The organism is Dactylosporangium sp. NPDC000521, from assembly GCF_042898305.1.
Taxonomy (GTDB): domain Bacteria; phylum Actinomycetota; class Actinomycetes; order Mycobacteriales; family Micromonosporaceae; genus Dactylosporangium.
Genome location: NZ_JBIAYW010000009.1, coordinates 382,613 through 440,054, shown reverse-complemented (window position 1 = coordinate 440,054; position 57,442 = coordinate 382,613). Strand labels below are relative to the sequence as shown.

Below are 57,442 nucleotides of genomic sequence, written 5' to 3'. Positions count from 1 at the left end.
CGCCCTGGTCAGGCTCGTCGTCCAGGTGGCCATCGCCCGCCGGCACGCACGCCGCGCCGCTGCCGCCGCGGCCCGGTTGCGGTCCTTCGGCCTGGTGTCGGTCATCGTGCCGGCCTACAACGAGTCGGCGAACATCGCCGCGACGGTCCGCTCGCTGGTCGCCAACGACTACCCGGCGCTCGAGGTCGTCGTCGTCGACGACGGCTCCACCGACGACACCGCCGACGTGGTGCGCCGCCTCGCGTCGCGCGAGGGCCTGTCGAACGTCCGCCTGATCCGCCAGGCCAACGCCGGGAAGCCGGCCGCGCTCAACACCGGCATCGCGGCCGCGATCGGGGAGCTGCTGGTGCTGGTCGACGGCGACACCGTGTTCGAGCCGGACGCGACCGGCCGGCTCGTCCAGCCGTTCGCCGACCCGTCCGTCGGCGCGGTCAGCGGCAACACGAAGGTCGCCAACCGGGGCGGGCTGCTCGGCCGGTGGCAGCACCTGGAGTACGTGGTCGGCTTCAACCTCGACCGGCGCATGTTCGACCTCGGCGAGTGCATGCCGACCATCCCGGGCGCGATCGGCGCCTTCCGCCGGGCGGCGCTGCTCGACACCGGCGGGGTGCCCGCGGACACCCTCGCCGAGGACACCGACCTGACGATGGCCATCCTGCGCGCCGGGTGGCGGGTCGTCTACGCGGACCGCGCCATCGCCTGGACCGAGGCGCCGTCGTCGCTGCGGCAGCTGTGGCGGCAGCGGTACCGGTGGTGCTACGGCACGATGCAGGCGGCCTGGAAGCATCGCCGGGCCGTCCGCGAGCGCGGCCACCTGGGCCGGCGCGGCCTGGTCTACCTGGCGGTCTTCCAGATGCTCCTGCCGCTGACCGCGCCGCTCATCGACGTCTACGCCGTCTACAGCCTCCTCTTCCTGCCCTGGGCCCAGGTGGCCGCCGTGTGGTGCGGCTTCACCGCCCTGCAGGTCCTGGCCGCCGGTTACGCGCTCCGCCTCGACCGCGAATCCCTTGGGCCGTTGTGGACCGTGCCGCTGCAGCAGGTGGTGTACCGCCAGCTGCTCTACCTGGTCGTCATCCAGTCGGCCGTCGCCGCGCTGCTCGGCGGCCGGCAGCGCTGGCAGGCGTCGGCCCGCGCCGGCCTCGCCGCGGCCGCCGTCACCCCGCGCGGGCCCGCACTCCCGAACGCCTCCGTGCCGCACCGCGCGCCGCAGGCGGCCCCGGACCAGGCACCGCGGGTGGCGCACGGCTCCGAGCCACGCGCGGCGCAGGCCTTCGACCCGCGGGTGGCGCAGACCTTCGAGCCGCGTGCGACACCGGGCTTCGAGCCGCAGGTGGCGCACGGGCGGGAGCCGTGGGTGGCGCAGGGGCGGGAGCCGTGGGTGGCGCAGGGGCGGGAGCCGTGGGTGGCGCAGGGGCGCGACGGCCGGGCGTGGCCGTCGGATCTGCCGGGCCGGCCGTGACCGCCTTGGCCGGCACTCATCCGACGCCGTACTCCCACGGCTGCTCCGCGCGGCCGCCGGCAGGCGCCAACGTCAGAAGGACCGCGGACGGCGACGCCAAGCCACCCACGCAGCGCGACGCCAGGACATCCATGCAACGCGACGCCAGGACACCCGCGTACGGCGACGCCAACATGACGGCAGGTGGCAACGTCAGAAGGACCGCGGACGGCGACGCCAAGCCACCCACGCAGCGCGACGCCAGAACTCCCACGCAGGGCGACGCCACGGCATCCGCGGACAGCGCCGCCATGACGCCCGCGCGCGGTGACACCGGTACCGCGGCGGACAACGACGCCGGCAACTTGGTGGACGGCGACGCCATGACGCCCGCGGACGCCGACCTGACGGCGCGGGTCGAGCAGGAGCTGGGCGAGGCCACGCTCGACGATCGGCTGGAGGCGGCCCTGGCCGGCGCGGTCGGCGGCGACGCCACGGCCTTCGCGGAGCTGTGGCGGGCGCTGCAGCCGCTGGTGCTGCGCTACCTGCGGGTCGTCTGCGGCGACGCGGCCGAGGACGTGGCGTCCGAGACGTGGCTGCAGGCGTCCCGGGACCTGCGGCGGTTCAGCGGCGGCACGACCGCGTTCCGGGTGTGGCTCTTCCGGATCGCCCGCAACCGCGGCATCGACGAGAACCGGCGCGCGTGGCGGCGCCGCGAGGAGCCGCACCAGACCGTGCACGAGGTCCGCGAGGCGGCCGGCGAGATCGTCCGCGACGTGGCCCTGGACGCCGGCGACCGGTCCGGCACCGAGTGGGCGCTGCGGATGATCCGCACCCTGCCCCCCGACCAGGCGGAGGCGGTGATGCTGCGCGTCGTGGCCGGTCTCGACGTCGCCGGCACCGCCAAGGTCCTGGGCAAGCGCCCCGGCGCGGTCCGTGTCGCGACGATGCGAGGACTGCGCCGGCTGGCCGAACACCCCGAAGTCCAGGCGCACCGCGGCTTCGATCCGCGGGAAGGCGGCTGATCATGCCCGAAGCACCGACCCCTGACGCACTGACCCCTGACGCACCGGCCCTGGATGGACTGGCTGACGGCCTGACCCCTGACGCCGTGGAGCGCCTGCTCACCCTGCGCGAGCCGGCCGCCGAGCAGCACGCCGGCGTCGCCGCGCTGCTCGTCGCCGCCGCGGGGCCGGCCCTGCCCGCCGAGCTCACCGGCGAGGACGACACCGTGCGGGAGTTCCGCCTGGCATACCGCCGCACGTGGCGCCGGCGGCGCAACGCCCTCATCGCGTGCGCCGCCGCGGCGGTCGTGTCGCTGGGTGGCACCGCGTACGCGGCGAGCGGCGGCCCCCTGCCGGATCCCGTGCGGCGCACCGTCGAGTCGCTGTTCGGCGACGACCCGGCCGGCGCGCCGGCCACCCGGTCACCGGCCTCGCCGCCCGGGTCGACGGCCGCCGCGTCGACGCCGACGCCGGCGCGGGCGCCGTCACCGGAGGCGACCGGCCCGAGCGCCGCCCGGATCGCGGAGCTCTGCCGTGCGTGGCAGGCGAGCCGCAACGACCCGAAGGCGCCGCCGGTCACCGGTGAGGACCGCCGCACCCTCGCCCACGCGGCGAAGAGCGACACCGGGATCAACGACTTCTGCCGGGGCGTCCTCGGCCCGACATCCGCGCCCTCCACCCCGGCAGCCTCCCAGCCTGGCGCGGAGGGCTCGGACGCCACGCCCTCCACCGTGGAAGCCTCCCGGCCGGGCACGGTCAAGCCCAGCGCCGCCAAGCCCAGCCGCACCCACCCGGCCAAGGCGTCCCGCAGCTAACGCCGCGCCGCGTCCAGGGTGGCGCGGACCTCCGCGAGGAGGTCGACGAGGTGGCGCAGGCGCTCGTCGTCGAGGCCGGCGAAGGCGACCGTCGCGTCGGGGTGCATGGCGCGCATGGCCTGGCCGATCAGCTCGCCGCCGAGCGGGGTCAGCGCGACGCTGCGCCGGCGGGCGTCGCCGGGGGCGGCCTCCATCGTCACCGCGCCGCGGTCGACCAGCGTCTTGAGGGTCTTCGAGACGGCGGGCTGGTTGACCTCCATCGCGGCGGCGATGTCGCCGACCGAGCCGGGGCCGGCGTTGGCGAGGTGGAGCAGGACCGCGGTGTGGGTCATGGTCAGGCCGAGCGGGCGGAGCGCCCGGTTGAGCCGCGTCTCGGCGAGCTGGTGCGCGATCGACAGTTCGCGCATCGCCCGCCCTTGCAGCTCAGCGCGCGTCTGAGGGTTCATCCGGCAAATATATTCCATGGAACACTTGACGTCACCGCACGACCCTCGCAAGATACATTCCATGGAATTCATTGAGCGTGTGCAGCGCGCGAAGCTCCCGGTCCTCATCGGCGCCACCGCGGCCGGCTTCGTCGCCCAGCGGGTCACCCAGACGGTCCTCGACGGGTTCTACGCCCGCTCCGGCTACCCGGTGCCCTACTACGTCGGCCAGCTGTCGTTCAGCGCCGGCAAGCTCTCCGGCTGGTACACCACGATGCGGCAGGCGGGCACCCTCGGCGTCTACTGGCAGACCCAGTTCATGGACTTCACCTTCATCGCCGCCACGGCACTGTTCTTCACGGCCGCCCTCGCGCTGGTCGCCCACGCGTTCCCGGCCGGCAGCCGCGGCCGGCGGGTCGCCACCGCCGCCGTGGCGCTGGGCCCGTTCGCCCCGCTGTGCGACGTGGTGGAGAACCTGCTCTCCTTCGCCATGCTGCCCGACCCGGACTCGGTGAACCCGGTCGTCGCGGTCCTCTACTCGACCGCCGCGGCGCTGAAGTTCGCCGGGTTCTTCGCGGTGTACCTGTGGGTCCCCGCCGCTCTGGTCGCCGCGCTGGTCAGCCGGCGTCGCCGCGTGGCAGACGCATAGTGTACAGATGTACATAGCGAGTGTACGGTTGTACACATGACCGAGCGGACCATGCGGGAGCGGATGCTCGCCGGGGAGCTGTACCGCGCCGAGGACCCGCAGCTGGCGGCCGACGACGCCCGCGCGCAGGCGCTCACCCACAGGTTCAACACGATGGACCCCACCGACCACGAGGGCCTGCGGGCGGTGCTGACCGAGCTGCTCGGCGGGTTCGGCGAGGGCGCCTACGTGCGCCCGCCGCTGCGCTGCGACTACGGATACCAGACGACGTTCGGCGCCCGCGCGTTCGCCAACTGGGGGCTGGTCTGCAACGACGTCGCGACGATCACGATCGGCGACGACGTGCAGATGGGCCCCGGCGTGCAGCTGCTGACCTCCACCCACCCGCTGGAGCCCGGCCCGCGCCGCGACAAGTGGGAGGCGGCGAAGCCGATCGTCATCGGCGACAACGTCTGGCTCGGCGGCGGCGTCATCGTCTGCCCCGGTGTCACGATCGGCCCCGACACCGTCGTCGGCGCCGGTTCCGTGGTCGTCCGTGACCTCCCCGCGGGCGTCCTCGCGGTCGGCACCCCGGCCCGGATCGTCCGCCGGCTGCCTGGCCAGGATTGACGGTGGCGGCGGGAACACGGCGGCACGACCCGAACCGGAAGGACCGCATCGTCGACGCCGCGATCGCGGTGATCGCCGAGCACGGCGTCGCGGGCACCACCCACCGGCTCATCGCGGCGGCGGCGGACGTGCCGCTGGGGTCGCTGACGTACCACTTCAGCAGCCTCGACGACCTGCGGGCGCAGGCCTTCCGCCGGCACGCCGAGCGGATGTCGGTCGTCTACGAGTCGCACTTCCTGCACGTACACACGCATGAAGCGCTGATCGAGGCGGTCACCGACCTGATCCACGGCGACGCCGGCGCCGACGCCGCCGACTGGGCCATCGCCTACGAGCTCTACCTGGCCGCGCTGCGCGACCCCGAGCTGCGCACCATCACCGAGACCTGGATGCGCACCAGCCGCGCGGTCCTCGAACGCTTCGTCGACCCGACCACCGCCCGGGGCGTCGACGCCCTGATCGAGGGCCTGGTCATGCACAAGACCCTGTCCACGGCACCCGTCTCACGCGAGGAGATCCGCGTGATCGTGGCCCGGGTTCTGCACCATCCGGCACACGACCCACAGATCAACGGAGACCCGCGATGACCCTGACCGCCGGGCCGGCAGCCACCACCGACCGATCACTGCGCGCCGCGACCCGCGCCGTCTACGCCGCCTTCATCTGGTCCGGGTTCGCGATGGCGAGCTGGGCCACCCGTATCCCGCAGATCCGCGACGACCTGCGCCTCGGCCCGTCGCAGCTCGGCCTGGTCCTCGTCGCCATCGCGGTCGGGTCGATCATCTCGCTCGTCCTGTCGGGCCAGATCGTCGCCCGCCTCGGCTCCCGCGCCACGGTCTCGGCGATGGCGCTCCTGCTCACCGCCGGCCTGGCCGTCGTCGCGACCGGGTACCACCTCGGCGTGCCGCCGGTCGTGCTCGGCCTGTTCGCGTTCGGCTTCGCCAACGGGGCCTGGGACGTGGCGATGAACGTCCAGGGCGCGCTCGTCGAGCGCCGCCTCGGCCGGGCGATCATGCCGCGCTTCCACGCCGGGTACAGCGTCGGCACCGTCGCCGGCGCCCTGCTCGGCACCGCGATGGTCGCGCTGAAGGTGCCGGTCACCGCCCACCTGACCGCGTTCGCCGTGCTCGCCGGCGTCAGCACGTTCGTCATGGTCCGCGCGTTCCTGCCGGACGACGCTCCCGCGGAAGGCGGCGTGCCCGCCGGAGGCGACGCTCCGAAGAAGGGCCGGCTGCTCGAGTTCTGGACCGAGCCGCGCACCCTGCTCGTCGGCGTCTTCGTCCTGGCGTTCGCCTTCACCGAGGGCGCCGGCATCGACTGGATCGCCGTGGCCGTCATCGACGGGTACGACGCCCCGGCCGCCGTCGGCACGCTCGCCTTCACCGTGTTCCTGGCCGCGATGACCGCCGGCCGCTGGTTCGGCCCGGCGCTGCTGGACCGCTTCGGCCGCGTCCCCGTCGTGCGGGCCCTCGCCGTGATCGCCCTCGCCGGCCTGGCGCTGTTCATCTTCGGCCCCAACACCCCGACCGCGTACGCCGGCGCGCTCCTGTGGGGCACCGGCGCATCGCTCGGCTTCCCTGTCGCGATGAGCGCCGCCTCCGACGACCCGGCCAGGGCCGCGGGGCGGGTCAGCGTGGTGGCGTCGATCGGCTACTGCGCGTTCCTCGGCGGCCCGCCGCTGATCGGGCTGCTCGGCGACCACATGTCGGTCCTCCGGGCACTCATCGCGATCCCTGTCCTGCTGACCGTCGCCTTCCTGCTGGCGGGCGCGATCCGCCCGCTGCCGGATTCATCGCAGACCTCGGCCCGTGTTTGACCGCAAAAGCGATCGGGCACCCCTGAGGTAGCGGCACATCGACGCCGCTACTTCGGAAACGAGGAGGAACCGTGACCGTCACCGGAATCATCACCGCGCTGATCGTCGGTCTGATCGTGGGCGCGCTCGGCAGGCTGGTGGTCCCCGGCCGCCAGAACATCCCGATCTGGCTGACGATGGTCATCGGCGTCGTCGCCGCTCTGATCGGCACCTTCATCGCCAACGCTGTCGGCATCGCGACCGACACGCCCGGCGTCGACTGGGGCGAGCTCCTGGTCCAGGTGATCGTGGCCGCCATCGGTGTCGCGCTGGTCGCCGGCTTCGCCGGCCGGGGCCACCGAGCCCTCTGACCGCGTCTCGAGCGACCCCCGGCCATCCCCGGCCGGGGGTCGCTCGCTGTCTCCACAACGTTATCCACAGGGCCTGAGCAGGCAACCCTCCTTCGTACACATGTGCTATCCACAGGCTGTGGATGGAACGTGTGTACGAAGCGCTCGCTCGACTGGGCGTCCGATGAACGGGCGGCGGCATCGCGGTGGCCAGATCTCCGATCGTCCACGGCGGACGTCATCCGGTTGGCACTGGCGGATGCGCCGCGGGCGGCTTATCCTTGGATGCAGTAGACCGGCGCCTTCCCCCGTGGGTGCCGGTCTCACTATTTCTCCGGGGCTTCCTGTCAGCGGCTCCCACCAGCGCCGCAGCGACCGCGATCAACGCCGTTCCCCCGGTCACGCCACCCAGGGTGGCCCACGGCACCGTCACCGTCACCGCCCCGGCGACGCCCAGCAGCGTCGTCCACAGGCCGGCCACCGCGACCACCGCGACCACCACCCCGAGCAGGACGCCCAGCGCGACCGTGACCAGCGTCTCGACCGCCGTCCAGGCCAGGACCTGCCGCCGGCTGGCCCCCAGCAGACCCAGCGACCGCCGCTCCCCCGCCCGGTCCGGCGCCGCCATCAGCAGCGTGTTGACCATCGCCAGGGTGGTGTACGCGAGCACGATCCCGAGCACCACCAGCAGCCCGAGCCGGCTCGCCGAACCCTGGCCCTGGCGCGCGGCCGCCAGCCACGCCTCGCGCGTGACCGTCCGGGCCCGGTGCCCGTCCGCGGCGGCCCGCAGCGCCGCACCCGCGGTGGCCGGGTCGGTGCCGGGGCGCAGCCGCACGTACGCGACCGACGGCGGCGTCCCGGCGGACAGTGGCAGTGACAAGGGCAGGTAGGCGTCGACCGCACTCCCCGGCGGCAGCACCTCCAGGACCCGCAGGTGCGCCTCGCTGCCGTCGGCGAGCCACAACCTGGCCGTGTCGCCGGCGCGCAGCCCCCAGTCGCCGGCGACCTTGATCCCGCCGGCGGGCACGCCGTCGACCGCCGCCGCGTCGCGCCGGACCAGCGCCGTGCCGCCTTCCAGGGTGTACACGCTGGTGTCGGTGCTGAAGGTGACGTCGACACCGGGGACGCCCCGCAGCCCGGCGACGAGCTCCCGGTCCAGGCCTGGACCGGTTTCCTGGCCGTCGGGCAGGACCAGGAAGTCGGCGTGCGCGGGCCTGGCGCGCAGCACGTTCTTCGCCTCGTCGGTGAGGTCCGACGCGATGAGCAGCGACGCGGCCAGCCCGACGGTGACGAGGACGGGCGCCGCGACCGCCGCCGTCCGCCGCGCCGAGGCCGTCACGTTGCGCACCGCCAGCAGCAGGCCGGTGCCGCGCGGGACCACATCGCCGAACCGGCGGGCGACGACCGCGACGAGTGCCGGGGCGAGCAGGCCCGCGGCGGCGATCAGCAGCATCACCACCGGCATGTAGCTCTTGCGGTTGGTCGCGGCCGCCGGGTCGTCGACCGCCGTCACCGCCATCGTGACCAGCGCGGTCCCGAGGGTCAGCACGCCGGCGACCCAGCGGGCGGGCGGCATCGCCCGGGACTCCACGACCGTCTCGCGCAGCGCCTCGCCGGGGCGGACCCTGCCGGCCCGCCACGCCGCGGTGACCGCGCCGAGCAGCGCCACGGTGACGCCGGTGCCGAAGGCGGTCCACATCGGCCACCGGGCCGGGCTGACCGCGTGCACCCAGCCGGGCGCCATGCCACGCTCCCGCAGCAGGTCCAGCAGCGCCGGGGCCAGCGCGGGGCCGGCCGAGGCGCCGATCGCGGCGGCGACGAGTGCGACCGCCAGGGCTTCCCAGTACACCAGCCGCCGCACCTGACCGGGGAGCGCGCCGCCGGCCCGCAGCAGCGCGAACTCCTGCCGCCGCTGCCCGACGGCGAACGCGAACGTCGAGGCGACGACGAAGATCGCGACGAACGCGGCGAACCCCAGCGCGATGCCCACGATCGTGTTGGCGTTGTTGCGGGCCCGGCTGTCGGCGGCGCGGCCGGGGTCGAGGCGGGCGCGGTCGTCGCCGGTGAGCACCCTGGCCCGGTCGCCGACCACGGCCCGGACCCGCTCGGCGGCACCGTCGAGGACGACGGCGTCGACCTGCGGCCGCAGCTGTGCGGCGGTGGCGTCGGCGAAGAAGAGTCCTTCCTGGACGGTGCCGGTCACGGTGTACGAGCGGACCCCGTCACCCGTCACGACCCGGATCCGCGCGCCGAGCGGTGCGCCGGAGGTGGCGATCTCGTCGGGCGCGGCGGGCGCGCGGCCCGACAGCAGCGCGGGCGCGAGCGCCCACGGCCGGGCAACCCCTGAGCCGGGCGGCCCGTCGGCGAACTGCGCGGGGATGATCCGGTCGACCCGGCCGGCCGGCAGCGCCGCCACGACCTCCGCGGGCAGGCCGGGCGAGACCGCGAGGGGCTGGCTGTCGCCGCCGCGCCAGGTCGGCACGGTCAGGGTGTCGTGCGGCGCGACCACGACCGGGTAGGCCGCGTACCGCTGCGGCGGCCGGTCCGGTGCGGTGGCGGTGGTGGCGAGGACCTGCCCCATGGCGGCGATGAGGGCGCTGCCGAACGCGAGCGCGAGGAACGTCCCCACGAACGACCGCCACCGCAGCCGCAGCCCCGCGAGCGCGATGCCGATCATGCCGCGGCCATCATCTCGATGACCGCGGACGCGGTCGGGGCGGACAGTGAGCCGGACAGTCGGCCGTCGGTCAGGAACAGCACGCGGTCGGCGTGCGCGGCGGCGACCGGGTCGTGGGTGACCATGACGATCGTCTGGTGGTGCTCATCGACGAGGTTCCGCAGCAGCCGCAGCACGTCGCGGCCCGTGTTGGTGTCCAGCGCGCCGGTCGGCTCGTCGGCGAAGAGGACCGCCGGGCCGGTGACGAGGGCCCGGGCGATCGCGACCCGCTGCTGCTGCCCGCCGGACAGCTGCTGCGGCCGGTGCCCGCCGCGGTCGGCGAGGCCGACGGCGGCCAGGGCCCGGTCGACCGTGCCGCGGCCGGGGCGGCGGCCGGCGAGGCGCAGCGGGAGGCCGACGTTCTGCCGGGCGGTGAGCGCGGGCAGCAGGTTGAACGCCTGGAACACGAAGCCGATCCGCTCGCGGCGCAGCAGCGTGAGGCGGCGCTCGCTGAGCCCGGTGAGGTCCTGCCCGGCGACCGTGACCCGGCCGGCGTCGGGCCGGTCGAGCCCGGCGGCGCACTGCAGCAGCGTCGACTTGCCGGAGCCGGGCGGCCCCATCACCGCCGTGAACGTGCCCCGCGCGAACGCGACCGTGACCGCATCCAGCGCGGTGGTCTTTCCGTACCGCCTGGTGACGGCGTCGAGCTCAACCATGCCGCCGACCGTACGAGCGGCGGGCGCGGTCGCGGTACCGGACAGGTGACCAGTACCCTCGGATGATCATGCTGTGGGGGCGGGACGACGATCGGGCCGCGGCGGCCGCGGTGCTCGACCGGGCCCGCGCCGGGCACAGCGCCGTCCTGGTCGTCCGCGGCGACCCCGGCATCGGCAAGAGCGCCCTGCTCGACGACGCGGCCGCCGGCGCGGACGGGATGACGGTCCTGCGCTGCGCCGGGGTGGAGACCGAGGCGGAGGTCCCGTTCGCGTCGCTGCACCAGCTGCTGGCGCCGGCGCTCGCCGCCTCGTCGCAGCTCCCGGACGTGCAGGCCGCCGCGCTGCGCGGGGCCCTCGGGCTCGGCCCGGCCGCCGGCGGCGACCAGCTGCTCGTCGGGGCCGCGGTGCTGACGCTGCTGGCCGAGCTGGCCGAGGAGCGCCCGGTGCTGTGCCTGATCGACGACGCGCAGTGGCTGGACGGCTCGTCCGCGCAGGCGCTGCGGTTCGTGGCGCGCCGCCTGCAGGCCGAGTCCGTGGCGATGCTCTTCGCCGCGCGGGACGAGTTCGCCCCGGAGGGCCTGCCGGAGCGGCGGCTCGCCGGGCTGGACCCGCAGACCGCCGACGCTCTGCTGCGGTCGCTCCGGCCGGACCTGCCGCCGCGGATCCGGGTGCGGCTGGTGCGCGACAGCGCCGGCAACCCCCTCGCGCTGCGGGAGCTGCCCCGCGGGGCGCCGCCGTTCGTGCCGGCGCTGCTGCCGCGGCGGATCCAGGAGGCGTTCGCGGCGAGGATCGACCGGCTGCCGCCCGACGGCCGGGCGATGCTGCTGATCGCCGCCGCCTCACCCGACCAGGGCCTCGGGGTGGTGCTGCGGGCGGCGGAGTTGCTCGGCGTGGCACCGTCCGGTCTGGGCGCGGCCGAGGAGGCGGGCCTGGTGACGGTCGCCGCCGGGCGGATCGCGTTCACCCATCCGCTGCTGCGGGCCGCCGCGTATCAGCGGACCACGTTCGACCGGCGGCTGGCCGTACACCGGACGCTGGCGCAGACGCTCCCACTCGATGACGACCGCCGGGCCTGGCACCTGGCCGCCGCCGCCACCGGGCCGGACGAGGAGGCCGCGCTGGCGCTGGAGCGCGCCGCCGAGCGGGCGCTGCGCCGCAAGGGCTACCCGGCCGCGGCCGCGGCGCTGCAGCGCTCCGCCGAGCTGACCGCCGCCCCTGCCGAGCGGACGCGCCGGCTGGTCGCGGCGGCGGTGGCCGCGAACGACGCCGGGCAGCCCGACCTGACCCGCCGGTTCCTCGCGTCCTGCGACCCGGCCGGCGACGACCCGGTGCTCACCGCCCGGGTGTGCGAGCTGCGGGCGCGGCTCGCGTTCGACGAGGGGTCGGCGGCGTCCGCGCACGACCTGCTGGTCGCCGGGGCGTCGGCGCTGGCGCCGGTGGACCGCCGGGCCGCCGGGCTGCTGCTGGTCGACGCGGCGCGCAACGCCTGGCAGCTCAGCGACCCGCCCCGGGTGCGCGAGGCGGCGCGGCGGCTGCACGGCCTCGGCCTGCGCCCCTCCGACGGCCTCGACCCGGCCGTGGCGGCGGTGACGGCGGCGGCGCGGCTCCTGCTGGAGGGTCCGGCGGCGGGTGTACCGGCGATGCGGGCCCTCACCAGCACCAGGACCGGCCCGCCGAACCTGCGGCTCAACGCGGCGTTCGTGGCCGGGCTCGTCGGCGACTTCGAGGCGGGCCGGGCGATCTCGCAGGGCGTCGCCGACGAGTCGCGGGCCGAGGGCTCGATCGGCTGGCTGCCCCTCGCCCACGTGACCCTGGCGGCGGCGGAGCTGTACCTGGGCCGCTTCCGGGACGCGGTCGCCACCGCCACCGAAGGGCTGCGGCTCGCCGCCGACACCGGCCAGCCGAACCGGGCCGGCTACCTGGAAGGGATCCTCGCCTGGATCGCCGCGGTGCGTGGCGACGCCCCGGATTGCGCCCGGTTGGCCGAGAACTGCCACGACCGGTACGCCCGCAACCACATCGCCAACGGCCTGGCCTGGGCGGAGTGGGCGCTGGCCCTGCTCGACCTGGGGCAGGGGCGTCCGGCGGAGGCGTCGGACCGGCTCGAGGCCGCCCTGGCCGGCCCGGTCCGGCACCAGATCCAGGCCGTCTACAGCGCACCGGACCAGGTGGAGGCGGCGGCGCGGATCGGCGCGTACGAGCGGGCCGAGGCGGCCTGTGCGCGCTTCGCCGAGTGGGCCGCCGCGGCGCGCCTCGACTGGGCCGACGCGGTCGCGCACCGCTGCCACGCCCTGCTCGAGCCGTCCTGGCCCGCCGCGAGCCGGCACTTCGAGGCCGCGGTCGCGCTCGGTGGCCACCCGTGGGAGGTGGCCCGCACCCACCTCGCCTACGGCGAACGGCTGCGCCGCGAACGCCGCAAGACCGAGGCCCGCGCCCAGCTGCGGACCGCCGCGGAGATCTTCGACCGCCTCGGCGCCGTCCCGTGGGCGGAGCGTGCCCGCGCCGAGCTGCGCGCCACGGGCGCCGCCGCCGCTCAGCCGTCATCGAGCCTGGTCGCGACGCTGTCCCCGCAGGAGCTGCAAATCGTCCGCCTCGTCGCCGGCGGCCTGACCAACCGCGAGATCGGCGCGCAGCTGTTCCTCTCCCCGAAGACCGTCAGCTACCACCTGTACCGCGCGTTCCCGAAGCTCGGCGTGGCCAGCCGCACGCAACTGGCCCGCCTCGACCTGTCCGGCTGAGGCGGGCCCGCTCGCTGCCCTCACCTCGGATATGTCCGCTGCGCGAACATATCCGAAATTTCGGTTATGCGGCGTGTCAGACCTTGTGCCACTTCTGGTTGGCGCCGCCGGTGCACTCCCACAGGTGCAGGACGGCGTCGTTGTCCGGGTTCCAACCGGCGATGTCCACGCACTTGTTGGCCTGGGGGTTGACCAGGTCGCCGGCGGCGGACAGGACGAACTGCTGGGCGGGGTTGCCGCTGCAGTTGGCGATCTGGATCGCGGCGCCGTTGGCGGTGGAGCCCCAGGCGACGTCCATGCACTTGTTGTTCTCGGTGCGCAGGGTGCCGTTGACCCAGGTCCAGCGCTGGTTGGTGCCGCCGGTGCAGTTCCACACGATCAGGCGCTGGCCGTCGTTGAAGTTCCAGTTCGGCACGTCGATGCACTTGCCGTGCCAGTTGCTGGCGATCCCGGTGACGTTGCCGTTCTGTGGCGGCTGCGTGGTCGGGTTGGTCGGCGGCGTCGTGCCGCCCACGAACGGGCTCAGGGTGATGCCGGCCGAGCGCGGGTCGCCGGAGTGCACCAGCGACTCCTGGTTCTGCACGTCGTCGAAGGCGAACCCGTACGCCTTCCCGTCGGCCATGTTCGCGTGGATGATCCGCGAGTAGTGGTTGGTCAGCGAGCTCTTGTAGAAGTCCGCCGCCCCGCCGCCGGGCTGGGTGTCGATGGTGCCGAGCGTGCCGCGGTGCAGCGCCGCGCAGAGCGTCCGGGCGATCGGGCCGACGACCTGGTCGTTGGGGGCGCCGAGCGCGCCGTCGCAGCCCCAGACGTTGCTGGTGCTGGGCTTGTTGAACGACGCGACCCGCTGGCCCGAGCCGTTGGTGAAGGTCATGACGTTGCCGCTGGTCCGGCCGAAGTACTTCACGCCCGGCTGGTCGGTGAACGGCACCACCGTCAGGGTCTTGGAGGTGTACGCGTTCCAGGCGTTGGTGATGTACGGGTCGAGGTACGTCGCGCTGAACAGCCCGGCGTCGGCGGCCTTGCCCGGGGCGAGGACGCGCAGCACGGTGCCGTCGGCGCGGGTGACGACGGTGTTGCCCCAGCCGGACTGGGCCTTGATCTGGTTGATGACGTTCTGCCGGCCGTTGGCGACCGGCGCGCCGGTCCTGGTCGTGACGCCGTTGCTGCCGGTGACGCTGACCTCGTGCGGCACGGCGAACATGTCGACCTGCGAGCTGTTGAGCCACAGCCCGGCGTCGTTGTAGGTGAACTCGCTCCAGTCGAACAGGATGTCGTGGTTGGGGTCGCTGGCGGCCCACGGCGCCGGCTGGACGAGCCCGTCGGGGGTGAGGAAGAACTTCAGCTTCTGGCCCAGGGACATGTAGACCCGGCCGGACATGTTCTTCGGCAGCTGGATGGTGGTGCTGCCGCCGTTGCCCGGGCCGGCGATCGCGACGTCCGGTGCCGGGGAGGGCGGGTTCGACCCGCCGGCCCAGTTGGTGAACGTGCCGCCGGCGTTGGCGTAGCCGAGGCGGCCGGTGGTGAGGTTGACGCCGATGACGTAGAGGTAGACCGCGTCGCCGCGGCCCGTGGTGTTCTTGACCGTGAAAGGCAGCAGGTTGGGCCCGAGCGCCGACGCCGACGGCATCGCGGCGATGCCGACCGGCACCGCCACGGCGAGCGCGGCGAGCGCACCGAGCACCTTCGTCCTGAAACGCACCGAGAGACTCCTTCGTGAGAGCGCTCTCAGCAGCCTTTGTTACCGATGGGGAACGTGTCAACGGAGATCGACAGAATCCATCGTCACCGAATGGAAACTTAAGAAAGCGTTGAGCGGAGCCCAACGTAGGTCGGGCCCCGCTCACCGTCGGTCAACGATTGTCGCTATTGGTCTATCGCTTTGGTCTATCGCTTTGGTCTGTCGCTTTGGTCTGTCGCTTTGGTTATCGCAGCAGGGACAGGACGTTCTGCGGCGCCTGGTTGGCCTGGGCCAGCATGCTGGTGCCGGCCTGGGTCAGGATCTGCGACTTCGTGAAGGACACCATCTCCGACGCCATGTCCGTGTCCCGGATGCGCGACTCGGACGCGGACAGGTTCTCGACCGCGGTGTTGAGGTTGTTGATGGTGTGCTCGAAGCGGTTCTGGTATGCACCGAGGGTGGCCCGAGCGGTCGAGATGCCCTTGATGGCCGTGTCGATCGCGGTGATCGCCGCGGAGGCGCCGTTCACCAGGTCGAGGCCGTTGGTGCCGAGGCCGGTCGAGTCGAAGCCGGTCACGGCGACGCTGCCGAAGGCGGCGGTGCTGAGGTTGACCGAGATCTGGTCCGCGCCGGCCGTGTTGGCGCCGACCTGGAACGTGCCGTTGTAGGCGCCCGCCGGGTCGAGCAGCTTCTGCCCGCCGAAGGACGTGGTGGTCGCGATCCGGTCGAGCTCGGCGTTGAGCTGCGTGAACTCGGTCTGCGCCGCGGTGCGGGCGTCGCTGTCCTGCGAACCGGTCGAGGACGCCTGGACCGACAGATCGCGCATGCGCTGCAGGATCGAGTGCGTCTCGGTGAGCGCGCCTTCAGCGGTCTGCACGACCGAGATGCCGTCCTGCGCGTTGCGCACGGCAACCTTCAGGCCGCCGATCTGGGAGCGCATGCCCTCGCTGATGGAGAGGCCGGCCGCGTCGTCGGCGGCGCGGTTGATCCGGTAACCGGAGGACAGCCGCTCCAGCGACTTGCTCATCTGGCTGTCCGTGACCGACAGGTTCCGGTAGGCGTTCTGCGCGGCGATGTTGTTGTTGATACGAAGACCCATGGTGACTCCTCCTTGATTCGGGCCGTACTGTCGGGCCGTCCTTGGCCCGCACGGTTCAGTCATCGGCGCCACCCGGACGGGCATGAGGGTTCGCTCGAACCTTTTTCCGGCGGGTGGCAAGGTCTTGCCCATGGGCATGTACGGGTACGTCGACGGGGTCCCCTTCTGGAAGCCGGGCAGCAGCACGGCGCAGCTGTTCGCGGCGCAGGTGCGCGTCATGGAGGACCGGATCCAGCGCTCCAGCGGCATCCTCGGGCCCGAGAGCGACGAGCTGCACTTCGACCCGTTGAAGCTGCGGGAATTCTTCGTGTTCCTGCTCAACGACTGGAACCGGCAGCACTCGCCGACCGTACGGGCGATGTCGCTCGGCACGATGCAGGTCCTCGCGTCGCTCGACCAGCACCTCAACGGGCCGCTGCGGGAGCTCGGCGGCAACCCGGAGATCCGCGACGGCATGCACGTCGCGCTGCCGCCGAGCGGCCTCGAGCCGGTCGCGTGGGGGCCACCGACCGCGCGGGAGCTGCCGCCCTCCGTCCGCTTCGAGCTCGCGGCGATCGTGTTGGATCTTGTGCGGGGCTGGTACCAGACGATCGACGCCCGCACGGACGGCCTCGGCTGGCAGGGCGACCGGCTGCGGGCGGTCGTCGACGCCTACCCGGTGCCCCTGCTGCTGCCGCCGCAGCGGATCCCACCGGACCTGATCAGCACCGATGAGGGGTATCGCCGGGTCAGCGTCATGTCGCTGTGGGACACGGTGTACGGGGTGTCGCGGCTGCGGCTGCAGGTGGTGCACGACGGCCTGGGCCACCGGATCACCTGGCTGGGGTTCGGGGACCCACCGAGCGTGCCATAGTTTGTTTGAACGCGTCAATGCTTGACGTAACCTGATTACTTTTGTTGATATGAGGCTTCTTCGAAGCTCAGCGAAGGAGCACACCCCAGTGAGAAGACTCGCCTGGATCGCGGCGGCCACCGCGATCGTGGTCGCCGCGGCCACCCCCGCGGCCGCCGCCCCGCCACCGCCCGAAGGACCCAGCTGGCACCCCGGCATCGCACCCATCGCCACCCCGTGGACGTCCCAGGTCGGGCCGAACAACGCCCTGCCCGAGTACCCGCGGCCGCAGCTCACCCGCGACCGCTGGCAGAACCTCAACGGCGTGTGGGAGTTCGCCCGCGCCACCGTCGACCAGGCCGTGCCGACGGGGCAGAGCCTCGGCGAGCGGGTGCTGGTGCCGTACCCGATCGAGTCGGCGCTGTCCGGGATCCAGCGGCACGAGGACCGGATGTGGTACCGGCGGACGTTCACCGTCCCGGCGGCCTGGGCGGGCCAGCGGCTGATCCTGCACTTCGGCGCGGTCGACTACGACGCGAAGGTGTACGTCAACGGCACCCAGGTGGGCACGCACCGCGGCGGGTACGACGGCTTCGACCTCGACGTGACCGACGCGCTCGTCGGGACCGGCCCCCAGGAGCTCATCGTCTGGGCGGAGGACCTCACCGACGCGACCGGCCAGCCGATCGGCAAGCAGCGCCGGGTCAGCGACCGCGGCATCTTCTACCAGGGCAGCTCCGGCATCTGGCGGACGGTGTGGATGGAGCCGGTCCCGGCCGCCAACATCACCTCCCTGACGATGACGCCTTCCCTGGCGTCGCAGAGCCTGAACCTGACCGTGAACGGCACGCCCGGCCAGCAGTTCGAAGCAGTCGCCCGCAATGGCAACAAGGTCGTGGGCCGGGTGACCGGCACCGTCGGCACTCCGGTCGCGGTGCCCGTGCCGAACCCGAAGCTCTGGTCGCCGGACAACCCGTTCCTGTACGACCTGCAGGTGCGCCTCCTGTCCGGTGACACCGTCGGCTCGTACTTCGGCATGCGGCAGATCGGCACGCTGCGCGGCGCCGACGGCAAGCTGCGGATCGCGCTCAACGGCAAGATCCTGTTCAACCTCGCCAACCTCGACCAGGGCTTCTGGCCCGACGGGCTCAACACCGCGCCCACCGACGCGGCGCTGAAGTTCGACCTGCAGCAGGACAAGGCGATGGGCTTCAACGCCGTGCGCAAGCACATCAAGGTCGAGCCCGACCGCTGGTACTACTGGGCCGACAAGCTGGGCCTCATGGTGTGGCAGGACATGCCGGCGGCCAACACCGGCCCCATCCCGGTGGAGTGGCGCGACCAGTTCGAGGCCGAGCTGCACGAGATGGTCCGCGAGCACCAGAGCTGGACGTCGATCGTGGCGTGGGTGCCCTTCAACGAGGGCTGGGGCGAGTGGGACCGCACCGCGACCGGCCGCATCGCCGACGACGTCAAGGCTCAGGACCCCTCGCGCCTCGTCAACGCGCACAGCGGCGTCAACTGCTGCAACTCCAAGGGCGACTCCGGCCGCGGCGACGTGATCGACTTCCACCAGTACCTCGGCCCGGCCTCCCCCGCGCCGAGCGGCGACCGCGTCTCGATCGACGGCGAGCACGGCGGCTTCGGGCTGAAGACGTCCAACCACATGTGGTTCGGCGACGGCGGCGCCTACGAGATGACGCCCGACAAGGCGACGCTCACCGCGAAGTACGTCGAGAACCAGAAGGCCGTCATCGCGTCGGCGAAGTCCTGCGGGATCAGCGCCTCGGTGTACACCCAGATCACCGACGTCGAGGGCGAGCTCAACGGCTTCTGGACCTACGACCGGCAGGTCGCCAAGATGGACCTCAAGCAGGTCAAGCAGATCAACCAGCAGATCATCGCCGCCGCCGACGGCTCGCCGGGCAATGTGCCGCAGCCGCCGCCGGGCACGCCGGGCCTGACCGGCATCGCCTTCTACCCCCTCGACGGCTCTTACGCGGACGCGGCGGGCTCCCACAACGCCACCGCGGCCGGCGGGGCGGCGTTCGTCGCGGCGCACACCGGCGACGGCGTCTCCTTCGACAACGGCTACCTCGACACCGGCGCCCCGCTGCTCAACACGGCGACCGACTACACCGCCGCCGCGTGGGTCAAGCTGGACCGCGTCGACGGCGCCTTCCAGACCGTCGTCAGCCAGGACGGCCCGACGAACAGCGACTTCTTCCTGCAGTACTCCGGCGCCGACCAGCGCTTCGCGATGAGCTTCGTCGGCGTCCGCGCCCTCGCCCCCACCAGGCCGAACCCGGGCCAGTGGTACCACCTCGCCGGCGTCCGCGACACCGTGAAGGGCGAGCTCCGCCTGTACGTCGACGGCCAGCTCGCCGGCACCGCCAGCGCCTGCCTCCCGCAGGCCGCGCCCACCGGCAACACCGTCATCGGTCGCGGCAAGTTCGGCGGAAACCCCGTCGACTTCCTCGACGGCACCGTCGACCAGGTCCACCTGTACGACCGTGCCCTGACCCCTGCCGAGATCCAGCAACTGTTCACGTCCGGCAACTGAGTTTGATACCGGGAGCGGGGCTTCCTGTCCCGCTCCCGGTGTTGTTCCAGATTGCTGAGGATGGCGCATCGGCCCTGCGTACGGTGCGGTTCGGTTAGCGTGGACGAGTGGGCTGGTGGCTGCTGCACGTCGACCTCGATCAGTTCATCGCGGCGGTGGAGATCCTGCGACGCCCTTCGTTGCAGGGGCTGCCCGTCGTCGTCGGGGGCGACGGGAACCCGGAGCGGCCGCGGCAGGTGGTGGCGACCGCGTCGTACGAGGCCCGCGCCTGCGGCGTCCGGTCCGGCATGCCCTTGAAGGCGGCGGCGAAGCGCTGCCCCTCGGCCGTCTTCCTGCCGTCGGACACCGAGGCGTATCAGGCCGCATCGGTGCAGGTCATGGCGACATTGGCGCGCTTTCCGGTGCTGCTGCAGGTGTATGGCTGGGACGAGGCCTTCCTCGGCGCCGACACCGACGAGCCGATGGTGCTCGCGGCGGACGTACGGCGGGCGGTGCTGGACGAGACCGGGCTGAGCTGCGCGGTCGGCGTCGGCGACAACAAGCTCACCGCCAAGCACGCGGCACGGTTCGCCAAGCCCGGCGGCCTGTTCCAGCTGACGGCTGCGACGTGGCCCGACGTCATGGGTGCCCTTCCGGCGGCCGACCTGTGGGGCGTCGGCCCGAAGACCACGAAGCGCCTCACCGCCATCGACGTGCACACCGTCGCCGACCTGGCGGCATGTGATGTTGCCCTGCTCACCGAGCACTTCGGCCAGCGCAGCGCCGCGTGGCTCGCGGCGACGGCCGTCGGCGCCGGCGACACCACCATCGACACGGAGCCCTGGATCGCCCGCTCACGCAGCCGCGAGACGACGTTCCTTACCGATGTCACCGACCCGGACGAGCTCGCCGGCCACGCGGACAGGCTGGCTCGCGAACTGGGCACCGCGGTCGTCGCCGACGGCCGGCAGGTCACCCACGTGGCGGTGAAGGTCCGCTTCTCGTCCTTCTACACCCCGACCAAGGTCATGAAGCTCCGCGGCGGCCCGACCACCGACCTCGACGTAATCGCCGAAACCGCGCGGACCGTGCTGGCCAAGTTCTCCCTGCAGCGCCCGGTCCGGCTGCTCGGCGTCCGCCTGGACCTGTTGATCTAAAGATCCCGGTAGTAGAAGTACATCGGCTCGTCCGCGCCGGGCTCGACGTTGACGAACCCGTGCGCCTCGTAGAACCGCCGCGCGTCCGTGTCCGCCCCGTCCACATTGATCTCCAACGCCTCCGCCCCGCGCCCCTTCGCCACCTCACACGCAGCGGTCAGCATCGCGTGCCCGAACCGCTGGTTGCGCAGCTCCGGCTTGACGTACAGCTCGTCGAGCATGACAGCAGGCCCGTCAGACCAGACACTGCGCCGAAACGAGAGCACGGCGACACCAGCGGCCGGCTCCCCCGTCAACAACGCCACCAGCTCGTCCCCGGCCAGCAACCGCTCAAGCCGCCCGGCGAGTACCTCAACCCCAGGCGTCGGCGTGCCGAACTCCCGGTTGAACGCATCCAGCAACCCCGCCACAACCCCAGCATCCGCCGCCGTAGCCCGCCGCACTTCCCGCATCCTCATCCCACTCATCCTGCCGCTGCTCCCCACCCCCGCAACACATTTCGACGCCGACGCCCGGGCCGGCAACACCTGCTGCCGGCCCGGTTCGTCAAGGAACGGTCAGGCGGCGACGGTGCAGACCGTGCCGTTGAGGCGGAACGCGGACGGAAGAACGTTGGGCCCGTTGTACGCACCCACAAAGCCGGTGCTGGTCGCGCCCCCTCCGGCGGCGAGGGCGCCGTTCGTGTCGATGTTGGTGACCTTCACGTCGCGGCCGGTCTGCGTCCAGTTGCCGTTCCAGCTACCGCTGACGCTCTGCCACGCGGTCGGCCAGGTGAAGGTCAGCGTCCAGCCGTTGATCGGGCTCGCGCCGGTGTTGGTGATGTCGATGTTGCCGACGTAGCCGTTCCCCCAGTCGTTGACGTCGGTGAAGCGGACGGTGCAGGCGCTCGTCGCCGGGCTCGTCGTCGTGAACGTCAGCGGCGGCGACGACCAGGAGACCTTCCCGGCGGTGTCACGGGTGACCACGTTGACCGTGTACCGGGTGCCGGGGTTGAGGTTGTACACCGCCAGCGACGTGCCGGACGTCTCGCCGAGCTGCTCGCTGACGGCGCCGTTCTGGCGGTACACCTCGTACTTGGCGATCGGGCTGCTGCCCGCGGGCGCCGCCGGCCACGCGATGGTCGCGGTGTTCGCGCCGATGGCGGTCGTCGTCGGCTGGCCGGGCGCCTTCGGCGCGCCGGTCGTGGCCGACGACGGGTGGAGCACGAGCAGCGTCAGCGAGTACGGCGCGATCGTCTGCGCCGCCGCGGTGCCGGTCGCCGACGTCGCCGGCGCGGGGTCACCGTTGCCGAACCTGGTGACCGCCGGCGCGCCCGCTGCGGCGGACCAGCCGGAGTACTTGAGGCTGACTGACCGCGCGTTGTCGGGGTCTTTGTTGATGAGCAGGACGGCGAGGTCCCCGTTGGGGCGGCGGGCGGCGTGCGCGGCCACGAGCGGGTCCCCGGTGGCGGCGCGGACGAGCTGGTCCCCCGGTCGGACGAACGACTTCATGACGCTCAGCGCGTGATACGGCGCGAACGGCGTGTTCATCGCCGGCTCGCACACCGTGCCGCCGGTCTGGCAGCCCCCGCTGGACAGCAGGCCGAAGTCGCCGTAGTCGGTCTGCCCGGCGACGGTGGAGACGGTGCCGATGCCGTTGTGCACATTCCACCACTGGACGGTGAAGACGCCGTTGGCGATGAGGCTGCTGTACGCGTCGGCGAGGAACAGCGCTCCCGGCTGGGTGTTCTGGCCGACGCCCACGTTCAGCTCGGTGAAGCTGACCTTGATGCGGCCGGTGCCGGTCCCCGCGTAGCGGGCGATCTGCTGCTTCGTCAGGTACATGATGTCGTCGACCTGCTCGGTCTTGGCCAGGGACTCCGCGGCGGTGCCGCCACCCGGATACCAGTGCAGGTCCACGAAGTCGATGGACGGCCCGGCGACGGACAGCACGACCTGGTTCCACGTGCCGGCGTCGCCCGAGCCGACCAGCCCGTCGGGCCAGTTGCCCGGCGTGGTCAGCACCGCGCCGATCTTGATGGTCGGGTCGACGGCCTTCATCGCCGCGGCGAACGCGACCACGCCCTCCGCGTACGCCCGCGGGCTCTTGTCGGCGTGGTTGTCCGCCTCCCATGCGGAGCCGTAGTGGCCGTTGCCGTAGTTCTCGTTGCCGATCGTCCAGTACTTCGCGCCGTACCCCTTGGTCACGTTGGCGTAGCGGACCCAGTCGGCGGCTTCCTCGGCGGTGCCGGTGCCGTAGTTCGCGATGATCATCGGCTGGCCGCCGATGCGGCGGACCGAGCCCATGAACGTGTCGAAGTCGGTGTTCGGCGCCACGTAACCGCCGGGCGCGGTGTGGTCGCGCCAGTGGTAGATGTCGGCATACGAGCCGCCCGGATACCGCAGCATCTGCACGCCGGCGGCGCCGAGCAGGTCGGACACCGCGGTGGTGCCGAGCTCGGCGTCCCAGATCGCGTCGTTGACGCCCAGGGCGGTGTCGGGAACGGTCGCCAGGCCGGCCTTGGCGTTGACGGTGACGGTGGTGGCCACGGGGTCGGCGGCCATGGCAGCCGCCGGAACGGCGACCGCTGGAACGGCCGCGAGCAGCAACGCCGCGCCCATCACGGCGCCGCGGCGAATTCCGATCTTCATGACGGTCCAATCGGAGAGCATGGATGGAAGCGCTCCCATGCTGGGGATGCCCCGGGACCATGTCAAGCGCTTCGACAGCGCTAACCTCGTGACCATGGCCGCGTCCTACTCAGTCCGCGAACGTTCCACGGACGCCAGGTAGTCCGCCACCGCCCACTGCTCGTTGTGCTCCGCCCAGCCCCGCGCCGTGGCGTGGAACGACGGATCCGTCTGTCCCGGGTCCGCGCCCAGCTCGACCAGCGCCCGGACCGTGTCGAGGTGCCCGTGGTACGCCGCCTCGTGCAGCGCCATCGTGCCCCTGAACTCGAACCCCAGCTCCGCCATCAGCCGCACCGCACCCGTCCTGCCGAGCTTCGCCGCGGCGACGAGATGCTGCGGCTTCGCCGCGATCGCCAGCTCCGCCGTCCGCCGGTCACCGGTCGCGGCCGCGTCGCCGCGCATGCAGTCGCCCAGGAACCGCAGTACAGGGTCCCCGTCGCCACCGAACAGCTCCGCCACGTCCGCATGGCCGTACAACACGGCCGTCGAAAACGCGTCGAGCCCCTGGAACACGGGATGCCCGGTGCCCCGGCCGCGCGGATCGGCGCCGTGCCGCAGCAGGAGCCGCGCGCGCTCGACCGCCCCGCGCTGCGCCGCCTTGATCAGCTCGTCCTGCAGCAGCTGCGCGGGCGTGGGGTGGGTCGGCCCGAGCCGCTGGTGCCACACCCCACCGTCACCACGCCCGAGCCCGTGCCGCAGCAACACGGGAAGGTGCGAGTCATCGTCGTGGTGGAGGCCGCGGTTGTACAGCGTCTGACTGTCATTCGCGTCGGCCCCCGCCTCGAGCAGCAGCTCCGCCAGCGCCGGCCCGTCCCGGTGCGCGGGCTGCCCGCCCTCACCGCCGCCGAACACCCCCGCCAGCACCGTGAACGGCGACGTCAACCCGTCCCACAGAAACCCCGCCGCCGGGTCGGCGCCGCGCTCCAGCAGCAGCCGCGCGACTTCCACGGTGGAGTGCCCCGCCGCCGTGCTGTCGACGCGCGAATACGCCAGATACAGCAGCGGCTCCCACCTGTGCGGGCCGCCCTGCCGATTCGCCGCGCCGGGGTCGCCGTCGAGGATCCGCCGCGCCGCCACGACATCCCCGACCGCCGCGGCGGTATGGATGGAGTGCCCGGCCAGCTCGGGCCGCTCGTCCAGCATCCGCCGCGCTCGCGCCCACCGCCGCGGGTCGTCGCCGCCATAGGTCAGGCAGGCCAGCACCAGGAACTCGTCTGCCGCCCCGGTTGGCCTCTGCTGGTGCGGTGACCTGGCGAATCTGCCGATCACATCCAGCGTCGCCCGCAGCGCCGGCCAGCTCGCGAACCCGTACGACCGCGCGACCACCAGCTGCGCGTCGGCCCGCTTGACGGTCGCGGGCTGGACGTCGCGGTGCCTGGGATGGAACTCCCGCAACAGCTCCAGCGCCTGCGGATCGCCGTCACGCACGCGCCGCTGGAGCGCCTTGGCCTGGTTGCGGAGCTGCTCGACGTCGGGCTGATCGGGAAGACGACGGGTCGGCACGACTGCCTCCTTGTCCGTGCGCCTGGTGCCCGCAAACTCAGGCCGGAAAGGAGGTGATGCCGGCACTGCCTCGATCTACCAGGTGGGCTGAGCCCTTCGCGCGGACTGCTGGCGCCCCGAGCGCCGACCCCAAGGTTAGACGACTTCACCCGCCGCGGTCACCCGCGACGCCGCAATGCCACTCTCGGTGTTCGGGTCGGTGGCGATGTGTGACATTCGACGACGGCGCTGGACGCGGGACTGTGCGACCTCGACGATGGAGTGCAGCGCCTACCGGGGGGAGGCAGCCCATGCGATTCGGCTTGTCAGCAACAGATTCCGTCTCGTCGGCACCATTCGGCTCGGACGAGTGGGCGGCAGCTCGCCGCGCCGCGCAGGCCGCAGCGTTCGACCGCCGGCGCGAGGAGAAGCGGCGAGTGAGGGCGGAGTTCGCCGAGGCCCGTGCGCACGGCCTGGCGGCCCGTCACGCAGCGAAGCTGACGAGGCTCCGCAACGCTCGCATCCTGGCAGAGGCGGCACCGCCGACCGCTACAGCACTTTGCGAGCCAGCGGCCGTCGACGCCCCACCCACGGCTCAACCGCCGATCACGTCCTCGCCGGCTCCTGCGACTTCGACGGCCGCCGAGCACGACCGAGCAGTCTCCCCGACGGCCCAAGACGAACGTCTCGCCCCGGTGGATGGCGGATCTTCTCCTGCGCCTGCGGATGGTGGGCCGTCGCCCGCGTCAACGGGTCCGGGCGTTGGGCCGCCGGGCCGCATTGGCGGGCGCGCTTCGGTGTTGGGCCGTCGGGTGTTCCGCCGGCCTGCGCGACGACCTGTCCCGCAGGAGGGCACCTCGGTGGCGGCCGGTGGGCGAAGGGCTCCACGGGCCCGACCTCGGAGAGTGTCGGGGCGTGCTCCGCCTGGGGCGCTGGGTGGCGGCACTGGCAGCATTTAGGAACGTTCGTTCTTGACTGTTCGTTCCTTTACTCGTACCGTTTGAGAGGTGGGGCGACCGAGGGGATTCGACGAAGAGGTGGTGACGCGGGCGGCGGTGCGGCTGTTCGCGGGACGGGCCTACGACGGGTTGTCCGTGGATGACCTGGTCAATGGGCTGGGGGTGCATCGGAACAGCCTGTACAAGACGTTCGGCAGCAAGCGGGGGCTCTACCTGACCGCGCTGCGGTGGTATCTCGAGCATGAGCTTGAGCCGGCGCTCGCGGCCATCGAAGAGCCAGGCGTGGAGGACGGCGGCCGGGGTGCCTCGCTCGTCGAGGGGGGCGTGCTGGATCTGCTGCTGCTGGCGGCCGTTGAGCAGGCGCCGACGGATCCTGAGGTCGCCGGGTTGATCAGGGGGGCGCTCGCGCGGCTGGATGACGCCGTCGGGGTGGAGCGCGCCACGGAACTGTTGGGGTTACGGCTGCGGGCCCGCACCGGCTAGGAAGGCCCGGCCGGCTAGGAAGACCCGGCCGGCTAGGAAGACCCAGCCGGCTAGGAAGGCCCGATCAAGAAGCTAAGGAGTGATGGGGATGGCGACGGTCAGCATCGACGGGGGGAACCTTGTCGTCGAGATTGAAGGGCTGGACAAGCTCTGGGCGCTCAAGAGCAGGCTGGCGATTCCGCTGGCCAACGTGCGAGGGGCCACGGCGGACCCCGGCATGGCGCGGCAGCCGAAAGGGATCAGGGCGCCTGGGGCGCACATCCCGAACGTCATCACGGCGGGCACGTTTCACCTTGACGGGGAGAAGGTGTTCTGGGATGTGCGGGACGCGGCGAAGGCGATCGTGGTGGAGCTCTCCGACGAGCGGTATGCCCGGCTGGTGATCCAGGTTGACGACCCTCGCGGTGCCGTTGACCTCATCGAACGGTCCGTCAAGCGGTAAGGGAAGCACTCTGGAAACGGGCGGTTAGGGCAGTGGCGAGGGGGTAGACGGCGGATCGGTACACGACCGAACGACAAACCGCACGGGGCAACCGATGACGCTGAAGAAAACGCTGACCTACGCCGCTTGGGCATTCATCATCTACTTCATCGCGTTCCGGCCGCAGGCGGCGGCGAGCGTCGCCCAAGGGCTCCTGGGGCTGATCGCCGCGCTGGGCAAGGGATTCGGGGACTTCTTCAGCAGACTGGTGAGTTGAGCAATGGATAGGGTCGGTGAATGGCACAGCGGTTGCAGCAGCGGCTAGTCGACGAGTTCGCGGCGTGGGGGTCGGGGGACGAGGCCGAGCGGGACCGGATCGCGGTCCTGCTGCAGGTGCGGGCCGACCGGCTGGAGCGGCCCGATCCGACCCGGTGGCGCAGCGGGGACGTGCACGACCTGCTCATGAACGCCGTGGCGCCCCGGCAGGTCGACGCGTGGGGGCTGGCCGAGCACGGGCTCGGCACGGTGCGGGAGTTCCTGCGGTTCCTCGACGCCACGGACCGGTTGCACCCGGCGAGCGCCAAGCCCGCCGCGCTGTTCAAGGAGCTGGACCGGCTCGCGGTGAAGTTCCCGGCAGCGATGGCCGACACGGACCGGTGGGAGCTGGCGAAGCGGATCTTCACCGCGATGCTCCGCGACGGTGTCAGGCCTGACGGGGACCCGGCGGAGATCGACGCGTGGGCGGCGAGGTTCAGTGCGCGGGAGCCGGAGGAGCGCCGGGAGGTGCTCGGCCGGCTGATGGAGGAGCGCGAGGGGTACGCCACCGGCCACATCACCATCGACGGCGGCACCGTCACGATGAGCCCCCGCCCGCCGCAGCGGACAAAGACAAGCGACCTGGAAGAGACGAACGCGCCGGAACAGAGGAACGAGCCGGAACACCACAAGGTCAAGCAGCCATCGCATGAGCGCGTCAGGGACAGCGCGCTGCTGCGGGACCTCGCGGCCCTTGCCGGCTGGGTCGGGGCCGACGGACGGCCGCTCGATGACCGAGGTGAGCTGCGCAAGGCCGACCGGCCCGCGTTGTTCGCGGCGCTCGGGTACCAGAGCACCGCCGAGCCGATCCTGACGCCGCTGTGGCTGATCGCGATCGAGTTCGACGTCATCCAGCTGCGCCGCACCAGAGTCGTCCGCGGAGCCGGGGCAGTCCTGGTCGACGACGTCCTGGCCGGGAAGGCCACGCCGCAGGAAGCGCTCGACCTGTGGGTGGACCTCGCCGACGCGATCGTCCACCCGATCACCCCGCTGCACTCGGAGAAGGGCGCCGAGCAGCTTCGCCGGTGGATCGACCCGTGGGCTCCGCTGTTCCTGGAGCTGCTTGCCGTACATGAGGGGAAGGCGGATCTGGAGGAGCTCACCGACCAGCTGCTCGACGCGCACGAGAGCCGCCTGCCGGCCAGGGACCCCGACCTGTTCGCCGGCGTCGCCGCCACCGCCGTCCGCAACACCCTCGCGTCCCTCGCCCGCCACGGCGCCGTCACGGTCGCCGGGTTCGCGGAGAACCCGGAAGTGGCCGCCGAGGCCGCCGCCATGTGGGGCACCGCGCCGTGGGCGGTGCACCCGGAGCCCGGCATCACCGTCGAGCTGACGGACCTGGGCAGGTACCTGGTGTCGTTAGACTCGGCCGCGGCAGGGCCGTAGCGCAGAGGTTGTCGCGTCCGCCTCATAGTCGGAAGGACACCGGTTCGAATCCGGTCGGCACTGCTCTTGAACAAGAACGCGGGCCTTGTACAAGAAGGCGCGCCTTGAACAGGGAAGGCGGGCCGTGTTGCTGGGGTGGATGGTCGAGCGGGCGACCGAGCGGCGGCTCGCCGGCGACTGGCGCGGCGCCTGTGCGGCCGCGGGCGTCGACGTCGAGGTCGACCTGCCCGCGATCGGGAACGCCCACGGCACCGAGGTCGCCGAGCGGATCGAGGACGACCTGGGCCACCTCGTGCCCGACCTGCTGCGCTGGCACCTGCCCCGCCACCCCGCCGACGGTCTGCTGCGCGCCGGGCTCTGCCTGCCGCTGGCGGTGTTCCCCAACGCGTACGCGCTGATCGCCCGGCCACCGCAACGCCTCGACGACCCGCAGCGGATCCGGTTGACGTTCGAGCGCCTCGACTCCACCGCGCCCGGCAAGCGCGACCATTCGCTGCTGCTGCTCCGCGATCGCTGGGATTCCCGGTGTACGGGCGAGCTGATGCAACGCTGCGGAGGCACCACCCGCCTACCGTTCTTCACCACCACCGGGGAGCGCAGGACGCAACCGGAAACCGTTGCCGAGCAGGCCCTGCGGCTGGACGACGAGGGCCGGCACGCCGAGGCGTGGACGGTGGCCGGGTTCGAGCTCGAGGTCCTGCTCTTCGACCCGAGGTGGGGCCGGGAGCGCATCGACCCGGCGGCGTTCGCGCCCGGCCGTGCCGACGACGAACTGCGAACCAGCAGGCAGGCCGTCATCGAGCAGTCGCTCTCCGGGCTGCGGCCGGTGCACACGACGCTGCCCGAGGCGGCCCGCCGCGTGGCCGGCTACATAAGTAGCCTGCGCCAGGCGACACCGCCGCCGCAGTCCAAAGGCCGAGAGGGGCCCCGGTACTGGGGTCCCCAAGGAGAACCGCCGCGGCCCGACCCGATGCCGACCGACGTCGACGAGCACTGCGGCCTCGTCCGGATCGACCGCCCCGGCCGCTGCCTCGTGCTCGACCGCCTCGACACACCAAAGCCCCGCGCCCGGCTGGTCGCGGCCGTGCCGTACGGGCAGGCCGACGACGACCGGAGGCGTGCGGAGATCGCCGAGTTCGGGCTGGAACTGGCCCGCGTGCCGCGGCTGCCGTCCGTGCTGTCCCGCCGCCCGGCCGAGCTGACCGGCCTGCTGAGCGGTTCCCTGCGCCCCGACCAGCTGCATCCGCTGGTGCATGAGGCGTTGTTCCCGGCCGGTACGACCCCCGCGACGCCAACGGCCCGCATCAAAGACCGCGTGCGGATCCACTGCACCGGGGCGATCCACGAGGTGGTGCTGCGCGGCGGCGCCATCCACATCCAGGACTCGCCGGCCGAGGTCCGGCGCGAGCGGGCGGTGCGCGCGTTCGGCGGCCAGGTCCGCGGCTGCGTCGCCGCCCAGGACGGCTGGCGGGACCCGGCGGTGCGGATGCCGAGCCAGATGCGCGGCCTGCGCCGGGACCTCATGCGGCTCGTCCACCACGGCGACGGCCCGGCGCTGGTGGCCGCCCTGGACGCCGGCATCGACCCGCACGTCCGCGACGAGCGGGGCCGCACGCTGCTGCACCTGCTGCCGTGGCTGCTCCACGACGACCTGGAGCTCCTGCCCCGGCTGCTGGCCGCCGGCCTGGACGTCAATGCCCGCGACCTGAACGGCGAGACGCCCCTGCACCCGGCCGTGGACTTCGGCAGCCCGGCGCTGGTGCGGGCGCTGCTGGACGCGGGCGCCGACCCGAAGGCGCGCTCGGAGCGGCCGTACCCGCGCACGGCCATCTGGACCGGCCGCCTCGACCTCGAGTTCCTACGCCGCCTCAACCGCTGATGGCGCACCCCGAACCGCAGAAGGCGCACCCTGAACCGCAGAAGGCGCAACCTGAACCGCTGATGATGCACCCCGAACCACTCGTGATCCTGGTCGACGACCTGCGGTCCTTCGTGGACGGCCGGGCGGCCGAGGTCGCCCGGACCAGCGCGGCGGGGGTCGAGGCGCTGCGCAGGCACCGGGAAGCGCGGATCGACGAACTGTGGCTGGACCACGACCTCGGCGGCGACGACACGATCTGGCCGGTGGTGGAGGTCCTGGAGATGGCGGCGTTCGAGGGCAGGCCGTTCGACATCGGGGTCGTCCTCGTCCACTCCGCCAACCCGCCGGGCGTGGCGAAGATGCTGCAGGCCCTGCGGCGGTGGGGGTACGAGGTCAGGGCCGCCACGGGATCACCCCAGGTCGCGTACCTCGGGGAGTGAGGACGACAGCGGGAAGGCGTACTCGAACTCGGGGCCGGCGGTCAGGGTCACCTCGACGCCGGTGCGCTTGAAGCCGGCCTTCTCGTAGAGCGCCTGGGCGCGGGCGTTGGACGCGTGCACGTACAGGCGGACCCGCTCGACGGCCTGGGTCCGGGACCAGGCGACCGCCGCGTCGAACAGCGCCAGGGCCAGCCCGGTGCCGCGCGCCTCCGGGCGGACGAAGACGCCGACGACGTGCGTCTGCGCGAACGGCGCGGTCTGGCCGCAGAAGTCCTCGACGCCGGCGGGCTCGACCAGGACGGTGACCGAGCCGAGCCAGCGACCTTCGGGGGAAACGCCGATGAACTGGCGGACCGTCTCACCCCGAGCCGCGTCGGCCGCGCGCCCCTGCCAGAAGTCGTCCGGCTGGGCGACGGCCCGCTCGTACGTCTCCAGGAACGCGATCGGCGCGACCGGATCCTGCAGCGCGGCGAGCCGCAGCTCCTTCGCCAGCGGCCATTCGGACGCCTGCACGGGCCTGACGGTGAACGACATCGGGCCATCCTCGCACCGCGCGATCAGCGCCGGCAGCCGAATTACGCCGGCGTGAAGCGGACCGCCGCGGCGCGGGCGAACGCGGTGCCGGCGGTCAGGACGACCTTCCCCGAAGTTCCCTGAGCGAACGACCACGTGCCCAGCGTGTACCAGGAGCCGCCGACGCTCACCTGGTTCACCGTCAGTGCGGCCGTCCCACCGGCGTGGGTGACCTGGTACGCGGCGGCGGTCGTGCTGCTGCTGCTCGCCGGCACCCACACCTCGACGCGGTACGTGCCGGCGGCGCGCAGTGTCGGCGCCCAGGTGGCGGTGGAGCCGGCGGTGCTGCTGTACCGGCTCGGGGTGCCGTCCACGCCGGGCAGGCTGCTCGCCAGCCAGGTGCCGGTCTCGCGGTAGCGGACGTTGCCGGCGCAGTCGGCGGTCGTGTCGAGGGGCGTGACCGTCACCTGCCGCGGTCCTGGCGTGCCGGGCACGACGTAGCCGGCGGACGCGGCGCTGACGCCGCCCTCGCCGACGGCCGTGACCCGGTACGCGACGCCGGCGACCGCGGAAGCGGCCCCCACGACCAGCGACGCCGCGGTGGTGACGACCGTGGTGGGGACGGAGCCGCAGTCGGTGGCGGAGACGAGGTAGCCGGCGGCGCCCGGCACCGGGGACCACACGAGCGTGGTCACGCCCCCGCTGGTGGAGCTGCCGAGTCCGGTCGGCGTCGCCGGAGCGCCCGCCGGTAATGCCGGCACCGTCCGCGTGGCCACGGTGACCGGATCGGACCAGCCGCCGCTCGTACCGCAGCGGACGGCGACACTGTGAGCGCTGTCGGCGACCAGGCCCGGGACGGTCAGCAGCTCCACCGCCGAGGACTCCACGACGCGCGTCACGGTCCGCCCGCCGCCGGTGGCGGTCACCTCGTAGCGCTCCGCGAACGGGTCGGGGGTGATCCGCACCGCGACCCGGTCGTCCGCGGCGAGCGCGCCGTGGACGGCGAAGCCCCCGGACGGCGAGACGTATGCGCTCCACACGGTGTTGGAGCCTTTGACGCGTACCGAGGAGCCGGTGGTGACGATGCGGACCGAACCCTTGAGCGCGGTGGTGAACGACGGGCCGCCCTGCACCTCCACCTGGTGATCGGTCGCCCCCGGGGCGACGATGAAGCCGAGCACGAGCCCGCCGTCGACCGGCACCACGTCCTGGATCTTCGGCGGCAGCGCGAGGGTGCCGCCGGGCGTGACGGTCACCGGCGCGGACGCGGCCGACGTGCCGGCGCCGTTGAACGCGACCACCCGCACCTGGGCCGCGACCCCGTTGGCCAGCGTCACGTCGGCGAACCCGTTGATGGTGTCGGCGCCGGCGGCGCCGGTCGAGGCGAGCACCCGGTAGCCGTCGGCGTTGGCGACCCGGTCGAAGACGACCCGGACGGCGCCGTTCGCGGGCTGCACGGAGCGGATCGTGGGCGCCGCCGGCACCCGGACGTCCAGTGTGGACACCGCGACCTCGTGGCCGGAGGGCGCGAGCAGCGTCAGCCGCTGCCGTACGGCCGCGCCCGGGTCGGTCCACCGGACGGCGCGCCGCAGCGTGGGGCTGCCGGGCGCGATGTCGGGCAGCGGCAGCAGCCGCCCGTCGATCACCGCACCGGCCGCGTCGGTGACCTGCCAGGCGAGCCGGTGCCCCCGCAGGATCCGGGCCGGACCATCCTTGACAGAAAGCGACAACACGGTCAAATCGCCGGACGACACAAGACCCAGCCCCACAAGCGCGTTCGTGGCCTGCAGCTGCGCATAGGCACGCTTCCGCTGCCCCCACACGTTCTGGATCCCCCAGCCGCGCACCTGGTCCGGCGACGAGCCGCCGTAGCCGCTGCGGTAGTCGTTGAAGGTCCAGTGCGAGCTGCCCACCACCCACGGCCTGGACGGGAAGGCCAGCGCCGCCGCGTCGCTGGTGGTGCGGAAGTCGGCGTCCTCGCGGCTGGTGGGGAACGTGAAGCTGTCCGAGCTGTACTCCGACACGAAGATCGGCTTGTCGGGGTAGAGGCCGTGCACGTGGTCGACGTTGCCGGCGAAGTCGCCGTACATGTTGAGGCAGGCGAAGTCCGTGTACTGCAACGCCTCCGCGCCGGGCGTGGCGGCGCTCGCGTACGTGTTGCTGACGTACGTGCACAGGCGCGTGCTGTCCAATGTGGACTTGATGTAGGCGATCATCTCGCGGACGAACGTCATGCCCTCCGCGCTGGTGCCGCGGATCTCGTTCGCCACCGACCAGGCGATGACCGACGGGTGGTTGTAGTCGCGGCGGATCATGTCGCGCAGCTCGGCGCGGGTGACCTCGCTGGCGGGGTCGAGGTTGGCGCCGGTGCCCCAGACGGGGATCTCCTCGATGAGCAGCATGCCGATCTCGTCGGCGTAGTCGAGCAGTTCGGGCGTCTGCGGCACGTGGTGGATGCGCATCAGGCCGGCCCCGGCCGCCTTCATCCGGTCGAGGTCGCGCCGCACCAGGTAGGTCGGCTCGGTCGCGCCGGCGACCCGGTCGTCGCCGACCCGGTTGTAGCCGTTGAGCCGGACGGGCTCGCCGTTGAGCAGCAGCGCCGTGCCGCGGACCTCGATCTTGCGGAAGCCGAAGCGGTCGGACTTCCCGTGCAGCACGGTCGAGCCGTCCAGGACGGTGGTTTCGCAGGTGTACAGGCTGGGCCGGTCCAACCCCCACAGCGCGTACCCGCCGGACGGGACGCTGCTGGAAAGCCTCGCCTCGGCGGTGCCCCGCGCGGGCACGGTGATCGTCGTCGTGGGGGCACCCCAGGGGAACGCGCTGCGCACGGTGACGGTCTTCGCGGTCGCGCCGGCGTTGGAGACCGTCACCCAGTTGACGACCGCCCCCGTGCCGGTCGTCAGGTCCGGCGTGGCGATGACGTGCTGCCGCTCGATCCGCACGGCGGCGTCGACGGTGAGCGACACCGGCCTGCTGATCCCGCCCCCACGGCCACCAGGCGCCGATGCTGTACGTGTTGCTCGCCGCGACCACGACGGTGTTCGTGGCGGCGAGCCGGCTCGTGACGTCGAACTCGAACGGCGTGTAGCCGCCGGTGTGCTCGCCGAGGTAGGCGCCGTTGAACCAGACCTTGGCCCGGTGGTACACGGCCTCGAACCGCAGCCGGACGACCTGCCCGGCGCCGACCGCGGGCGACGCGACGGTGCGCCGGTGCCAGCCCCAGCCGCGGTAGCCGGCCCACGCGTCGTGGACGTCCCAGTTGCCGGGGATGCGCAGCGTCGCCCAGCCGGAGTCGTCGAAGCCGGGGGCGGCCCAGCCGGACGCCTCGCCGGTGCCGCCGGGGTCGGTCGCGAAGCGCCAGTCCCCGTCGAGCGGGACCACGCTCGAGCCGGCGGCCTGCGCCGGGCTGTTCAACACCAAGGGCAGGAAGGCGCCGGCGGTGCCGGCACCGATGAGCTTCAGGACGTCGCGCCGATGCGGGGTCACACGGGCCTCCGAAGTTGGGAGCTGCCTGCCGGAATCGGCTGCGGGCGGATCCGATTCGGGAAGCGGCTTGCAGTATCCGCGAAGCTAATGCACTCTCAGCAACTCGTCAACCATTGGACGGCCCCGACCGCGAACAGGGCTCCTTCGATGAACTGGCGCCGCCGTACGGCCACCACCAGGGTCGCGGCGGCGAGCAGTCGCGTCCTGACCGTCCTCAGCTACCTCGACCATCGCTGACCCGTCCTGAGCGGGCGGCATAATGCACGGCATGGTGAAGTTCCGGGGTGCCGTACAGGGTGATGTGCCGGCGCTGGTGGAGTTGGTGCAGCGCGCGTACCGCGGGGACAGCAGCCGCGAAGGCTGGACGACCGAGGCGGACCTCCTCGAAGGCCAGCGGGCCGACCCGGAGATGGTCACCGAGGCGATCGGCACCAGCTTCGTCCTGGTGGCCGAGGACAGGCGGGGCATCGCCGGGTGCTGCCAGCTGGAGCGGCGCGACGGGTACGTCTACTTCGGCATGTTCGCCGTCGACCCCCGCCAGCAGGGCAACGGGCTCGGCCGGGCGGTCCTCGAGGAGGCCGAGCGGCGGTCACGCGACGAGTGGGGCGCCGGGGAGCTGCGGATGACCGTGATCGTCCAGCGGGAGGACCTCATCGCCTGGTACGAGCGGCGCGGCTTCACCAGGACCGGCGAGCTGTCCCCGTTCCCCTACGGCGACGAACGCTTCGGCCGCCCGCTCCGCGACGACCTGCAGTTCGAGACCCTGACGAAGAAGCTGGGCTGAGCACCGCAGCGCCGGCGGCTAGGTTAAGCGGATCCCGCGCCCCAGGTACGCCTCGGCGAGCAGCGTCGTCCACTGGTAGACGGCGTCCTCGTTGGGGGCGAGCGGCCCCGGCACGAAGTGCGGTGAGGCCAGACCGCGCTGGACGGACTCGCACGCGGCCCAGTCCTGCCGGTTCGTCAGGTCCCAGAAGTCGACCGCGTACGCCGTCTCGGTGAATCCTTCCGGGAAGAACCAGCTGCACTCGATCATCGTCAGGCCCGGCTCGACGGGCGTCAGCCGGTGCGTCATCACGTAGTCCGGGTGCGCCGACACCAGCAGGTTGGGGAAGAGCCCCACGTACAGCACCGTGCGGCGCGGCGCGTCGGGGATGAAGTGCCCCGGCCCGCTCCCGTCGAACGACATGGTGGTCGCGTGCGGCCGCAGATCCATCGAGCCCCCGACCCACGCCCCCGGCAACGACCAGTTGTCCCCTGACGTGGGCGGCGACACCTTGCACAGCTCGGGGTGGATCAGCGGGCAGTGGTAGCACTCGTGGTAGTTGTCGATCATCACCTTCCAGTTGGCGGCCACCCGGTATTCGTGCCTGGCCCCCAGTCGGAGTTCTCCCATCCCGTACGGGCGCAGCAACCGCTCCAGGTCCCCCAGGTGCTTGCCGAACGGCTCCGCGCGGGCGCCCGCGTTGACGAACAGCCACCCCTCCCACTCGGCGGCGGGCAGCTCGACCAGCCCGAACTCCCTGCCGTCGAACGCGGCCCCCATCCCGGGCGCGGTCGCGAGCGCCCCGTCGAGCCGGAACGCCCACCCGTGATACGGACACACGGCCGACGGCCGCCCGTTCGACGCCCCGTCCGGCAGCAGCTCGTGCGCCCGGTGCCGGCACACGTTGGCGAACGCGCGCACGCCTCCCGCCGGGAAGGTCAGCAGCACCCCGACGTCACCGACGGTGACCGCCCGCTGCGTGCACCCTTCCCGCAGCTCCTCGACGCGCCCCACACACGCCCACGCATCCGCGAACAGATGCCGCCGCTCCCACGCCAGCACCGCAGGATCGGTGTACGCCGCCGCCGGCAACATCCGCGACGACCCGAACGGCAACAACGCGGCCTCGACCGCAGCCAGCTCCACCGGCGCTTCCATCCCCCCATCATGACCCGACCCGGGGCCATCAAGGAACGCATGCGTCCCGGGGCGATCGGGCAGGATTGCACGATGGCGGTAGCGATCGTGTACGAGACGCATTCGATCACCACGGACAACGAGGCGGGGATCGCCACCGGCTGGCTGCCGGGCGAGCTGTCCGAAACGGGCCGCGACCTCGCCCGGGAGCTGGGCCGGCGGCGCCGGGACGACGGCATCTCGGCGGTGTTCACGTCGGACCTGGCGCGCGCGGTGGAGACCGCCGAGATCGCGTTCGCGGGCTCGGGAATCCCGATCCATCAGGACGCCCGCCTGCGGGAGTGCGACTACGGCACGCTCAACGGCGGCCCGGTCAGCGAGCTCGCGCGACTCAGGTCCAAGCACATCACCGAGCCGTTCCCAGGCGGCCAGAGCTACCAGGACGTCGTCGATCAGACCCGGGACTTCCTCGCGGAGATCGCACGGGACTGGCAGGGGCACAGGATCCTGCTCATCTCCCACTCCGCCAACCGCTGGGCGCTCGACAACCTGCTGCACGGCACCCCGCTGGAGGACCTCGTCGACGCGCCCTTCGCGTGGCGGGAGGGCTGGCACTACGCGCTGCCGTGAGAGGTGACGAACGCCGTCCCTCACATAAGCGGCTGCTCGGTATTGAAGGTCAAGTCGTCGTCCGCGTACACCGCCTCATGAACGTGGACGGCTAGCGTGCATTCATCATGAAATGAAGTAGAAGACGACCGACAGCACTAGACCGACGACCCCAAGAACGAAGCCCCAGAACTCAAGAGGCCTTGTAATAGCGGTTGAAACGAGCCAGTTTTCGTTGCCTACCCGGAACCCGGGCTCCATGCCTCGCACTCCCCCAGGGATCTCGGCGTCAAGCATGCGCAGACCCAACAGATTCGTCGTCAACCCTTCAACCGTTGCTCCCTCGGTGGTCAGGATTCGTGCATCGACCCATCGCCCATGCGGACCAGCCTGCACGTCAGCGCGGGTGGAACGCAGTTGAAAGAACGTGATGTCATATCCGGTTACCACGCCAAGCGTTCGAGACACTTCCACAGCCCGGACTGCACCGATGCGCACCAGTCGGTCCCGCGCCGGGTCAAAGGTGAATCCGAGCACTTCCTCCTGGAGCTCACGCAGTGCAACGGTGCTGATATCCCTATCGCCGGAGCGGCGATGGCCGCCGGGCAGTTGGTACTGCTGAGCGGCGGCATCATGCAGGAGAAGGTACTCGACCGACCGTCCTCGTGCCCGGCGGCTTACGATGATCTGTGCTATCTCGACGTTGCGCAGCGCGCGAGCAGTCGGATCCGCCTGCAGCCGGCGGCGCTCAACGAGGTATAGGAACTGCGGACCCGAGAGCACATGCTGCGCTGAATACGGCGGATCGACCGTGCCAGGTCGAGCCCAGTTGTCCAGCAGGCTTCGATCACCGCGGAGATGCTCGGCAAGGCTGCGCAAAAACATTGTTGAGGTCGGCGCTCCGGCTTTTATCCAGACCTCTCCCGGAGTCGGCGATACGACATTCAATACACCAAGGCTTTTCAACATCGCAGCCAGAAGTGGCCCAACAGCCATCGCCTCAACTTGACTGAATCCTGCAGTACCGCACAGGCCAGCGATGTTCACCGGACTGTCCGTGTCCCCCGGAATTGCGTCGATCACTGCAATCAGACGCTGGTTGAAATCCTCAGTCACGAAGTCACACCGCCGCACATCGCAGCGGTAGCGAACCACTCAGCCCATCGCTCTATGAATTCGTCTGTTGAGCCATGGTTGATCCGATGCGGCGGCACAGCCACTGCAAATTTTCCATCCTTACCCATCACAACTGCCGCAACCTCAGCATCAACGTCCCGCGCGAACGGCATCTCCGCACTGGTTCGATGACCGCTCCACCGGAATGCGAGCTCGTGCCAGTCGAAGCGCCCGTCGCCACCCGCGTCACAATACCAAAGTGCGTGACTTCTCCCCGTGTGCGGCGAACCAGGATCGGACCACTCCAACGCAACCTGCGCATATGCGATCACACTGAACGACAGACCTGCAGTCTTCTTTCCGTAGTCGACCGAGTGGCGCGGAACACTCAGGCTCAGCGATGCGTTACCAAATTTCAACCTCCATCCACTCCGGTACGTACGGTCCTCAACAACGCCTGCAGCATTATTGAGCTCACTTCGAAACCTCTGCGAAAGGCGTCGAAACGATGCAAGTGCATCCTGATACAGATCATCGCTCGACTCCCGGGTCGAGCGTTGTCGTTCAGCAAGAATTTCCGAGCGAAGTCGACCGTGCAGTATCTGCTCGTTCGCGTTCCGAAGGTCCTGCAGGCCTTTCGGAAGCACTCGATTGAGCGATTGGAGCCGCGAGAGAATCTCTGCCGCAGTGGGACGACTACGAGGTGACTTGCCCAGACATTCCGCGACGAGGGTTGCCAGCGGCGCCTCTACCGTGTCCAGAGCTGGTGGCGCTTCGTGCAGGTGCTGGTCACGGAAGTCCGACCGCTCCGGCCCCTGAAAAGGAATTCTCCCGCTAAACACCTCGTATGCCATTACTCCCCAAGAATAGACATCTGCAGGGCATCCCGATCGGTCCTCACGCCAACGCTCGGGTGCGGCATAGGGAGCGCTCAGCGCTGCACGCTTGGTGAGGGTGGCCGTCGCCGCCTCCACGACTCTGGCGATTCCGAAATCCACCAAATGCCATTGCTGTTGATATTGCATGACATTCCCGGGCTTGAGGTCGCGATGAACGACCCCATCATGGATTTCCAAGTCATGTAGCGCGGTCGCAACATCCGTCAAAACGGCTAGCGCCTCGGATCGCTCCAGGCGCGTCGCCCGACGCAACAGATAATTCTCCAGCGAAATTTCACCCCGCGGCATCACGAAGACCCACCAGGGGCCGTACTCTCCACATGCCCAGATCGGAAGGATGTTCCGCAACCTGCCACTCGGCCGCTCGATCACGTTGTCGCGAGGGACTTCACCGGTTTTGACGACGAACTTCACCGCTCCGCTCACGCCGTCATCGGACAACGCTGCGAAAACCGCTCCGCCGCCGCCTTGACCGAGCTTGTCGCCCAAGCTCCACCGTTGCGCTCCGATGGTCACTACAGTGCCAGTTCCAAGCGGATCAGTCATGCGACCCTGCTATCTTTAAGCGCCCAAACCATCCGCTCGATCGAGCGCTGGATCTTATCGTTCTGCCACGCGATCAAAGCACCGGCACCGTTGGCAGGATTGCTATTCACCGCCGTACTGACTTCGATTTTTTGGCCGTTCACTAGAGACATGATGAACCGATTGTCACCGAAGATGGTTCTACTGCTTCCGTCTCGATCAATCAGAATGTTCGGATTCTCTTGACTGTCGTTGGCGGCAATCTTTTGCGAGGACATGGTAATGACATCGTCATAACTGAAGGAATAGGTAGACTGCGCCAGGATGCGTCGCGTCGCCAGATCTACGTTGCATTCGAACACTCCGATCCTACGTTCCGTGAGATACATGACCAGGACCTGATAGTGACTAGCACGCAAGCGACCATCTTCACCGATGCGGGTTTTGGCCAAAGGCAACCGTCGAATGACAGTGCGAAGTCCCGACGGCGAACTGGCGTCACGCTCGAGTCGTTCTGCGGAATACCGCCCCGCTAGCTTGGAGATCCCGACGATCGCTTGCGGCGCCATCAGCAGACCGGCGTTTTCAATACCGAACTTCAAATTTAGGCGATGCAGATCTGCACCGTGGCGTATCGCACGATCTACGTCCTCTTGGAGCCAGGCATCCAGCTCACTCTCCGACGCTTGCGGCTGCGTAGCGGCGATGGCAGCATTTCTCTCGCGGATCTTCTTCCGGCACTCAACACAATCGCGCGCCATCACGATACCGAAGAACAGGAGAATCGCGGACGTAGCATAGAGTCCAACTACCGCGAGAAGTCCGACATACCACTTGGTCGTCACATACAGTCCGCCACAGGGCATGATGCCTAGAGCCAAGCCAGCGCTGAGCAGGAACCACGTGAGCCCCCAACGAGGGTCGTCAACCTTGCGGGGAATTTCGGCAAAATAGCGCCGGACCGCCTTCCTGCGCCAGGTGTCGACCCGTTCGTCATCTACCGGCTCGGGTGGGTCCTGCGCGAGCCCGAAGAATCCCGCCCGGCGGCGAACCGCCTCCCAGGTCGGTCCGAACATTCCCGGCAAATGTCCCAGCAGAAGCTTAATGTCAGCTCGATCCAGCTGGTCCACAGCACCATTTTTCGCAAGCGCCTGAACGTCTTCAGGCGCATTCCAGTCATCTGTCTGATAGAAGGTTTCGCACAAGAAGGCCGCCAAGACGGCGCTCAGGGGCAGCTTCGGAGCATTGCGAAGCCGAGAAATGACGTGGTTGACTTCACGTGTGCTCCGACTCAACGGCGGCGTACGTGCCAGAATGGCGAGCGCGATAAAGGCATGGGCTCTTGCACGTCGTTTCGCCGACTTTGGCGTCCACGGTTCAAGGCTCAGGTACTGCGCGAGCGTCGACTCCGCTTCTCTGTAGAGTCGCTCCTGCAGACTGCGTCGACCGCTGTCGTACAGGGTCCACATACGCCGCTCGGCAGGATCCTGCGCATCCGCCACGCCGGTCGTCCCTCCATCACAAACTTGCGTTGTGCGCCTCTAGACGGCACCAGTCTCGCATCAGCAGTCACGGAAGTGAATATCTGTTCGTCTGGTATCGGCGGCTTGCAGAGCAGCTTGTCTCGATTACCGGCCGCTGGAACGAGCCGATGTGACCAGGTGTGTCGTCGTGGAGAATCATGGACGTGCAGCACTCTGACGAGATCCCCATGTCGGCTGGCCCGGACTGGTTGCAAGGTGACGGCGATGCGTTGTACTGGCTTGCCGGGTCGCGGTTGATGCGCCATCAGGCGGGCACCAGGCCGGTTGACGTAACCCCGCCAGGGGTTCGTATCGGCAATGGCGTCCATGCGTACGGTGGCAGACCGTATCTAGTCACGCCCGATGCCGTCTGGTGCGCCACGCCGGACGGCCTGTTCCGGGACTCGACGCTGGTCGCCGAGGGAGCGTACGGCGACCTCGTCCTCGGCGACGGTGAGCTGCTGGCGGTCCGGGAGGACGCGACCGGCGACGCGCTCGTGGCCGTCCCGCTCGACGGCGGCCCGTTACGGGTCCTGGCCGAAGCGGCGGGGTTCTTCGGGTCGCCGCGGCCGGCGGGCGGCATGCTCGCGTGGACGTGGTGGAGCGCGAAGGACATGCCGTGGGACGCGTGCGAGGTGTGGGTCGCCGGCTACGAGCCCGGCGGCGACATCGGCGACCCGATGCGCGTCGCGGGCGGCGGCGACGAGGCGGCGATCGAGCCGCGCTGGGGCCCCGACGGGATGCTGTACTTCATGTCCGACCGGACCGGCTGGTGGAACCTGTTCCGCCACGACGGCACGGCCGTCGCCCCGATGTCCGCCGACTGTGCGGCGCCGCCGTGGGAGCTGGGCAACGCGTCGTACTGCTTCCTCGACGACGGCCGGATCGCCATGCTCGTGCGCGAGGGCCCGTCCCACCGGCTCGTGCTTTCCGACGGCTCGGCCGTTCCCCTCCCGTACAACATGATCAAACCCTGCTTGACGGCATGGGGCTCCTCGGTGGCGCTGGCCGGCTCGGCGCCGGGCGTCGGGCAGCAGCTCGCGATCGTGGACCCGGCTTCATCTTCTCGCCGGGTCGTCGCGTCCGTTGCCGTCCCCGCCCCCGGGCGCGTCCCTGTGCCCGTCGACGGCGACCGGTTGCTGGTGGCGCTGGTGTACGGCGCAGCCGGCGGCCCGGCGGTCGTGCGCGTGCCCGCGGGTCCGCCGGACCTCGAGCAGGTGCGGCGCTTCAACGAGCACGGCTTCACGGTCGTCGACATCGAGGACTTCGCCGACGCCGCGGACTGCCGCACGGTGGCCTCGCACCTGATCGACTCCGGCCTCGCGACACCGGTCTTCATCCACGGCGAGGGCATCGGCGGGCCGACGGCCCTGCGGGCGGCGGGCGGCCCGTTCACCGCCGCGGCCGCCTCGCCACCCGCCCCGGCGCCGCGCTTCCTCCGCCCGCTGGTGCGCCGCATGGGGGCTCCCGTCGATGTGAAGGCCGTCCCCATCCCGGTCCACGTCATCGACGGCACCGGTGACGACGCCGAGTTGGGGCTGTACCGGCGAGCGGCCGAGCGGAGATAATGCTCCACTCGACCACCGGAGTTCGCCATGCGCGATCGGTACATGCAGAGCCTCGCCGACGATGAGGTTTGGCGTTGCCTGACCACGTTGCGCGTGAAGTTCGACTACTTCGCCGTGGACGCCAACTTCCGGGAGAGCTGGCGGACCGCGGTCGACGTCCTGGGTCCGCGGGCGCCATGGCTGCTGCAGCGGATCGCGCTGCTGACGGTCCGGCCTGAGGGGGTCATCGCCCGCAAGGCGCACCCGTGCGTCAGGACGATGATCGAGCGGGACTTCCTGCCGATTTACGGTCATCGATGTTGCTACAACCGGGTGATGATCCGTGACCTCTGGCGGTACCAGTGGAACGTCGCCACGCTGGACCGGCTCGCGATCGGCGACCGGGTGCACTACCTCGCCGACGCGCTCAACCTCGTCTTCATGGACGTCAGCTCGCCGCTGCTGATCCCGGCGGCGTCGCGGCTGACGGCCCACAAGGGCTCGGCGTCCCCGGAGGCTCGGCGGGCCGACCACATCCGCTCGGTGCTGGGCGCGCCGAACCGGATCATGGTCGTCGTGCACTGCCCGGACGAGCCGATGGACGTCGTGCGGGAGCTGGGCATCCTCTTCGACCGGGCGGCACTGACCACGTTGTACGCCACGCTGGCGGACCGGGTCGCGGGTGGCGTGACCGCCGACCCGACGCCGCAGATCGAGGAGCTCTACGCCGAGGTGACCGCCAGGTCCCTCTCGGTCGAGGATGCCTGTGCCGCCGTCACGGCCAGGCTCGACGGTTGCGGCGGCGGCGCCGCCCGGCGGGCCGCCGCGGCGCTGGGCGCGGCCCGTGCCGGCGGCCGGCTGGATTGGGACCGCTGGGCGGCCGATCTCCACGAGTGCGGGTTCGATCCGGACGACTGGGCGGTGACGGTCGTCGCCAGCCAGTACGTCGAGCATGACCTGCCCGGCGCGGCGTGCCTCATCAGCCGGACGGGGCGGCAGCTGTGGCAGGCCGGCGAGGGCAGGATGGTCGGGACGGCGTGACACCGTCGCTGGTCGCCACCGACGCCGACGGCACGCTGCTGGACGACCACAACATGGTGAGCGCTCGCACCGCGGCGGCGGTCCGCCGGGTCGTCGCGGGTGGGGTTCCTTTCGTGTTGGTCAGTGGCAGGCCGGTGCGGACGCTGGGGAAGATCGCGCGGCGGGCGGGGGTCGACGGGCTCGCCGTGTGCTCCAACGGCGCCGTCGTCTACGACCTCCGCCGCGGTCGCGCGCTGCGGGTCGTCACGCTGGCACCGCCGCGGCTCGGCGCGGTGCTGGCGGCCTTCGACACGCACCTGCCGGGCTGCTCGTTCGCCGCCGAAAGCATCGGCGCCGCCGCCGCCCTGCGCGCGGAGGCCGGGTTCCGGGCGGCGCACCCGCTGGTGAAGTGCGAGGCCGCGGCGCGTGGTGAGCTGGTCGCCCGGCCCGCGGTGAAGCTCGCGGTGAGCTGCCCCGCCATGACGAGCCCAGCGCTGGCGGGGGCTGCGGCGGCGCTGCTCGGTGCCGCCGTGAGCGTGACGTTCTCGCAGCACGGCGGGCTGGTCGAGCTGGCCGCACCCGGTGTCGACAAGGGCTCCGGCCTGGCCTGGGTCGCTGCGCACCTCGGCGTCGGCGCGGAGACGGCGGTCGCGTTCGGCGACATGCCCAACGACATCCCGATGCTGCGCTGGGCGGGTCACGGGGTCGCCGTCGCCAACGCCGACCCCGAAGTGCTCCGCGTCGCCGCGGAGATCACCGCGTCGAACGTCGACGACGGGGTGGCCCGCGTCCTGGAGCGGTGGTTCTGACCGACGGTTACCGGAGGTGCCCCATGAGCAGGGCCGCGACCTCGTTGGGGTCGACCGGCTCGGGATCGCCCCAGACCCGCCGGGCGAGGGTGAGCTTGTCGGTGAACGTGGTGGTGCACAGCGCCAGCTCCGACGGGTCCTCGGCGACGAGCTTGGCGTACCTGACCGAGTCGACGATCGCCGTCTTGACCCGCTCGTGTGCGAGGTACCGCTCGACGTCGGACTCCCACCCCGGCCACTGGTCCGCACCGCAGGCCCTGGCCCAAGCGGCACGCATGGCGTCCTCCTCGTCGGCGAGGTATCCCATCTTGTGCAGGTGCACGGCGAGCTCGTACAGCGGGTCGCCGCCGACCGCGAGCTCCCAGTCCAGGAACACGGCCGCGCCGTCGCGCAGCATGACGTTCTTCCGGTGGACGTCCGCGTGCACCAGCCGGAAGGGGCGGGGCGACAGCGACCGCAGCGTCAGCGCCGCGAACGGGTCGTCCGGGATCCTGAACCGCGTCCAGAGGCCGGCGAACCCGGCGGCGAACGTGGCGTGGACGCCCTTGGTGATGTCGAGCAGCTGCGCCGCGAACCCGGCGGAGTCGCCGTCCTCGGGCCAGCCGGCTGGCAGCGGCGGGAGGCTGAGCAGCGGCACGTCCTCGAGCCGGGCGAAGAACGCCGCGAACTGGTCGGTCATGCCGGCCGGGAGCCGGGTGCCGCGCGGCGCGATGTCGTTGAGCGTCGGGCCGTCGATCCATTCGTGGATCTGGTACTGCGGCTCGTCGCTGATGCTGCGCAGCTTCGGGACACAGTCGAGATGGGTGCTGACGGTGGTCAGGACTGCGGCCTCGGGCCAGATGCGCAGGTCCATCCGGTCGGCGCCGCCGATCGGTACCCGCACCAGGTGTGCCCCGACCCGCACGTTGGTGTTGTAGAAGCCGGCGCTGCCGTCGATGACCGACCGCGCCTGGGCGTAGACGTCGTCCCACTCGTCGTGCAGCAGCCGGCGCACCAGGTCGCGGATCGCGGTCCGCAGCGGGTCGAGCCCGTGCAACGGCTGCAGCGCGGCGACGGAGCGCTCCACGGCGGCGGTGACGGTGCGCTCGGGCGCGCCGATCCGGTCCAGCAGCGCCCCGGCCACCATGATCAGGGTCGGGTAAACCTGCACGGTGTCAAGCTCGGTGACCGCCCACACGGCACTGAGCTGGGCCTGGTCGAAGCGCCCCGCTCGGGCGTGCCACAGCGCCCGGATCAGCTCGGCCCGGGCGCGCCCCGATCGGTACCCGCAGCGTTCGAGGACCGCCGCCGCCTCGTCAAGCGCCGCGCCGGCGGCGTCCAGCTCACCGAGGCCCAGCTGGGCGAGCGCCAGCGCGCTCAGCGACTTGCCGATCTCGTGCTCGGCGCCGAGCCGGCGCTGCGCGGCGAGGGCCGCGACAGCGACCGGCACTGCCGCCGCCGAGTCGGCCAGGGCGAGAACCTCCGCCTCGTTGGTGAGGATGTTGGCGAGCCCGACCTCGTGCCCGGCCGTCTCGTACAGTGCCCGGGCCACAGCGAGCTGCTCCATCGCCGCCGCGGGTTCGAAGGCGAACCGGTACGCCAGGCACCGCAGGCGGGCCAGGTCGCCGCGCAGCGCCACCTGCTCGGGCGAGGAAGCCTCCGCGACGGCCTCCGCCGTGGCGATCGCGTCGATGAACCGCCCCTGGGCCATGTCCAGGTCGGCGTGCCAGAGACCGGCGTCCAGTCGCACCTGACCACCGTAGCCGGGCCAGAGCAGGGCGTACTGGCGCAGCGCCTGGGCCGTGTCGCCGCGGATGCGCAGGGCGTTGGCCGCCGCGAGGGACAGCCGCGCGTCGATGTCGTCGGCGTCGTCGGTGAGCCCGATCGCGCTGAGCTCGGCGTGGGCCGTTTCCGCGTCACCGACGAGCAGCGCCGCCTCCGCCGTCAGCAGCCGGGTCAGCCGCTGCCACGGCGTCCGCGGCGCCACCTTGGCGGCCATCTCGTGCAGGTCGGCACACATCGCGTCGAGGCCGGGCTTGCCGAGCGCGGCGAGCCGGTCGGCGTACGGCAGCAGCGACGGCAGGTCGTCCGGGGCGGCGCAGGCCGCGTGGTGGGCCGCCTCCCGCCAGGCTTCCTGCATCCGGGTCGCGACGCCCCGCTCGTACCAGATGTCGCGGAGCAGCTCGTGAATCTCGCGGAGCACGCCCGGGCTGAGCCTGGCCTGGATGGACCTGGCCATCAGCTGATGCATCTGCAGGGTGTTCTCGCCCGCGGTGGCGATGAAGGAGTACGCGATCAGCCGCTCCCACATCTGGGTGTCCGCCCGCAGCTCGTAGTGCCGGGCCATCCGCCGGAAGATCTCCCGGTCGAAGACCCTCGCCACGCTGAGCAGCTCGAACACCCGCACGATGTCGGGCTCGACGTGGTGCAGGAAGCGCTCCTCGATGTGCGCGTAGCGGCTCGCGGCCGGCCCCGACTCGTGCGCCAGGTGCAGGTAGAACGGCAGGCCTTCGCAGTCGCGGGCGATCGACGCCCCAGCCTCCGGGTCGGTGACGCCGAGCGCGGCGAGCAGTTCGAGCCGGGCGTCGTAGGGCAGCGCGGCGACCGGCAGCGGGCGGATCCGCTCCGACCAGCGCGGGTCGCGGCGTTCCCAGCCGAGCGGCTCCCTGGTCGCGACCACGACCAGCCCGCGGTCGAGCTGCCCAAGCAGGTCACGCAGCCAGACGTCGGCCAGCGCCGCAGTGCCGGCCCGCTCCACGCCGCCGACGAGCGCCTCGTACGCGTCGACGCAGAGCAGGTAGCCGCCGTGGGCGTCGAGATCCCGGGCGAACAGGTAAACGACCGCGTCGCCGAGCTGGTCCAGGGTGAGCTCGGTGAGCTCCATCAGCGTCGGGTCGTGGCGGATCAGGTTCCACCGCTTGAACTTGCGGGCGGCGATGTCGAGCGCCTTCACCGCGATGCCGAAGACGGGCAGCCCGGACGCCTCGTCCAGGATGCTCGTCAGGATCTCGCTCTCCGACAGCCACGACACCTGATCCCGCGACAGCGTCACCTGCGGGTTCAGCCGCTGCCACCAGATCCCGTACGCGAGGTCGAAGCGATCGAAGCCGACCCCCGCGGCGCCGAACTGGGCCCGGAGCGACCCGAGCGCGGCGAGCGCCGAGCGCTGCGAGGGCTCCTGCAGGTTGAGCCGCGCGGTCGGCAGATCGGCCGGGACCCGCTTGGCCAGCTCGTGCAACAGCCGGGACTTGCCGATGCCGCCGACGCCGGTCAGCTCCAGCAGCGTCGGCGCCTGGCCGATACCGGCAAGTGCCCGATCGAACTCCTCCAGCAGCTCCGCGCGATCGACGAACGGTGACCGGATGGCTCCAGGCTGATATCGCGCCGCAATCGTCATGCACACCCCGCTGCCAAACGTGGACGGACAGCAAGGAGTATCCACAACGGAAGAGATCGTCACCAGTCACTTCCCACCCCACCCTACGGCTCCAGGTCAACGCCTTCGCGTCACCATCTGGACGCGCCGCAGGTGACGCATCGCGTTGACAGATAGCTTCGCGAAGGCGAATCTATCTGTCATGGAGTTGGTGACGGTCGGGGACGCGGCCACTCGCCTCGGCGTGTCCACCCGCCAGGTGCAGCACCTCGTCGCGGCCGGCGCGCTGCGCTTCCTGGCGCGTGGCGTCATCGACGCGATGTCGGTCGAGCGGTACTTGGCGAGCCGGGGCAGCCACCGGTGGCGGCCCTGGTCGGGCCCGACCTCCTGGGGCGCCGTCGCGCTGCTGTCCGGCCGCGACGCCGGCTGGGTCGGCACCTCCCAGCGGTCCCGCCTGCGCGGGCAGCTCCGCGCGATGGCCGCCGAGGAGCTGGTGGGGCGCGCCCGCGGGAGGGCGGTCGCTTCGCGGTACACCGGACACAGCAGCACCGCGGGCAGGCTCCGCGGGCAGGTGGTGGACACCTCCCGGGCGGGCGAAACGCTCGGCCTGACCGCGACGGGGGCCGTCGACGGCTATGTCGCTGCCGGCGAGCTCGACGCGATCGTCGCCCGCCACGGCCTGGTCCCCGACGAGGCTGGGCCGTTCACGCTGCGGGCCACCGACATGCCCCTGGACGTCGTCGCCGAGCTCGAGGACGCCGGGCCGGTGCTGGCGGCGCTGGACCTCGCGGAATCCCTCGACGTCCGCGAGCGCCGTGCCGGCCTCGACGCCCTCACCAGCACACTGGACCGGTTCCGTGACTGACCGCTGGACCATCGACATCCCCCGGCCCGCGCGGCGGCTGGCTGCCGCCGTGGCCCAACGTCGCCGAGATCGAAGCGGTCCTCCCGCACGAGCACTGGACGCTCGTCGGCGTGGCGTGTGCTGGCCGGCGACGTCCGCGGCCAGGGTCAGGCGGCGCTGAGGCTCCTGACCGCGCCGCCGGCCTGACGCCGCCGGTTGACCGTCAAGTTCGTGTTGGCGAAGCTATCCGTCAACCGTCTCGGTGTGCGGCGGTGCGGCTACCGCCGTCGCGGGAAAGTGTCGTACCCCGTGACTAGGCTCGGCTGCATCGACGTCGAGTTGGGAGGGGGTGGCCCATGGCTTCTGACTTCGAGGAGCTTGCCGCGTTCCTCCGGCGGCCCGAGGTCGGTGAGTATCCGGTCGACGAGGTGCGGGAGTCCGTCTGCGGGTCGTGCGGCGGCCGGCGGTTCGAGGTGCGGGTGATGGACACGGCGAAGGCCGCCCGGCGGACGTGTCTGGGGTGCGGGCAGCACGCGTTCATCGCCGACAGCCTCGAGTACTGGGACGAGGACGACGAGGTGCAGGTGGTCTGCGCCTGCGTGTGCGGCGAGGAGGAGTTCGCGGCGGCGATCGGGTTCTCGCTGCGTGAGGATGACGACGACGTGCGCTGGGTCTGCGTCGGGCTGCGGTGCCTCGCCTGCGGCCGCCCCGGCGTCTACGAGGAGTGGCTGATCAAGTGGGGGCCCAGCAACTACCTCCTGGACCACGCATGAGGTGGTGTCTACCAAATCACCCTGGTCGCCGCGGCCATCAGGGAATCGGTCGGCGGTGGGTGAAGTTGTCGGCGGTATGACGACGATCGGGTTCATCGGAAGTGGGTTCATCGGCGGGACGGTGGCCCGGCTGGCGGTCGCGGCCGGGTATGACGTGGTGGTGAGCAACTCGCGGGGGCCGGAGACGCTGCAGGATCTCGTCGCCGAGCTCGGGCCGCGGGCGCGGGCGGGCACGTCGGCCGACGCGGCGGCGGCCGGGGACCTCGTGGTGGTGAGCGTGCCGTTCAAGGCCTTCGACAAGGTGCCGGCCGAGCCGCTCAAGGGCAAGACGGTCATCGACACCAACAACTACTACCCGCAGCGGGACGGCACGTTCGCCGAGCTGGACAACGCCGAGACGACCAGCAGCGAGCTGCTGCAGCGGCACCTGGACGGCGCCCACGTGGTGAAGGCGTTCAACAACATCTTCTACAAGCACCTCGGCTCGCTCGCCCGCCCCGGCCAGGCCGACGACCGCAGCGCTCTGCCGATCGCCGGCGACGACGAGACCGCGAAGCGGGCCGTGGTCGAGTTCCTCGACACCATCGGTTACGACGCCGTCGACGTCGGGACGCTGGCGGACGGGTGGCGGTTCCAGCCGGACACCCCGGCATACGGCCCGCCGTACGGCACGTTCGAGGACCCGGTCGGCCACCAGGCCACCGCGGACCAGCTGCGGACGGCGGTCGCCCAGGCCCAGCGCTGACAAACTTGACACAGATGCCCGGCCAGCCACCAGAGCCGCGCTGAGCGGTGTACCTGCGGGTGGCTGCCGGGCGTCGCGCCAACGACCCGTCGAGCAGTGCGCCGGTGACAGCCTGACGCGGACGACCTGGCGGGCTACCCAGGGCGGCGCCGGCGGTGGAGCGCTGACGACCACAGCCACCGGGTCCCCGCGCCGTGCAGGCGAGCCGAGCCGTGACGCCCGGGCGTGACGCCCGGACGCGGGCCACCGCGCCGCGCGGGCCGGCCGCAGTCGGGCAGGCTGAGCGGTGACAACCAGGCGCGACTCGACCGGGGACCAGGCAAGCGTGGAGCAGGCCGGCGGCTGGTGACCGGATACGGTGGAGCGATGGACACGCTGGCGCGGTTGGGTGACGAGTACTTCCGGCTGCACTTCGCGGCTGAGCCGTTCGCGGCCACCGTGTTCGGCGTGGACGGGCACGACGCCGACGTCCCCGATCCCGGCAGGGACGCGGCCGGCAGGCACCGGGCCGCTCTCCAGAACGTCGAAGCGGAGCTCAAGACCGTCGAGACGGCCGGGCTCAGCACGCAGGAGAAGATCAGCCACACGATCCTGAGCAGGCTGCTGCGGGACGAGCAGCGCATCTCCAAGGACGGCCTCAACGAGGTCGCGGTGACGGCCAGCATCGCCGGGCCGCTCGCGCAGGTGGTGTCGACGATGACGACAACCAGCGACGCTGCGTACCTGACCAGGCTCGCGAAGCTCGGCAGCTTCTTCGACGGGCACGTCGCGCGCTACCAGCAGGCCGCGCAGGACGGGCGGTTCCCGACGGAGCTGGGCGTGCGGCAGGCGATCGCGCAGGTCGACGCGTACCTGAGCACGCCGGTCGAGCGGGATCCGTTGCTGCAGCGCGACGTCGCGAAGACGAAGCAGGCCGCCGACCTGGTCACGGAGCACGTGCGGCCGGCGCTGCGCCGGTTCCGGACCGTGCTCGACGAGCAGCTGCTGCCGGTCGCCCGCCCAGGGGAGCAGGTCGGGCTGTGCCACGTGCCCGGCGGCGCCGACGGCTACCGCACCCTGATCGCGGCGTACACCACGACCGAGCTCGGCCCGGAGGAGATCCACCAGATCGGTCTCGACCTGGTGGCCGGGCTGCGGGAGGAGTTCGCCGACCGCGGCGGGCGGGCGCTGGGCGCCAGGAGCGCCGAAGACGTCATCACACGGCTCAGGGACGATCGGGAGCTGCGGTTCGACAACGCCGGGCAGATCGTCGACGCGGTCACGACGGCGCTGCGCAACGCCGAGGAAGCGGTGCCGGACTGGTTCCGGAAGTACGACACGGCACCGTGCGTGGTCCGGGAGATGGACGCCGCCGAGGCGGAGAACTCGGTGCTCGGCTACTACGTCGCGCCCGCCGCGGACGGTTCGCGGCCCGGGGCGCACGTCGTCAACACGTTCCGGCCGGAGTCGAGAGCCCGGTTCGAGTACGAGGTGCTCGCGTTCCACGAGAGCGTGCCGGGGCACCACCTGCAGATCGCGGTCGCGCAGTCGCGGGCGGACCTGCCGCGGTTCCGGCGGTTCACCTACTTCGACGCGCACGGCGAGGGCTGGGGTCTGTACACGGAGCGCCTCACCGACGAGATGGGCCTGTACACGTCGGAGCTCAGCCGGCTCGGCATGGTGTCGTTCGACGCGTGGCGGGCGTGCCGGCTCGTCGTGGACACCGGCATGCACCACCTCGGCTGGTCGCGGGACCGGGCCATCGCGTACATGCGCGACAACACCGCCCTGTCGGAGACCAACATCGCCAACGAGGTCGACCGGTACATCGCGATGCCGGGGCAGGCCCTCGCGTACATGCTGGGCCGGCTGCGGATCCAGCAGCTGAGGGAGCGCGAGCGGGCGGCGCTCGGGCCGGCGTTCGACATCCGCGCGTTCCACCACGAGGTGCTCGCCCACGGGCCGCTGCCGCTGGACACCCTCGAGGACCTGATCGCGTCCCGCTGGTAACTTTCACGCCGAAAATTTTCGGCAAGCACATGGACGCCTAGCAATAGCCCGAGAGCATTGACAAGCGTGAGCAACGTTGCCACGGTGCCGAAAAGGATTTCGGAACCAGCAACGGAAGGAACCGTGCTCATGCTGCGAAGACTCGTCCTGCCCCTCGCCACCCTCGTGGTACTCGCCGGCGGCGTCGCGGTGGCGGGCACCGCCGCGCAGTCGGCGCCCGGACAGAGTGACAACCTGGCCCGATCGGCCACCGCCAGCGCCTCGTACACCTCGCCCTGGGAGAGCATCGCCGCGGTCAACGACGGCATCGACCCCGCGACCTCCAACGACACCGTGAACCGGCGCTGGGGAACGTGGCCCAACACCGGTGAGCAGTGGGTCCTGCTCACGTGGGCGTCGACGCAATCCATCCGCTCAGCGGATATCTACTTCTTCGACGACGGCGGCGGCGTCCGTACGCCCGGCAGCTGGCGCCTGCAGTCGTGGAACGGTTCGTCCTATGTGGACGTGGCCGGCGCGTCGGGCTATGGCACGGCCGTGAACCAGTACAACGCCGTGAACTTCACCCCGGTCAGCACCAGCCGGCTGCGGCTCGTCCTGCAGAGCGGCGCCGCGTCGGTCGGGGTGCTGGAGTTCAGGGCGTACAGCACCGCGATCGGCACCCAGCCACCGCCGACCAGCGGCTGGAACCCGCCGGCGAACCTCGTCACCCCACTCAACGAGGTCTGGCAGCACGTCGAGTCGACGTATTCCAACCCGTACGGGTTCCGCAACTACGGCTGGGACCAGGTTTTCGCGAACAAGGGCAGCATCAATTACTGCGTCCGTTGGGATTCCAGCGCCCCGGTGAGCGCCGCGCTGCGCGACCAGATCCACGCCTCGCTGGCGCGGCAGTTCAAGAAGTGGATGGACGTGATGGCCGGGCACAACGGCTGGCCATACCAGAACGTGCAGCTGAAGGTCGTCGGCTGGGCGGTCCGCGACCGGGCCACGCTGCAGTGGTCCGACAACTCCGTCGACGTGTACGTCAACAACATCCGCGAGAACGCGCCGCAGTGCTCGGAGCCGTGCGGCCGGTTCTTCAACCAGAGCGGCAACTACCCGAACTGCCCCGGCGGCGCCTCGCACCACTACGACATGTCGCTGTGGCTGACAGCCGGGATGAGCGGCGGCGCCGGCGGCGACTGGGGCCAGCGCGTCGGCAGCGAGTACTTCGTCGGCGCCCTCAACAACGACAACATCCACATCCTGCTGCACGAGATAGGCCATAGCTTCGGCCTCGACGACTTCTACGACTGGACGCCGACCGGCGTCGGCGGCTTCCTGATGAAGGCCGGCTCGGCCACGTCGATCACCGAGTTCGACGCCTGGATGCTGCGGGACTGGTGGCGCCACCTGAAGAGCCGCTACGGGTACTGACGTCGGGCACAGCCGCTGAGTCGGGAGCTCAGCCGGCGGTCAGGATCAGCAGGGTCGCGGAGGCACCGGCCAGGACCGTGCCCGATGGCCAGCACCGCGACGAGAAGGTGACGCATGCGGCGCACGGTAGGGCCGCCCGCCTCACGACGGCAACGCCGCGGGTGTCGTGCCGGCACGGCACCTGCGGCGGGGGCGGGAAAGTTTCAGAGCGCCCGCAGCTTGTCGGGGTTGGCGACGTTGTAGATGCCGGCGACGCGCCCCTGGTCGTCGAGGTCGAGCGTCATGGTGCCGATGACCCGACCGGCGCCGCGGAACACGATTCCCGGTCCGCCGTTGAATTCCACGAGGTCGATGCTCATGTCGGCGAGCTCCACCCCTTGATACGACTGCTGGCCGAGCGTCGCGAACCACGCCGCGACCCGTGCGGCGCCGGTGACCGGGCGGGTCGCCTGGCGCACCTTGCCGCCGCCGTCGGTCCACAGGGTGACGTCCGGGGCGAGGAGCTGCATGAGCGTGTTGATGTCGCCGCCGGTCGCCGCGGCGAAGAACCGCTCGGTGACCTGGCGGCGGGTGGCCTGACCGGCGTGGAACCGGGGCCGGCGGGCGTGCACGTGCCCGCGGGCGCGGTGCCCGACCTGCCGGACGGCGTCCTCGGAGCGCTCGACGGCGGCGGCGATCTCCGCGTACGTGAACCCGAACGCCTCCTTGAGCACGAACACGGCGCGCTCCAGCGGGCTCAGCGTCTCCAGCACCACGAGCAGCGCCATCGACAGCGACTCGCCGCCGTCCTCGCTTCCGGTCGGGATCGGCTCCGGCAGCCACGGCCCGACGTAGACCTCTCGCCGGGACCGCGCCGACCGGAGCCGGTCCATGGCCACGTTCGTGACGATGCGGACCATGTACGGCTTGGCCTCGCCCACCTGCGTCCGGTCCACGGCCGACCACTTGAGCCACGCGTCCTGGACCGCATCCTCGGCGTCGGACGCGCTGCCGAGGATGCGGTACGCCACGGAGAAAAGCAGCCGGCGATGGATTTCGAACTCGTCCGTCATCATGATCAGTACAGCATCAGCACGCCGGCGACCGGCGCCAGGTACAGCAGCGGAAACACCACGTGCGAGTAGGACCTCGCCCGCAGGATGGTGATGACGGCCCCGGTGAAGTACAGGACGAGCCCGATCCCGGCCGCCACGCCGATCGCCGGGACGAACAGTCCGGCGAGCAGCCCCAGTACACCTGCCGCCTTCGCGACTCCGAGCCACGGCCACCACGAGGCCGGGACGCCATATGCCGCCAGCGGCTCCACGACCCACTTGGCCCGCAGGAAGACCGACACGGCGGAGAACCCGACCCAGAGCGCTGCGGCGATGGTGATTGACGTAGTCATGACCGCGGGACGGATGCCGGAGCGCCGAACGTGACACGCGAGTGTCATCCGTCACATCACCCTGCGGAAGAAGTTGCATCACCATGCAGTGTGATGCATATACTTACGACATGTCCAAGGTGCTCACCTCCCTGCCCGTCGGTGAACGTGTCGGTATTGCCTTCTCCGGCGGCCTGGACACGTCCGTAGCTGTCGCGTGGATGCGCGAGAAGGGCGCGGTGCCCTGCACCTACACCGCGGACATCGGGCAGTATGACGAGCCCGACATCGCCTCGGTCCCCGGCCGCGCCGGCGCGTACGGCGCCGAGATCGCCCGCCTGGTCGACTGCCGCGCCGCCCTGGTCGAGGAGGGCCTGGCCGCGCTCGCCTGCGGCGCGTTCCACATCCGCTCCGGCGGCCGCACCTACTTCAACACCACCCCGCTGGGCCGCGCCGTCACCGGCACCCTGCTGGTCAACGCGATGCTCGAGGACGGCGTCCAGGTGTGGGGCGACGGCTCCACGTTCAAGGGCAACGACATCGAGCGCTTCTACCGGTACGGCCTGCTGGCCAACCCCGCGCTGCGCATCTACAAGCCGTGGCTGGACGCCGCCTTCGTCACCGAGCTCGGTGGCCGCAAGGAGATGTCCGAGTGGCTGCTCGCGCACGGCCTGCCGTACCGGGACAGCACCGAGAAGGCGTACTCCACCGACGCCAACATCTGGGGCGCCACCCACGAGGCGAAGACCCTCGAGCGCCTCGACACGGGCATCGAGATCGTGGAACCCATCATGGGCGTGCGTTTCTGGGACCCCGCGGTCGAGATCGCCCCCGAGGACGTCACGATCGGCTTCGAGCAGGGCCGCCCCGTCACGATCAACGGCAAGGAGTTCGGCTCCGCCGTGGACCTCGTCCTGGAGGCCAACGCCATCGGCGGCCGCCACGGCCTGGGCATGTCCGACCAGATCGAGAACCGCATCATCGAGGCCAAGAGCCGCGGCATCTACGAGGCCCCGGGCATGGCCCTGCTCTACACCGCCTACGAGCGCCTGGTCAACGCGATCCACAACGAGGACACCGTCGCCGCGTACCACAACGAGGGCCGCCGGCTGGGTCGTCTGCTGTACGAGGGCCGCTGGCTGGACCCGCAGGCCCTCATGCTCCGCGAATCCCTCCAGCGTTGGGTTGGTTCAGCGATCACGGGCGAGGTCACCATCCGCCTGCGCCGCGGCGAGGACTACTCGGTCCTCAACACCACGGGCCCCGCGCTGAGCTACCACCCCGACAAGCTGTCCATGGAGCGCACCGAGGACTCCGCCTTCGGCCCGCTGGACCGCATCGGCCAGCTCACCATGCGCAACCTCGACATCGCCGACTCCCGCGCCAAGCTGGAGCAGTACGCCCGCATCGGCATCGTCGGCAGCGGCCAGCACCGCCAGCTCGTCTCCGCGACCGAGCAGTCGACCCGCCTGATCGGCACCATGCCCGAGGGCGGCGCGGAGGAGATCGCCTCCCGCGGCAAGGCCGCAACGGGCGACGAACTCCTCGACGCCGCCGCCATGGAGGCCGGCACCGACTGATCCGCATCTGCTGTCCGGCGGGGACCCTTTGCGGGTCCCCGCTTCGCTGTTCCCAGGCGGGCCGACAGTCGGCATCTTGACACATCACGGTCGTCGCTGATCGATGTCTTCGCAGGTCAGGCGGTTGGAGTCCAACATCCGACCGCTTGCGCGCGCTGGCTAACGTGCGACCGCATACGGGGGGTTCCTGCCCCCGTGTCCGGATTGATGAAGGACGTGATGTGATGCGCAGACAGATACAGGCAGCGCTGGCGGTCGCCGTGCTGAGCGCCGCCGCGCTCGTGCCGGCGTCGGCGGCCCACGCGGTCAGCCGCTGCAACGACCCGGTGCCGCCGCCGTCGTGCGTCGGCGACCCGCCGGACGGCACCGACGACTCCCCGACCGGCACGGTGACGTTCACCAACCTCGGCACCTCGGTGCGGGCCACCGGCTGGGCGCTCGACCCCGACGGCGGGCCGCTGCAGGTGCGGGTGGCCATCGACGGCACGATCGTCGGCAGCACCACGGCCAACCTGCCCAACGGCACCAAGAACAACGGGTACGACGTCACCGTCCCCCTGCCCACGATGCCGGGCGATCACCGCGTTGTTGTGTCGGCGGCCAACTGGCCGGACGGGACCACGCCGGTCGCGGCGAACCGGGTCCTGGGCTTCACCGACGTGAAAGTGGCGCTGCCGGGGCCGACCGACCTGCAGGTGTCGGCCACCGCTCACTCGCTCTGGTTCAACTGGATCGACAACGCGACCACGGAGACCGGCTTCTACCTGTCGGTCAGCTACGACCAGGTCGTCTGGAACGACAAGGGCCAGCCGAGCCGGGTGAACAGGAGCAACACCTGGTGGCTGCCGGCCAACCCCGGCACCGGGCCGATGTCACACTTCGTCGAAGGGCTCCCCGAGAACACG

47 protein-coding genes, 1 tRNA gene and 1 pseudogene (2 of these 49 cut by a window edge) are annotated in these 57,442 nt (G+C 71.3%); 31 read left to right on the top strand and 18 right to left on the bottom strand.

Going from position 1 to position 57,442, the window contains the following annotated elements:
- From ACFY3L_RS29820 to ACFY3L_RS29810, 3 genes are all read left to right on the top strand, one after another.
- Window positions 1-1,459 carry the 3' portion of a glycosyltransferase gene (locus ACFY3L_RS29820; protein ID WP_389331150.1) on the top strand. The gene continues 866 nt to the left of window position 1, outside the view, so 1,459 of the gene's 2,325 nt are visible here — the last part of the coding sequence; its start codon lies beyond the left edge, outside the window; the stop codon is at window positions 1,457-1,459.
- 131 nt (window positions 1,460-1,590) lie between these two features.
- Window positions 1,591-2,463: an RNA polymerase sigma factor gene (locus tag ACFY3L_RS29815; protein WP_389331147.1), complete on the top strand. Its 873-nt coding sequence runs from the start codon at window positions 1,591-1,593 to the stop codon at window positions 2,461-2,463.
- A 2-nt stretch (window positions 2,464-2,465) separates the two neighbouring features.
- Window positions 2,466-3,257 (top strand): hypothetical protein, encoded by a 792-nt coding sequence (locus ACFY3L_RS29810; RefSeq protein ID WP_389331144.1) that lies wholly within the window; start codon window positions 2,466-2,468, stop codon window positions 3,255-3,257.
- Here ACFY3L_RS29810 and ACFY3L_RS29805 read toward each other — a convergent pair.
- Entirely contained in the window at window positions 3,254-3,703 is a 450-nt protein-coding gene (locus tag ACFY3L_RS29805; protein WP_389331141.1) for a MarR family winged helix-turn-helix transcriptional regulator, read from the bottom strand. The two genes, ACFY3L_RS29810 and ACFY3L_RS29805, sit on opposite strands and share 4 nt — an antisense overlap.
- Window positions 3,704-3,764: 61 nt before the next feature.
- On the opposite strand from ACFY3L_RS29805, the gene ACFY3L_RS29800 reads away from it, so the two are divergent.
- The 5 genes from ACFY3L_RS29800 to ACFY3L_RS29780 all read left to right on the top strand — a co-directional run bounded on the left by ACFY3L_RS29800 (window position 3,765) and on the right by ACFY3L_RS29780 (window position 7,106).
- Window positions 3,765-4,331: a hypothetical protein gene (locus ACFY3L_RS29800; protein ID WP_389331138.1), complete on the top strand. Its 567-nt coding sequence runs from the start codon at window positions 3,765-3,767 to the stop codon at window positions 4,329-4,331.
- Between the two features lie 36 nt (window positions 4,332-4,367).
- A complete protein-coding gene (locus ACFY3L_RS29795) occupies window positions 4,368-4,940 on the top strand; it encodes a sugar O-acetyltransferase (protein WP_389331135.1) in 573 nt (190 codons plus the stop codon).
- 2 nt (window positions 4,941-4,942) lie between these two features.
- A complete protein-coding gene (locus ACFY3L_RS29790; RefSeq protein ID WP_389331132.1) occupies window positions 4,943-5,527 on the top strand; it encodes a TetR/AcrR family transcriptional regulator in 585 nt (194 codons plus the stop codon).
- Window positions 5,524-6,756: an MFS transporter gene (locus ACFY3L_RS29785; RefSeq protein WP_389331129.1), complete on the top strand. Its 1,233-nt coding sequence runs from the start codon at window positions 5,524-5,526 to the stop codon at window positions 6,754-6,756. The genes ACFY3L_RS29790 and ACFY3L_RS29785 overlap by 4 nt, the downstream gene beginning before the upstream one ends.
- A gap of 71 nt (window positions 6,757-6,827) precedes the next feature.
- Window positions 6,828-7,106: a GlsB/YeaQ/YmgE family stress response membrane protein gene (locus tag ACFY3L_RS29780; protein ID WP_344515253.1), complete on the top strand. Its 279-nt coding sequence runs from the start codon at window positions 6,828-6,830 to the stop codon at window positions 7,104-7,106.
- Between the two features lie 217 nt (window positions 7,107-7,323).
- Here the strand turns inward: ACFY3L_RS29780 and ACFY3L_RS29775 are convergent, their stop codons facing one another.
- Window positions 7,324-9,762 (bottom strand): FtsX-like permease family protein, encoded by a 2,439-nt coding sequence (locus ACFY3L_RS29775; protein WP_389331125.1) that lies wholly within the window; start codon window positions 9,760-9,762, stop codon window positions 7,324-7,326.
- Window positions 9,759-10,457 (bottom strand): ABC transporter ATP-binding protein, encoded by a 699-nt coding sequence (locus ACFY3L_RS29770; protein ID WP_389331122.1) that lies wholly within the window; start codon window positions 10,455-10,457, stop codon window positions 9,759-9,761. Before ACFY3L_RS29770 ends, ACFY3L_RS29775 begins: the two co-directional genes overlap by 4 nt.
- A gap of 62 nt (window positions 10,458-10,519) precedes the next feature.
- On the opposite strand from ACFY3L_RS29770, the gene ACFY3L_RS29765 reads away from it, so the two are divergent.
- On the top strand, window positions 10,520-13,195 hold the full coding sequence (locus ACFY3L_RS29765; RefSeq protein ID WP_389331119.1) for an AAA family ATPase: 2,676 nt from the start codon (window positions 10,520-10,522) through the stop codon (window positions 13,193-13,195).
- Between the two features lie 76 nt (window positions 13,196-13,271).
- Here the strand turns inward: ACFY3L_RS29765 and ACFY3L_RS29760 are convergent, their stop codons facing one another.
- Both ACFY3L_RS29760 and ACFY3L_RS29755 read right to left on the bottom strand, forming a co-directional pair.
- A complete protein-coding gene (locus ACFY3L_RS29760) occupies window positions 13,272-14,894 on the bottom strand; it encodes a beta-1,3-glucanase family protein (protein ID WP_389331116.1) in 1,623 nt (540 codons plus the stop codon).
- A 223-nt stretch (window positions 14,895-15,117) separates the two neighbouring features.
- A complete protein-coding gene (locus ACFY3L_RS29755) occupies window positions 15,118-15,972 on the bottom strand; it encodes a flagellin (protein ID WP_389331114.1) in 855 nt (284 codons plus the stop codon).
- A gap of 130 nt (window positions 15,973-16,102) precedes the next feature.
- On the opposite strand from ACFY3L_RS29755, the gene ACFY3L_RS29750 reads away from it, so the two are divergent.
- From ACFY3L_RS29750 to ACFY3L_RS29740, 3 genes are all read left to right on the top strand, one after another.
- Complete coding sequence (locus ACFY3L_RS29750) at window positions 16,103-16,825, top strand: DUF6086 family protein (protein ID WP_389331111.1); 723 nt, start codon at window positions 16,103-16,105, stop codon at window positions 16,823-16,825.
- Between the two features lie 88 nt (window positions 16,826-16,913).
- A complete protein-coding gene (locus ACFY3L_RS29745) occupies window positions 16,914-19,367 on the top strand; it encodes a LamG-like jellyroll fold domain-containing protein (protein WP_389331108.1) in 2,454 nt (817 codons plus the stop codon).
- Window positions 19,368-19,474: 107 nt separating this feature from the next.
- A complete protein-coding gene (locus tag ACFY3L_RS29740) occupies window positions 19,475-20,503 on the top strand; it encodes a DNA polymerase IV (protein ID WP_389331105.1) in 1,029 nt (342 codons plus the stop codon).
- Here the strand turns inward: ACFY3L_RS29740 and ACFY3L_RS29735 are convergent.
- From ACFY3L_RS29735 to ACFY3L_RS29725, 3 genes are all read right to left on the bottom strand, one after another.
- Complete coding sequence (locus tag ACFY3L_RS29735) at window positions 20,500-20,961, bottom strand: GNAT family N-acetyltransferase (protein WP_389331102.1); 462 nt, start codon at window positions 20,959-20,961, stop codon at window positions 20,500-20,502. The two genes, ACFY3L_RS29740 and ACFY3L_RS29735, sit on opposite strands and share 4 nt — an antisense overlap.
- 99 nt (window positions 20,962-21,060) lie before the next feature.
- A complete protein-coding gene (locus tag ACFY3L_RS29730; protein WP_389331099.1) occupies window positions 21,061-23,133 on the bottom strand; it encodes a cellulose binding domain-containing protein in 2,073 nt (690 codons plus the stop codon).
- A gap of 105 nt (window positions 23,134-23,238) precedes the next feature.
- Window positions 23,239-24,675, bottom strand: a complete 1,437-nt coding sequence (locus ACFY3L_RS29725; RefSeq protein ID WP_389331096.1) for an ankyrin repeat domain-containing protein — start codon at window positions 24,673-24,675, stop codon at window positions 23,239-23,241.
- 986 nt (window positions 24,676-25,661) lie between these two features.
- On the opposite strand from ACFY3L_RS29725, the gene ACFY3L_RS29720 reads away from it, so the two are divergent.
- The 7 genes from ACFY3L_RS29720 (at window position 25,662) to ACFY3L_RS29690 (ending at window position 30,519) form a co-directional block, all read left to right on the top strand.
- On the top strand, window positions 25,662-26,096 hold the full coding sequence (locus tag ACFY3L_RS29720) for a TetR/AcrR family transcriptional regulator (protein ID WP_389331093.1): 435 nt from the start codon (window positions 25,662-25,664) through the stop codon (window positions 26,094-26,096).
- 88 nt (window positions 26,097-26,184) lie between these two features.
- Window positions 26,185-26,538, top strand: coding sequence for a hypothetical protein (locus tag ACFY3L_RS29715; RefSeq protein WP_389331090.1), 354 nt, complete (start codon window positions 26,185-26,187; stop codon window positions 26,536-26,538).
- 94 nt (window positions 26,539-26,632) lie between these two features.
- Window positions 26,633-26,794, top strand: a complete 162-nt coding sequence (locus ACFY3L_RS29710) for a hypothetical protein (protein WP_389331087.1) — start codon at window positions 26,633-26,635, stop codon at window positions 26,792-26,794.
- Between the two features lie 20 nt (window positions 26,795-26,814).
- A complete protein-coding gene (locus ACFY3L_RS29705; RefSeq protein ID WP_389331084.1) occupies window positions 26,815-28,218 on the top strand; it encodes a hypothetical protein in 1,404 nt (467 codons plus the stop codon).
- Window positions 28,209-28,281 (top strand) — tRNA-Met (locus ACFY3L_RS29700). The genes ACFY3L_RS29705 and ACFY3L_RS29700 overlap by 10 nt, the downstream gene beginning before the upstream one ends.
- 61 nt (window positions 28,282-28,342) lie before the next feature.
- On the top strand, window positions 28,343-30,097 hold the full coding sequence (locus tag ACFY3L_RS29695; RefSeq protein ID WP_389331081.1) for an ankyrin repeat domain-containing protein: 1,755 nt from the start codon (window positions 28,343-28,345) through the stop codon (window positions 30,095-30,097).
- Window positions 30,098-30,162: 65 nt separating this feature from the next.
- Complete coding sequence (locus ACFY3L_RS29690; protein ID WP_389331402.1) at window positions 30,163-30,519, top strand: cyclic-phosphate processing receiver domain-containing protein; 357 nt, start codon at window positions 30,163-30,165, stop codon at window positions 30,517-30,519.
- Here ACFY3L_RS29690 and ACFY3L_RS29685 read toward each other — a convergent pair.
- The 3 genes and pseudogenes from ACFY3L_RS29685 to ACFY3L_RS29675 form a co-directional block, all read right to left on the bottom strand.
- A complete protein-coding gene (locus tag ACFY3L_RS29685) occupies window positions 30,490-31,053 on the bottom strand; it encodes a GNAT family N-acetyltransferase (RefSeq protein ID WP_389331399.1) in 564 nt (187 codons plus the stop codon). The genes ACFY3L_RS29690 and ACFY3L_RS29685 overlap by 30 nt on opposite strands.
- A gap of 41 nt (window positions 31,054-31,094) precedes the next feature.
- Window positions 31,095-33,998: a glycoside hydrolase family 2 TIM barrel-domain containing protein gene (locus tag ACFY3L_RS29680; RefSeq protein WP_389331078.1), complete on the bottom strand. Its 2,904-nt coding sequence runs from the start codon at window positions 33,996-33,998 to the stop codon at window positions 31,095-31,097.
- A gap of 73 nt (window positions 33,999-34,071) precedes the next feature.
- Window positions 34,072-34,413 (bottom strand): annotated as a pseudogene (locus ACFY3L_RS29675) (sugar-binding domain-containing protein); the annotation flags it as partial.
- A gap of 373 nt (window positions 34,414-34,786) precedes the next feature.
- Here ACFY3L_RS29675 and ACFY3L_RS29670 point away from each other — a divergent pair.
- Entirely contained in the window at window positions 34,787-35,302 is a 516-nt protein-coding gene (locus ACFY3L_RS29670) for a GNAT family N-acetyltransferase (RefSeq protein WP_389331075.1), read from the top strand.
- Window positions 35,303-35,320: 18 nt separating this feature from the next.
- Here ACFY3L_RS29670 and ACFY3L_RS29665 read toward each other — a convergent pair whose 3' ends face one another.
- Window positions 35,321-36,439 (bottom strand): aromatic ring-hydroxylating dioxygenase subunit alpha, encoded by a 1,119-nt coding sequence (locus ACFY3L_RS29665; protein ID WP_389331072.1) that lies wholly within the window; start codon window positions 36,437-36,439, stop codon window positions 35,321-35,323.
- A 72-nt stretch (window positions 36,440-36,511) separates the two neighbouring features.
- Here ACFY3L_RS29665 and ACFY3L_RS29660 point away from each other — a divergent pair, with 72 nt between their 5' ends.
- Entirely contained in the window at window positions 36,512-37,048 is a 537-nt protein-coding gene (locus tag ACFY3L_RS29660; RefSeq protein ID WP_389331069.1) for a histidine phosphatase family protein, read from the top strand.
- Between the two features lie 105 nt (window positions 37,049-37,153).
- Here ACFY3L_RS29660 and ACFY3L_RS29655 read toward each other — a convergent pair whose 3' ends face one another.
- The 3 genes from ACFY3L_RS29655 to ACFY3L_RS29645 are packed head-to-tail and all read right to left on the bottom strand — an operon-like array spanning window position 37,154 to window position 41,069.
- On the bottom strand, window positions 37,154-38,143 hold the full coding sequence (locus ACFY3L_RS29655) for a hypothetical protein (RefSeq protein ID WP_389331066.1): 990 nt from the start codon (window positions 38,141-38,143) through the stop codon (window positions 37,154-37,156).
- The gene (locus tag ACFY3L_RS29650; RefSeq protein WP_389331063.1) at window positions 38,140-39,588 is read right to left on the bottom strand and encodes a serine/threonine-protein kinase; all 1,449 of its coding nucleotides are present in this window, start codon (window positions 39,586-39,588) and stop codon (window positions 38,140-38,142) included. Before ACFY3L_RS29650 ends, ACFY3L_RS29655 begins: the two co-directional genes overlap by 4 nt.
- Complete coding sequence (locus ACFY3L_RS29645; RefSeq protein ID WP_389331060.1) at window positions 39,585-41,069, bottom strand: hypothetical protein; 1,485 nt, start codon at window positions 41,067-41,069, stop codon at window positions 39,585-39,587. Before ACFY3L_RS29645 ends, ACFY3L_RS29650 begins: the two co-directional genes overlap by 4 nt.
- Window positions 41,070-41,254: 185 nt before the next feature.
- Between ACFY3L_RS29645 and ACFY3L_RS29640 the strand changes: the two genes are divergently transcribed.
- From ACFY3L_RS29640 to ACFY3L_RS29630, 3 genes are read left to right on the top strand one after another with little or no spacing between them, the layout of a single operon-like run.
- The gene (locus tag ACFY3L_RS29640; RefSeq protein WP_389331056.1) at window positions 41,255-42,658 is read left to right on the top strand and encodes a S9 family peptidase; all 1,404 of its coding nucleotides are present in this window, start codon (window positions 41,255-41,257) and stop codon (window positions 42,656-42,658) included.
- Window positions 42,659-42,685: 27 nt separating this feature from the next.
- Complete coding sequence (locus tag ACFY3L_RS29635; protein WP_389331053.1) at window positions 42,686-43,678, top strand: hypothetical protein; 993 nt, start codon at window positions 42,686-42,688, stop codon at window positions 43,676-43,678.
- Window positions 43,675-44,466, top strand: coding sequence for an HAD family hydrolase (locus ACFY3L_RS29630; protein WP_389331050.1), 792 nt, complete (start codon window positions 43,675-43,677; stop codon window positions 44,464-44,466). Before ACFY3L_RS29635 ends, ACFY3L_RS29630 begins: the two co-directional genes overlap by 4 nt.
- Window positions 44,467-44,473: 7 nt before the next feature.
- Here ACFY3L_RS29630 and ACFY3L_RS29625 read toward each other — a convergent pair whose 3' ends face one another.
- Window positions 44,474-47,842: a phosphotransferase gene (locus ACFY3L_RS29625; RefSeq protein ID WP_389331047.1), complete on the bottom strand. Its 3,369-nt coding sequence runs from the start codon at window positions 47,840-47,842 to the stop codon at window positions 44,474-44,476.
- 181 nt (window positions 47,843-48,023) lie between these two features.
- On the opposite strand from ACFY3L_RS29625, the gene ACFY3L_RS29620 reads away from it, so the two are divergent.
- The 5 genes from ACFY3L_RS29620 (at window position 48,024) to ACFY3L_RS29600 (ending at window position 53,591) form a co-directional block, all read left to right on the top strand.
- Window positions 48,024-48,686 (top strand): hypothetical protein, encoded by a 663-nt coding sequence (locus ACFY3L_RS29620; protein WP_389331044.1) that lies wholly within the window; start codon window positions 48,024-48,026, stop codon window positions 48,684-48,686.
- Between the two features lie 335 nt (window positions 48,687-49,021).
- Entirely contained in the window at window positions 49,022-49,438 is a 417-nt protein-coding gene (locus ACFY3L_RS29615) for a hypothetical protein (protein WP_389331041.1), read from the top strand.
- A 76-nt stretch (window positions 49,439-49,514) separates the two neighbouring features.
- Entirely contained in the window at window positions 49,515-50,183 is a 669-nt protein-coding gene (locus ACFY3L_RS29610) for an NADPH-dependent F420 reductase (protein ID WP_389331038.1), read from the top strand.
- 366 nt (window positions 50,184-50,549) lie between these two features.
- The gene (locus ACFY3L_RS29605) at window positions 50,550-52,172 is read left to right on the top strand and encodes a DUF885 domain-containing protein (RefSeq protein WP_389331035.1); all 1,623 of its coding nucleotides are present in this window, start codon (window positions 50,550-50,552) and stop codon (window positions 52,170-52,172) included.
- Window positions 52,173-52,301: 129 nt separating this feature from the next.
- Window positions 52,302-53,591 (top strand): cellulose-binding protein, encoded by a 1,290-nt coding sequence (locus ACFY3L_RS29600; protein WP_389331032.1) that lies wholly within the window; start codon window positions 52,302-52,304, stop codon window positions 53,589-53,591.
- 203 nt (window positions 53,592-53,794) lie between these two features.
- Here ACFY3L_RS29600 and ACFY3L_RS29595 read toward each other — a convergent pair whose 3' ends face one another.
- Window positions 53,795-54,646: an RNA polymerase sigma-70 factor gene (locus tag ACFY3L_RS29595; RefSeq protein WP_389331029.1), complete on the bottom strand. Its 852-nt coding sequence runs from the start codon at window positions 54,644-54,646 to the stop codon at window positions 53,795-53,797.
- Window positions 54,647-54,648: 2 nt separating this feature from the next.
- Window positions 54,649-54,978, bottom strand: coding sequence for a DoxX family protein (locus ACFY3L_RS29590; protein ID WP_389331026.1), 330 nt, complete (start codon window positions 54,976-54,978; stop codon window positions 54,649-54,651).
- Between the two features lie 110 nt (window positions 54,979-55,088).
- Between ACFY3L_RS29590 and argG the strand changes: the two genes are divergently transcribed.
- Both argG and ACFY3L_RS29580 read left to right on the top strand, forming a co-directional pair.
- Window positions 55,089-56,537, top strand: coding sequence for an argininosuccinate synthase (gene argG, locus ACFY3L_RS29585; protein ID WP_389331023.1), 1,449 nt, complete (start codon window positions 55,089-55,091; stop codon window positions 56,535-56,537).
- A 224-nt stretch (window positions 56,538-56,761) separates the two neighbouring features.
- Window positions 56,762-57,442, top strand: partial view of a hypothetical protein gene (locus ACFY3L_RS29580; RefSeq protein WP_389331020.1) — the 5' portion only. Its footprint extends 87 nt past the window's final position; only the first 681 of its 768 coding nucleotides appear in the window; it begins with the start codon at window positions 56,762-56,764; the stop codon falls past the right edge of the window.

What these genes read in the sequence shown, in the direction of transcription:
- ACFY3L_RS29815 (WP_389331147.1), top strand. Translation starts at nt 1,591, where the DNA reads ATGCAACGCGACGCCAGGACACCCGCGTACGGCGACGCCAACATGACG.
- ACFY3L_RS29810 (WP_389331144.1), top strand. Translation starts at nt 2,466, where the DNA reads ATGCCCGAAGCACCGACCCCTGACGCACTGACCCCTGACGCACCGGCC.
- ACFY3L_RS29805 (WP_389331141.1), bottom strand. Translation starts at nt 3,703, where the DNA reads ATGAACCCTCAGACGCGCGCTGAGCTGCAAGGGCGGGCGATGCGCGAA.
- ACFY3L_RS29800 (WP_389331138.1), top strand. Translation starts at nt 3,765, where the DNA reads ATGGAATTCATTGAGCGTGTGCAGCGCGCGAAGCTCCCGGTCCTCATC.
- ACFY3L_RS29795 (WP_389331135.1), top strand. Translation starts at nt 4,368, where the DNA reads ATGACCGAGCGGACCATGCGGGAGCGGATGCTCGCCGGGGAGCTGTAC.
- ACFY3L_RS29785 (WP_389331129.1), top strand. Translation starts at nt 5,524, where the DNA reads ATGACCCTGACCGCCGGGCCGGCAGCCACCACCGACCGATCACTGCGC.
- ACFY3L_RS29775 (WP_389331125.1), bottom strand. Translation starts at nt 9,762, where the DNA reads ATGATCGGCATCGCGCTCGCGGGGCTGCGGCTGCGGTGGCGGTCGTTC.
- ACFY3L_RS29770 (WP_389331122.1), bottom strand. Translation starts at nt 10,457, where the DNA reads ATGGTTGAGCTCGACGCCGTCACCAGGCGGTACGGAAAGACCACCGCG.
- ACFY3L_RS29765 (WP_389331119.1), top strand. Translation starts at nt 10,520, where the DNA reads ATGATCATGCTGTGGGGGCGGGACGACGATCGGGCCGCGGCGGCCGCG.
- ACFY3L_RS29755 (WP_389331114.1), bottom strand. Translation starts at nt 15,972, where the DNA reads ATGGGTCTTCGTATCAACAACAACATCGCCGCGCAGAACGCCTACCGG.
- ACFY3L_RS29750 (WP_389331111.1), top strand. Translation starts at nt 16,103, where the DNA reads ATGGGCATGTACGGGTACGTCGACGGGGTCCCCTTCTGGAAGCCGGGC.
- ACFY3L_RS29735 (WP_389331102.1), bottom strand. Translation starts at nt 20,961, where the DNA reads ATGAGGATGCGGGAAGTGCGGCGGGCTACGGCGGCGGATGCTGGGGTT.
- ACFY3L_RS29730 (WP_389331099.1), bottom strand. Translation starts at nt 23,133, where the DNA reads ATGAAGATCGGAATTCGCCGCGGCGCCGTGATGGGCGCGGCGTTGCTG.
- ACFY3L_RS29715 (WP_389331090.1), top strand. Translation starts at nt 26,185, where the DNA reads ATGGCGACGGTCAGCATCGACGGGGGGAACCTTGTCGTCGAGATTGAA.
- ACFY3L_RS29710 (WP_389331087.1), top strand. Translation starts at nt 26,633, where the DNA reads ATGACGCTGAAGAAAACGCTGACCTACGCCGCTTGGGCATTCATCATC.
- ACFY3L_RS29705 (WP_389331084.1), top strand. Translation starts at nt 26,815, where the DNA reads ATGGCACAGCGGTTGCAGCAGCGGCTAGTCGACGAGTTCGCGGCGTGG.
- ACFY3L_RS29690 (WP_389331402.1), top strand. Translation starts at nt 30,163, where the DNA reads ATGCACCCCGAACCACTCGTGATCCTGGTCGACGACCTGCGGTCCTTC.
- ACFY3L_RS29685 (WP_389331399.1), bottom strand. Translation starts at nt 31,053, where the DNA reads ATGTCGTTCACCGTCAGGCCCGTGCAGGCGTCCGAATGGCCGCTGGCG.
- ACFY3L_RS29670 (WP_389331075.1), top strand. Translation starts at nt 34,787, where the DNA reads ATGGTGAAGTTCCGGGGTGCCGTACAGGGTGATGTGCCGGCGCTGGTG.
- ACFY3L_RS29665 (WP_389331072.1), bottom strand. Translation starts at nt 36,439, where the DNA reads ATGGAAGCGCCGGTGGAGCTGGCTGCGGTCGAGGCCGCGTTGTTGCCG.
- ACFY3L_RS29660 (WP_389331069.1), top strand. Translation starts at nt 36,512, where the DNA reads ATGGCGGTAGCGATCGTGTACGAGACGCATTCGATCACCACGGACAAC.
- ACFY3L_RS29650 (WP_389331063.1), bottom strand. Translation starts at nt 39,588, where the DNA reads ATGACTGATCCGCTTGGAACTGGCACTGTAGTGACCATCGGAGCGCAA.
- ACFY3L_RS29635 (WP_389331053.1), top strand. Translation starts at nt 42,686, where the DNA reads ATGCGCGATCGGTACATGCAGAGCCTCGCCGACGATGAGGTTTGGCGT.
- ACFY3L_RS29625 (WP_389331047.1), bottom strand. Translation starts at nt 47,842, where the DNA reads ATGACGATTGCGGCGCGATATCAGCCTGGAGCCATCCGGTCACCGTTC.
- ACFY3L_RS29620 (WP_389331044.1), top strand. Translation starts at nt 48,024, where the DNA reads ATGGAGTTGGTGACGGTCGGGGACGCGGCCACTCGCCTCGGCGTGTCC.
- ACFY3L_RS29615 (WP_389331041.1), top strand. Translation starts at nt 49,022, where the DNA reads ATGGCTTCTGACTTCGAGGAGCTTGCCGCGTTCCTCCGGCGGCCCGAG.
- ACFY3L_RS29610 (WP_389331038.1), top strand. Translation starts at nt 49,515, where the DNA reads ATGACGACGATCGGGTTCATCGGAAGTGGGTTCATCGGCGGGACGGTG.
- ACFY3L_RS29605 (WP_389331035.1), top strand. Translation starts at nt 50,550, where the DNA reads ATGGACACGCTGGCGCGGTTGGGTGACGAGTACTTCCGGCTGCACTTC.
- ACFY3L_RS29600 (WP_389331032.1), top strand. Translation starts at nt 52,302, where the DNA reads ATGCTGCGAAGACTCGTCCTGCCCCTCGCCACCCTCGTGGTACTCGCC.
- ACFY3L_RS29595 (WP_389331029.1), bottom strand. Translation starts at nt 54,646, where the DNA reads ATGATGACGGACGAGTTCGAAATCCATCGCCGGCTGCTTTTCTCCGTG.
- ACFY3L_RS29590 (WP_389331026.1), bottom strand. Translation starts at nt 54,978, where the DNA reads ATGACTACGTCAATCACCATCGCCGCAGCGCTCTGGGTCGGGTTCTCC.
- argG (WP_389331023.1), top strand. Translation starts at nt 55,089, where the DNA reads ATGTCCAAGGTGCTCACCTCCCTGCCCGTCGGTGAACGTGTCGGTATT.